We start from the raw sequence: 57,671 nt of genomic DNA on the forward strand, positions 1-57,671 counted from the left end.
CCGTCAGATGTGCCGCCACTGGTGGATAGTTTGGTATCAATGTCGGTAAATTCCTTAATAGCGCTAGCAGCCGCGTTGGTTAAATCGCCTTGTGGTGTTAAAAATGGATGGCCTGATAACCGCCAAGGTAATCATCAAGAATTGTTATCAATGAATGGATTATATGCAAAGTTATATCAAGGAAATTTTACAAATTAATATGATGAAGAGTTTTTAAAATTTAGATATAAATATATTTTGCATTATAGGATATTAAAAGACATATGATTAATAAAGTACTAGAATGTATTAAATACTTGAATAGGCAGAGAAATTTAAAGGTAAAACCGTTTAAATTGGCTATTAAATTAGCTTTGTTAAATCGAAAAAAAAAAGTAAGGTCTGCATTTTTTCCAGAAAAGTATCGTTCTGTAGCAATTCTTATGAATGATCAAGGAATTGGCGATGCAATAGTTACTTCCTATTTAATTAATTCTCTTCGAGAAAATGGCTTTCAGGTTTATGTCGTAGTAGAAAAAAGGATAGCCTTTCTTTTTGATAAATTTATTTCTGTAGATGGGGTTTTATTCTACGATAGGAATAAAAACATAAAACAGATAAAAGAACAATTACAGAGTATAAGGATTGATGTCGCAATTGATCTTGTTGATAAAGGCCAAAATAGTGTAAGGCGCGCTCAAATAATTCAAGCTATCAATCCGTTACATACAATTGGTTTTAATCAAGATAAATATAAATTGTATGATACATCAATTTATTATCACGAATACAAATCTCATATTTCAACGCGAAGTCAGAAAATACTTGAATTTATGGGTATTCAGCCCACGCCTATAAGGTATTTTGTTAATGTTCCAATCGAAGCTGAGCTTTCGGCTAAGGATTTTATAAATTCGTTGCTTTCTTCGAATAAAAATATCATTATTTTTAATCCTTATGGTTCAAATGAGGCTAGAAGCTTTTCTAATTCTCAAATTGATACAACTTTATCCTTTTTATCACAATATGATAATTGTATAACAATTGTCGTGGGTGAACCTAATAAAATATCTCATATTAAAGCTAAAAAAAATATTATTATCAATCCATTACCTACTTTTTTTGAAAGTGTTGCTTTAGTGAAGTTTTCAAATTTGGTGATTTCTGTGGACACTTCAATTGTTCATATTGCTGCTATTTATAATAAAAAAATGCTTTGTGTTTATAATAATCGGATTATTGATAATAAGTTTATTAATAATTGTGTGTGGGGACCGAATTATTCCAATGCAATACAAATATTTACTAATGATCATTTAGGTACCGGACTTGGTGATCCGATAGCGAATTTTGATATTGGTATTGTGCTCGAACAATTAAAATTAGAAATAGAAAAATTATAAAAGTTGATCAAAAGAATAGGAATAATTTTGATGGATTTAAAGCAAAACAACTTAAATATTATTTAACATACCCTTATTATCAAGCACGGTTCAAGATAATCTAATAGGGGAAATTGGTAAATATATCTAAGTGAGATAGATCTAATTTTTTAATTTATAGGCTAAATAAAGTAAATAATATTTTAAGCCAGTGATGAATTTTTTTTCTTTGATGCTGTTTTTGGAATAAATACGATAATCATTAACGCGCATTTTAGGTTTATAACTTTTAAGTGGACTATTGGACCATGGTGTGAAGTGTTTATAAAAACGATAGATATTTTGTGCAAGTCCTGTATGTTCTTGATACCACATTTTTCTGGCGCCAGTAAAGTGAATGATATAGGGTAAAGATTCTTTATTATAAAAAAATGTTTCTTTTTGTTTATCGTCCATCCAAGTAAACAAATAATTCCAATTAGGATCGATAAATAAGACTTGATGCTGTAAAACTATATTTAGTGCATCTTGGTCTGGGTAGATTAAATCTTTTTGTTCTAACGATAATAAGATGTTATTTGTTTTGGTTTCCGTATCAAATTGCATCCAGTTATTAACATTAATATATAAAAAACCAGAGTTAAAATAATTTTCAGACGTTAACTTGAGTCTTTCTTTATTTTTTAACATATTTTGTTTATCTAACGAGTCAGGTGTTACAGCGCAAATAACTGAATCTATATTTGTGTTTAAAATCGGCGATATGTCAGTAAAGCACAGCACATCTGCATCTAAATAAATAAATTTATCAACAATGCCGTGTAATAGTCTAGGAACTGACAATCGAAGGTACATTGAGCGATTAATATGTTTTATTTTGTTATTTTGTGTATCTGAATACTTGTTTAATTCATCGGCAGGAATTGAATAGAGCGTGATTGATGAACTAATATGTTGTAATTTTTCTTTTTCTTCTGCAGTTACATCATATAAAAAAACATGAAAATGAATATTATTATGCATATTATTAAGCATGATAGAGGCAATTGAAACACCTACATGTTCAAGATAATTCGAGTCTGTACAATATGCAATATTAATACTCTTATCCATTTCCAATACTCTTTAAAAACTTAACGTTGTTATTTAGTCATTACTGACATTATATGTCAATATAAAATTTATTATTACTTCATTGTTTAATTTAACGTATGTTACAATATTGTAAATTTTTAATCTTGGTTTTAAGACAGCATAAGATGAAAGAAAACTTTTTTATTAGTAAAATTACAACATTATTTAATAATACCATAGAATCTTCACAGACCACACATATCGCATTTTGCTTCGATGATAATTATGCAATGCCTGCTGGTATTGCTATGTCTTCTGTTGTTTTGAATAATCCAGATAAAAACTTGGTGTTTCATTTATTTGCTAATAACGTATCGAATGAAAAAATCATAAGATTTAATCAATTAAGTAAAGAAAATGTGACTATAATTTGTTATGAAATTAGTGATGATTTTTCCATTAACCCTGATACTTTAGTTTTACATGTTTCAGCGTCAACGTGTTTGCGATTTGTTGTTCCACAAATTTTAAATAAAATTACTTCAAGAGTTTTATATCTGGATTGTGATGTCTTATGCACCCGTAATCTTAATGAATTAATCAACGCTGATTTAACGGATAAATATTCTGCTGTTGTCCCTGATGTGGATAAAACGCAAGAAAAACAATGTGCAGCTTGTGATATTCCATATGGCGAATATTTTAATGCAGGAATGATTTATATTAATACGGATATGTGGGTGAAAAATAACCTTACTGAAAAAGCATTTTCAATGATTAATAGTGGTAAAGTATACAAATTTGCCGATCAAGATGTGTTAAATATTTTAATGCAGGGTAAAACCGTATTTTTACCTCAATGTTTCAATAAATTAACGTCACTTACAGTAGGTGGTGAAGAGGACAATCTTATTGATAAAGATAATGTGATTATTCATTATGTCACCGGAAATAAGCCTTGGTATCAACTATATTTGACGCCACTTTATCAACGTTATATTGCTTCCTCTCCTTGGGCTAAGGATAAATTATTACTCGCTAATGAGAATGCACCATCAACGACAAGACGATACGCTAAGCTTCTTGCAAGTCAACATAAATATTTTTCTGCATTTAGATATTATTTACTTTATTTAAAGCATAAAACTTTCAAAAAGCATTGAGGATTAGCTGTGTGATTAATGTAGATAAGTTTATTAATAAACGAAATGAATTATTATTATTTGATTTTTTAAATAATACTCCTGTATTACATATTTTATTATGTTTTGACAATAATTATGCACTATCGGCAGGAGTGGACATTATTTCTGTTATTGAAAATAACAAAAATCGGCAAATTCATTTTCATCTTTTTACGCATAATATTTCAGAAGTAAATAGAAAAAAATTTGTCGATATTAAATTTGATAATGTTGCTATAACCGAATATGTCATTAATGAGCAGTTCAAAATAGACCAAAAAAATACTGAACAGTTTCCTATTTCTGCTTGTGTTCGATTAATTGCTCCGATAATTTTAAGAGATGTTACTGAAAGGTTGCTTTACATTGATAGTGATACACTTTGTCTCCAAAACTTAGCATTTATTTCTGATATTAATTTAGATTCAGCGGTTATAGCAGCTGTTGCTGATGTTTCCTATATGCAAGAGTCTCAATGTACTAAATATAACGTAAAGTTTGGCACTTATTTTAATTCTGGTGTAATGTTAATTAACATACCACTTTGGTGTCAGGAGGATATCACTTCTAAAACACTAACATTATTGAATAGTGGTGAAAAATATCAATATCCAGATCAAGATGTATTAAATATCGCAATAGGTGAAAAAAGGATTCTATTAGCAAAGAAATATAATAATTTATTGGCGTTATCAATAAATGGCAATGAAGATTCAAATGTCCCAGATGATACTGTATTGATTCATTATATTACTAAAAACAAACCTTGGCACCAGCCTTATCGTTCAACATTATTTGATTTTTATTTACAACAATCACCATGGAAAAATGACGAGCTGCCTTTATATAGTTGTAAAAAAACCTCCTCAATACGAGCTTATTCTCGATTAATGTTTGAGCAAAAAAAATATTTATCAGGACTTAAGCATTATTTTATTTATTTGAAAACCAAATTGACAAAATAAAATTTGTTTATTGGTTCTTTATTCTTTGAAATCTAGGGCGTTATTTACTTTGATGAGTAACGTTCACAATTAAAGATGGCTTTGGTGACTCAAGGATGCCTATATATCTTTTTCGCGCGGTTACTGGTATAGTACAGCAGTTTTTATGTTATTAATTGTTTCATTTTGTGACAATAAATTCATCTCATTTTGGAAATAAGCTGTGATGTTTTCATAATGTTGTATTTTCCCTAGAATATATTTTCTTCATTTTATTGTTGTATTGAACTTATCTTTTTTATTAGGTGTATTTTAAGTGATTGATGATTTTGCTGAGAATGGTTTGCTTGCTAAGGCTATTGACGGTTTTGTAGCAAGAGAACCACAACGAAACATGGCAAGTAAAGTCTCTGAATCAATAAAAAAACAGCGTTCTCTTGTGGTTGAGGCGGGAACAGGGACTGGCAAGACCTTTGCTTATTTAGTTCCTGCATTACGTAGTGATAAAAAAGTAATACTTTCTACTGGCTCTAAAAATTTACAAGAACAGCTATTCAGCAAAGACTTACCAATAATCAAAAAAGCATTAAATTACACAGGAAAAATAGCCTTGCTTAAAGGCCGAGCTAATTATCTTTGTTTAGAACGGCTGTATCATCAATATGCAGCAGCAGGAGATCTTGATAAAGATTTGCGTGTTGATTTAGTTCGTGTAAAAAATTGGTCAATTAAAACCAAAGATGGAGATATTAGCAAATGCACTACTGTCACGGAAGAAAACCTAATTTGGCCAATATTAACAAGCACAAATGATAATTGTTTAGGCAGTGACTGTGAACACTATAGTGATTGTTATGTTGTCAAAGCGCGTAAACGAGCCCTAAATGCAGATGTTGTTGTAGTTAACCATCACTTATTTTTAGCTGATGTTGTAGTAAAAGATACGGGCTTTGGTGAACTTATTCCTAAAGCAGATGTCATGATTTTTGACGAGGCTCATCAACTACCAGATCTTGCTTGTCACTATTTTGGAGAACAGCTAACTAGTCGGCAACTTTTTGATCTTGCTAAAGAAATTAACCTAGCTTATCGTACCGAAGTTAAAGATATGTCTCAGTTACAGCAATGTGCAGATAAACTACAAAAATGTACGCAAGACTTACGAATTGTTATTAACCAACAGCCACCAAAAGGTAATTTACGCTTTTTATTTAACCAAGAAGCAGTTAAAAAAGAGATTTCTTATCTTGTTGATGCATTAGATTTTTGTCACGAAGTTTTGTTATTGACGGTTGGACGTTCGACAACGTTAGATAACTGTTTTGAACGAATTAATCAATATAGTATGCTACTAAAACGCTTGAAGGAGACAAATGTAACTGGTTTTAGTTATTGGTATGAAAGTAGCCATAACTATTTTGTTTTTGCGCTAACACCTTTGTCTGTTGCCGATAAATTTACTGAACTATTAACACAGCGAAAAGGCAGTTGGATTTTTACATCAGCAACGTTATCGGTTGATAATCAATTAGATTATTTTACTAAACGCTTAGGGCTGACAAATGCTGATTCACTAATATTAGAAAGCCCATTTGATTATATTAACCAGACGATTTTGTGTGTTCCACGTTATATTCCATCGCCAAATGAGCAAGGCAATGCCGAAAAATTAGCCAATATTTTGTTGCCTGTTATTGAAGCTAATAATGGTCGTTGTTTCTTTTTGTGTACCTCATATGCAATGATGAATGCACTCGCTAAACAGTTTCGAGAATTAACCAAATTACCAGTATTAGTACAAGGTGAAACCAGTAAAGTTAAATTGCTTGAACAGTTTATTCATACGGGCAATGCGCTACTTATTGCTACGAGCAGTTTTTGGGAAGGGATCGATGTTAGAGGCGATACTTTATCATGTGTTATTATAGATAAATTACCGTTTACGTCGCCTGATGATCCGTTAATTAAAGCCCGTATGGAGGATTGTCAAATGCAGGGTGGGGACGCATTTAATGATGTACAATTACCCGAAGCTGTGATCACCTTAAAACAAGGTGTAGGGCGACTAATTCGTCATCACAAAGATCGTGGTGCGGTTATCATCTGTGATAATCGTTTGGTGATGCGACCTTACGGCGCAACATTTATTAATAGTTTACCACCCTCACCAAGGACACGGGACATAAATAAAGTTATAAACTTTTTAATAACTAAAAGCTAAATGATAATAGATAAAATTTTTTGGAAAAAACATGAGTACTATTTTAGCCATTGATACTTCAACAGAAGCTTGTTCGGTTGCTTTACTTTACCGTAACGAAATCACTCACGATTTTATTTTATCTGCTCGTGATCATACTAAACAAATATTACCGATGGTTGATAGACTTCTTAAACAATCAGACTGTTCACTTACGCAAGTTGATGCAATCGCTTTTGGCCAAGGTCCTGGTAGTTTTACTGGCGTTAGAATTGGTATTGGCGTGGCTCAAGGTTTAGCGTTAGGTATTGATAAACCTATGATAGGTGTGTCAACACTGATGACTTTGGCTCAAGGTGTTTATCGAACAACGCAAGCAACAAACGTTATTGCCGCAATTGATGCTAGAATGAACGAAGTCTATTTAGGTCAATACCATTACGTTAACGAGCAATGGCAAGCGGTTATTGCTGAATGTGTTATTAAGCCTGAAAATGTAATCGAAAAAGTGAAGCATATCAGTCAAAATCATTATTGTGCAGGTACGGGGTGGCAAACTTATCCTGATATGATTAATCATATAAAACAAAGTGATATATTATTGCCTAATGCACAAGATCTTATTGTTATTGCCAAGGATAAATGCAAAAAAAATGAATTGGTTAATGTTGAAGATGTACAGCCAACTTATTTACGTAACGAAGTTACTTGGAAAAAGTTGCCAGGACGATAACGACAATAACATAAAACAAAAAAGCCACTTATATGTGGCTTTTTTTTGCTTAAAATTGGGGGGGATGCTTTATTTATAAAGCCCTAAATGCTCTTTCGCATAGGCCTCAAAATCAGTGCAGCCACCGATCGGTTTTTCATCAATAAAGATTTGTGGCACCGTTTCAACTGGTTTACCTACACTTTTAGAAAGATCTTCTTTGGTAATGCCTTCTACATTAATATCGACATAGCGATAAGAAAAATCATCACGCTCTTGAGATAGTTTTTCGGCTAGCTCTTTAGCTCGAACACAATAAGGGCATCCTTGACGCCCAAAAATTACAGTATACATTTGTCACCTCGAATAAGTTGTTTACATATATCATTACTATACGTTACTTTTAATTTAAAAAAAGTGGTTAAATATAGTTAATTAAATAGATTATATCTATTGATAATAGGCTTGAAAAGTCAATCAGGTTTTATGCTTAAAATTGTGGAAAAGACGGTTTTGTCCCTATAAAAATCGTTCAGGAAAGGTATTGATTTTATTGAAGTTTTTTTTGGTGTATTTTTTGAGGAATTTATACCTTTCAATTGCTATTTTTTTATAAAATATCAACTAGATAACATATGTTGACTTTGATTTGTGTGTTTTTCAACTACAGCATATATTCAAGTTTATTATATTTATTTCCTGATAGACGTTATAATCTATATGAATTAACTAGCTGGATATGAATATGCTGAAAAAATTGTTATTGATTGCTTTATTACTACCTATCACCGTATTTGCTGCTAAAAAAGAGTGTGGTGTTAAACCCAGTTATGATATTACGATTAGCAAAGAAAGTGTTCATATCTTTAATAAAAAAAATGATTTAACTATTACGCCAAATGGTAATGTGGTTTTAAATAAACAATCAGTAACACTTAATCCGCCATTACAAAAAAAACTGGTTCAATTTCAACAAGACTTACGCAAGCAGTTACCGCAATTAGAACAACAATCGTTAAGTCTTTTATTAGACGTGAAAATGACTTTTGAACAGGCAATAAAAAATCAATTGAGCGACGATAATGAACTAAAAAGTGAATTAAACAAATTATATAAACGTTTAGTTAAGTTGTTACATGCTTCGATTATTACAGAAAATGGCAATACACGATTTTCTTACCAAAATTTTAATAATCTAAAAAAAGATGGCGAAGATATCGGTCAGCGCATTTTTTATAATGTTGTGGGAGGAAGTATTTTGCATTTCGATTTCTTTAAAAATTTAGGTGCAATCAAACAAATCTCTAAAAATGAGTGGAAAGCTCAAAAACCTAAATTAAAAGCTTTTGATGCTCATATTTGTTCTGTGATTACCGATATTGATGCGCAATACAAAGAAATATTAACTCAACTTAATCAATCTAGTCATAAGTAAATAGACATTAATAAAAACTTTTGCGAAAATGAGGCCTTTACTATGATAGCTAAACGGAAGCTTATGACTGCACATATCATTGATGGAAAAACATTAGCACAACAAATACGAACTGATATTGGTAATAAAGTTAACACACGTATTAAAAACGGTCTATCTGTTCCAGGGCTTGCTGTAATTCAAGTGGGTTCAGATCCCGCATCAAAAATTTATGTCAAAAATAAGCAAAAAGCTTGTGATGATGTTGGTTTTATTTCATTTGCGTATGACTTCCCAGCGTCGACTACCGATGAGTTATTGGCATTAATTGATGAACTCAATCAACGATCAGATGTACATGGTATTTTAGTACAACTTCCTTTACCTGATAATATTGATAAAACTAAGGTGCTTGAACGTATTGATCCGAGTAAAGATGTTGATGGTTTTCATCCTTACAATATTGGCCACTTATTACAACGTGATCCGATTTTACGACCATGTACACCATATGGTGTGGTTAAAATGCTTGAATCAACAGGTATTAATTTATCAGGATTAAATGCCACTGTGGTTGGTGCATCAAGCATCGTAGGTCGTCCTATGGCATTAGAATTATTGCTATTAGGTTGCACAACAACCATTACCCATAGTCGTACCGTTGATTTAGCCAAACATGTGAGTAATGCAGATATCGTTGTTGCAGGAGTTGGCATTCCTAATTATGTTAAGGGTGAGTGGATAAAACCAGGCGCAATTGTTATTGATGTTGGTATCAATCGTCTGCCAGATGGTAAATTAGCTGGTGATGTGGAGTTTGATGCTTCAGTTAAACGGGCAGGTTGGATAACGCCTGTGCCAGGTGGTGTTGGTCCAATGACTGTTGCTATGTTGATGAGCAACACGCTTGAAGCCTGTGAAAAGTTTAGTAAATAAAATTACTTTAAATTTATTGAGTTTGGAATTAATAGATTTACGTTAAATTAAAAAAAGAGTAGGGAATTTTTATGATTACATTTCACACTAATTTAGGTGATATTAAAATCAAAACTTTTGACGATAAGGCGCCAGAAACCGTTAAAAATTTTGTTGAATATTGCAAAGACGGTTTTTACAACAACACAATCTTCCATCGTGTTATTAATAATTTCATGATTCAAGGTGGTGGGTTTGAACCTGGTATGAAGCAGAAAAAAACAAAATCGCCAATAAAAAATGAAGCAGATAACGGACTAAAAAATGATCGTGGCACTTTAGCGATGGCACGAACATCTGATCCACACTCTGCGACTGCACAATTTTTTATCAACGTAGTGGATAATGATTATCTTAACTTCCGCTCTGCTGATGTTAATGGCTATGGCTATTGTGTTTTTGCACAAGTCGTCGAAGGGCTAGACGTTGTTGATAAAATCAAAGTCGTTAAAACAGGGCGTAGCGGTATGCATTCAGATGTACCTGTGGAAGATGTCATTATTACGAGTGTTACGGTTGAATAATCCTGTTCGTTATTTTATCGCTGATATTCATCTAGCTGATAATGAGCCTGATGGTTATATAGGTATAACCGCAGGCTTTCTTTCTTTTTTAAATACACTACCCGATAATTGCGAACTGTATATTTTAGGGGATTTGTTTGACTATTGGGTTGGTGATGATGTCAAAACCAATATACAACAACAAATTGCACTGGCATTACAAGCCTTATCAAAACGTCATATCAAAAAATATTTTGTGCATGGTAATCGTGATTTTCTGTTAGGCAAAAGATATGCTCAGCAGTGTGATATGATTTTATTGCCAGAAATTAACTGCTTGCCCAATCAAGAAAAAAATATTGTTTTTTTACATGGTGATTTATTATGTATTGATGATCTTCAATATCAAAAATTTAGAAAAGTTATGCATAATAGATGGTTACAAAAACTGTTTTTATTACTTCCGCGCTTTGTTCGGCTTAAAATTGCGGCTAAGTTACGGCAAAAAAGTAGCCTGCATAATCAAATTAAATCTGAATCTATTATGGATGTCAATCAACAAGCGGTGGTTGAAATGATGGTCGAATATAATGCGGATATTATGGTACACGGACATACGCACAAACCTGCAACACACCATTTTCAAATTGAAGGCAACCGTGCAACTCGTATTGTGCTGGGGGCATGGCATGATGGCGTGACATATATCAAACAAGAACAAAATAGTAATACTTTAGCTCTTTATAACCATTCTTTTAAATAATCACTTTGTAAAACATGCTCGACTTTACCAAACTCAATTAGCTTGCCTTGATCTAAAATTGCTACATTATTGGCTATCTTTTTAACTTCATTAATATTATGTGTTACATAAATAATTGGTATATTTAAATCATTAGCTAACTTATCAATATAAGTTAATAGCTCTTTTTTTCTAGGCATATCAAGGGCGGAAAGCGGTTCGTCCATCAGTAGCAATAGCGGATTGGTTAATAGTGCTCGACCGATTGCAACTCGCTGTTTTTCGCCACCAGATAACATTGTTGGATAGCGATTTAATAATGAGTGAATATTAAGTACATTCACGATTTCGTCAAATTTTGAAGAATTGAAGTTTTTAGCACCATAAGTTAGGTTTTTAATCACTTTATAATGAGGGAAAAGTAATGCATCTTGAAAAACGGTGCCAATCTGACGTTTTTCAGGTGCGATAAAAAGGTTCTTATCACAATCAACCAGTGATGTGTTATTGAGTTTGATATAACCTTGGTCGGGTTTAATTAATCCATTAATAAGGTTGATTAGCGTTGATTTCCCCGATCCTGAAACGCCTAAAATAGCAGTAACGCCTTGGCAATCTATATCATGATTGAATTGGAAAGAAAATGAAGCCAATTGTTTGCTAACCTGTATTTTTAACATAGTGATTATCCTGCTAGCTTCCTCTTATGCCATCGATTTAATAATTCGGATAAAAAAAGGGCAATGAGCGATAACACAATCGAAATAATACAAAGTCGTAAAGCACCTCGTTCACCATTAGGGATTTGCAGAAATGTGTACATTGCGAGTGGTAAGGTCCGAGTTTCACCTTGAATATTTGATACAAATGTAATTGTTGCACCGAATTCTCCTAAACAACGTGCAAAGCCGAGTACCATTCCCATTAAAATCCCAGGAAAAGCTAAAGGTAAAGTGATCGTGATAAATACTCGCCACTTATGGGATCCAAGAGTTCGAGCAACGTTTTCAAAGCGTATATCAATGGATTCAATGGCTAAACGAATTGAACGTACCATTAGAGGAAATGCCACTATCGCTGAAGCTAAAGCCGCACCTTGCCAATTAAAGCTAAAACTGAAATGAAAATTGTTATTTAACCACCCACCAATAATGCCGTGCCGTCCCATGGTTATTAGTAATAAATAACCTAAAACAACCGGTGGCAAAACAAGTGGAAGATGCACAATACTATCAAATACCGATTTACCCCAAAATTGACAGCGTGCCAATATCCAAGCCGTTAAAATACCTATTGGTAAACTAAAACCAATTGCTGCAAAGGCTATTTTTAAACTAAGTAGCAAGGTTTGCCATTCAAATTCGCTTAATAACATAGTTGTATCTTTTTATACCACCCGTGGTAAATTACTTTGTTATGAACCCATATTTTTCAAAAATGACTTTAGCGTGCGGTGAATTTAAATATTGATAAAAATCGTTCGCTTTTAAGTTTAATAACGTGATTGGATATTCAATAGATTTGAATGTATTTGCAGGGAACGTTCCAATAATTTTCACTTTATCACTTACTTTGGCATCGGTGTTGTAGACAATGCCAAGGGCGGCCTCGTTACGCTCAACTAACATCAAAGCGTCTCGAACATTGCTAGCTGGGGCAAATTGTGGTGATAATTTGTCAAATACTCCTAAATTAGTGAGTGATTCTTTTGCATAAAGGCCCGCAGGAACGTGATCTGGATCACCAATGGCAATTCTTTCGTCTTTAGGTAAAATCGCTTGCCAATTGGTATTGTTATTGATTAAGACGTTATCTAATGGTGAACTTTTTGGGGCAATAAGAACTAATGCATTTTTTAATAGGTCTTGTTTATCCTTCGCAATATTATGCTCAATAAGGTAAGTCATCCACTTTTGATCGGCTGACATAAATATATCGGCAGGGGCTCCTTGTTCAATTTGTTTCGCTAATACTGATGACGAAGCAAACGAAAATACAATATCCACATCTTGATGTTGAGTTTTATAAGCCGTTGCAATATCTTGCATCGCATTAGTTAATGACGAGGCGGCAAATACAGTCAATTTTTCAGCCGCTATTGCTGAAAAAGTCATCGCTATCATTGCCAAAGCACTAATAATTTCAATCAATTTCTTCATTTTTTTCTCACAATAAAAATAAGTTAATTTTGATGGTTCATGTTTTTGTAGATATTTGGCTGTGATGGAATATCTCCAGCGATTAAGTAAATTATCTAACAATCGCTATATAAAAAAAAACATATCGATATTAGCAAAATTTATTTATAAAGTACAACTAAACTGATGCCAGGCAGCAATCAATAAGATTTGTTGCATATTTTGATGGAATATGAAAAAGCGTTTACAATAATCACTCATATCTCCTCCAACTTGGTTGTGTATGGTGTTAAATTATGTTCTCTCCTGAAATTTTATTAACGTTGAATATTCAGCAACGGTTATTTACTGATCCACGGCGCATTATGCTGTTAAAAGCAATTGAACAAACAGGCTCATTAAGTCAGGCTGCCAAGCAAATTGGCATTAGCTATAAAACAGCGTGGGACGCTATCAATGAAATTAACAAATTAGCGCCTAAACCTTTTTTAATTACTGCAATTGGCGGTAAAAATGGTGGTGGCACTAAGCTGAGTGCTTATGCTGTTAGGTTCATTCAACTTTATGATCTATTAACTCAGTTGCAACAAACTGCATTTAACATATTGAGTGATGATAAGGTCCCATTGGATGATATTTTAAAAGCTACAGCAAGATTATCATTGCAAACAAGTGCACGAAATCAGTTATATGGCACAGTTAAGCAGATTCAAACAAGCGATGTTGCAGGTTTTATTACTGTACTACTCTGTGATAATCAAACTGAGTTAACAGTTTACATTACGCAGTCGAGTATTGAGCGGTTAAAGTTGAGTATTGATAAAACTGTCTTGTTACTAATTAAAGCTCCGATGATTGAATGGGCAAATACAAAAGAGATCGAGAATGAGAACCACTTATTGGTTACCGTTGAACAGATCACAACAGATGGCAAATGGAGCGAAATTGCTTTTTCATTATCTTCTGGTGTCGTGCTTTATGCTAGCAAATTAGCTGATGAAGTTAAACAATCAGCCTTAACCGTAGGTAAACAGACTACGTTATTTATTCATCCACAACATATTATTGTTGCGACATTAGTTTAGCAATATGAGGTTACCATGCTACAAATAGAAAAAGCACATTTTAAAATTAGTGATTACCAAGTTTTTATTATTGAATCGTTGTTAATCAATCAAGGCAGTCATGTTGCTTTTGTGGGGCGTAATGGTAGTGGTAAATCCATACTAGCTAAAGCACTAGCAGGAGAACAAAAATTATTAACAGGAAAAGTTATCAATCAATTTAAATCTATAACCCGTATCTCGTTTGAACAGCTTCAAAAGCTGATTGATGATGAATTTAAGCGTAATAATACTGATATGCTAAGTGAAGGTGAAAATGATATAGGCTTAACTACTGAACAAATCATTCAAGAAAATAATTTTAATCAACAACTTTGTCAGCAATTAGCAACACAATTTGGCATTAGTCACCTATTAACCAGACGCTTTAAATACCTTTCAACGGGCGAAACACGCAAAACCTTAATTTGCCGAGCCTTGATGCAGCAACCTGATTTTTTGATATTAGATGAGCCATTTGATGGTTTAGATGTGGCATCACGTGCAAATTTAGCTAAAATACTTGCTGACCTTGCAAAACAAAACATTACTATTGTTCTTGTTCTAAATCGGTTTAATGAAATTCCTGATTTTATCGAAAATATTGGTATATTAGCTGATTGTCAACTCTTGAAAATTGATACAAAGAGCACAATATTAAACGATGCAACAGTTAAGCAATTAGCTGATTTGGAAAATATACCCAATATGCCATTACCAGAAGCTGATGAATCACCAACACGATTAGCAGATCAATTAGATCGAGTCATATTAAATAATGGCTATGTCCGTTATGACGATAAAACAATTATTAATGGATTAACTTGGCAAGTCAAAGCCAAACAAAATTGGCAAATTGTTGGACCTAATGGTGCAGGTAAATCGACGCTATTAAGTCTAATCACCGGCGATCACCCACAAGGGTATAGCAATGATCTTACTTTATTTGGTCGAAAACGTGGCTCGGGCGAAACCATATGGGATATTAAACGCCATATTGGTTATGTCAGCAGTAGCTTACATTTGGATTATCGTGTTAGTTCTAGCGTTAAAAATGTATTATTGTCTGGCTATTTTGATTCGATCGGTATCTATCAGGCTCCCAGTGATAGACAAGCTAAATTGGCTGATGAATGGTTACAGTTGTTAGGTTTACAGACGCAGGCGGATAATCCATTTCAATCGCTCTCTTGGGGACAACAACGATTAGTTTTGATAGCTAGAGCTTTAGTCAAACATCCGACACTGCTTATTTTAGATGAACCATTGCAAGGGCTAGACCATCTTAATCGAGAATTAGTCAAACGCTGGATAGATCGCTTAATTAGTGAAGGACATACTCAGTTACTCTTTGTGTCTCATCACGCAGAAGATGCACCTAAATGCATCACTCATCGATTAACTTTTGTTCATGACTTTGATGATAGCTATCAATATCGCTTTGAACAGTTAAGCGAAATAATTAGTTAAACCTATTAAAAACAGGTTTAAAAATAGGAAAAACCATAAAAATAAAATGGATTTTTTTATGAAAATTTATCTTGATATTTGAAAAAAGTTTATAAAGGTTACACTTATGAAGTTATCCCCGTTACCTGTGGATAACTCTGTGAGTAGTTTATTTAAAAAAGCGCTAACCTCAGTCACTATCAGGATTTTTCTTGATTTGATTGCAACTTAATCACGAAAATATTTTTTGTTTTATATCAATTGCTTATCATAAATCAAGGTATAAATTCATTAACTTTTTTATACATAAGAAAGGGAACTGAACGAAAAATAGAAGATTTTTAAAGGTCAAGTCCTTTTGGGGATAATTTTTATTAATAGGTAAAATATTAGGTTGTGATGTAATGAAAAAATTTAAATTATGTTCCGAATTTAAGCCTGCTGGTGATCAACCTGAAGCAATAAAAAAAATTAATCAAAATATTGAAGATGGAATTGCTCATCAAACATTATTGGGCGTAACGGGATCAGGTAAAACGTTTACTATGGCAAACGTTATTGCTACACATAACCGCCCAACAATCATTTTAGCGCCCAATAAAACACTGGCAGCTCAGTTATATGGTGAAATGAAGGCCTTTTTCCCTGAAAATGCGGTTGAGTATTTCGTATCTTATTATGATTACTATCAACCTGAATCTTATGTACCTTCAACCGATACATTTATTGAAAAAGATGCTTCAATCAATGAGCATATAGAGCAGATGCGCCTTTCTGCCACTAAATCATTACTCGAACGACGTGATGTGGTGATCGTTGCTTCAGTATCGGCAATTTATGGTTTAGGTGCGCCAGAAACCTATATGTCAATGATATTGCACCTAACAAAAGGCACGATAACCGATCAGCGTTCAATCTTAACTCGCTTGGCCGAATTGCAATACATGCGTAATGAAATCAACTTTAGTCGTGGTACGTTTCGTGTTCGAGGGGATGTGATAGACATCTTTCCTGCTGACTCAGATGAACTTGCAGTGCGCGTAGAGTTATTTGATGACGAAGTCGATCGTATTGTTATGTTCGATCCACTTACCGGTAATAGTATCAATGAAGTATCACGGATTACTATCTATCCAAAAACACACTATGTAACGCCAAGAAACATTATGGAAAATGCCATTGCGCAAATTAAACAAGAGCTTAAAGAGCGACAAAAAGTATTGTTAGATAACAATCGCCTACTGGAAGAACAACGTTTAACTCAGCGAACACTATTTGATATTGAAATGATGACCGAACTGGGCTATTGCTCTGGCATCGAAAATTACTCGCGCTTTTTAGCCCAGCGTAATCCGGGTGATCCGCCAGCAACGTTATTTGATTACTTGCCTCCAGACGGATTATTATTTATTGATGAATCGCATGTTGCAATTCCACAAATCGGCGCAATGTATAATGGTGACCGCTCACGTAAGCTTAACCTAGTTGAATATGGCTTTCGTTTACCGTCAGCGTTAGATAATAGGCCTTTAAAGTTTGCAGAATTTGAAAATATTATGCCACAAACCATTTATGTATCAGCAACACCTGCCAAATACGAAATTGAAAAATCAGGTGGTGAAATTATTGAACAAGTGGTTAGACCTACAGGATTATTAGATCCCATTATTGAAATTCGACCGGTTGCAACACAAGTTGATGATCTGTTATCTGAAATCAAAATTCGTATTAACAATGACGAGCGCGTTTTGGTGACCACACTTACTAAACGAATGGCAGAAAATTTAACTGATTATTTGTCAGAACATAATGTCAATGTCAAATATTTACATTCAGATATTAATACGGTTGAACGAATGGAAATTATTCGAGACTTACGTTTAGGGAAAGTGGATGTGCTAGTGGGAATTAACTTATTGCGAGAAGGTCTAGATATACCTGAAGTTTCTTTAATAGCAATATTAGATGCTGACCGTGAAGGTTTTTTGCGTTCTGAAAGCTCGCTCATTCAAACTGTAGGACGTGCAGCTCGAAACGTGAATGGTAAAGCGATATTATATGCTGATAGAATTACTCCAGCGATGAAAAAAACAATTGACGAAACCGCTCGCCGTCGTCAAAAACAGGAAAACTTTAATACAGCACATGGCATCACACCAAAATCAGTACGTAAAGAAATTAAAGATATATTAGAGGCCGGTTTAAGCACTAAGAAATCGACAGCTAAAGTACAAGCATTTGAGTCAGGTAAACCTTATCATTATGTTTCAGTTAAGGAAGTACAAGCAAAAGTGAAAGAACTTGAAACAATGATGTATGAAGCGGCTCAAAATCTTGAATTTGAAAAAGCGGGTGTACTACGTGATGAAATAAAAAAATTGCGTGCGGATTTTATTAAAGTATCTTAATGACGCATCTAAAAAGGAAAATATGATGACAATAACACGAATTGATCCCGATGATCGCTGGTCTGAAGCTGTGATTCATAATAACGTAATTTATTACACAAGTGTTCCTACTGAGCTTGAAAATGATGCTTATATACAAACCAAAAGTGCATTGGCTGAAATTGATAAAATATTAGCACGAGCCGATAGTGATAAATCACTTATATTGGATGCGACATTATTTTTGGTCAATAAAAGTGACTTTGCTGCAATGAATAAAGCGTGGGATGAATGGGTAGCTAAAGGGAGTGCGCCAGTTCGTTGCACAGTGCAAGCAGGCTTGATGAAAAAGGAATATCTGATAGAAATTAAAATTGTGGCTGCTGTAAAAGATTAACATTTCCATTATCGCCGATACTATTCGGCGGTATCACTTTGATTATTCAAATTATACTACCCTAACTCGGTGTATTTATTGCCAATAGATAAAATCGTGACTATCCCAATCCCCTAAATTTTAGTGTATACTTTACATACATCCTATTTTTAATTATTCAAACATTCGCTATGCACACTCAACCTAAAATTGCCATTGTCATGGGTTCTAAAAGTGATTGGGACACCATGCAACAAGCTGCAGATATCTTAGATGCATTGACTATTTGCTACCATGTTGAAATCGTTTCAGCACACCGTACACCCGATAAGTTATTTCGCTTTGCTGAAGATGCTAAACAAAAAGGCTATGATGTGATCATCGCTGGCGCTGGCGGTGCAGCTCATTTGCCCGGTATGTTAGCCGCTAAAACGCTTGTTCCTGTATTAGGTGTCCCGGTACAAAGTGCTGCATTAAATGGTGTTGATAGTCTTTATTCTATTGTTCAAATGCCTAAGGGCATTCCTGTTGGCACTTTAGCTATAGGTAAATCTGGTGCGGCTAATGCAGCATTACTTGCTGCGCAAATTCTTGCTTTACACGATCAAGATATTTATCAACGCTTATCAACATGGCGATTAACTCAAACTGATGAAGTGTTAAATCACCCAGATCCAAGAGTGGATGCATAATATGAAAACTCAATCTGTTTGTGTATTAGGTAATGGTCAACTAGGGCGAATGCTTAAACAAGCGGGAGAACCGTTAGGTATTAAAGTTTATCCTGTTGGATTAGATGCAGATCCTGCTACTATTCCATATCAACAGTCAGTGATCACAGCCGAAATTGAACGATGGTCAGATACCCCTTTTACGCAAATTTTAGCTAAGCATCCTCATTTTATTAATCGAGATGTTTTTCCGCTTATTGCTGACCGTTTAACTCAAAAACAGCTGCTTGATGAACTTGGTTTACCCACAGCTAAATGGTTTACGCTTAATCATTCTCAAGATTGGCCAACTTTATTTACTGAACTGGGTGATCTACTAATTGTTAAACGTCGAACGGGTGGTTATGACGGACGAGGACAATGGCGTATAGCTGTTAATCATCCAATCACCGTCTCAGACGACATTTATCAAAACGCAATTGTTGAGCAGGCTATTCCATTTGAAAAAGAGATGTCATTAGTGGGCGCGCGTAATGCAAAAGGTCAAACGGTATTTTACCCGCTTACCAATAATTTACACCAAGATGGCATTTTAAAAATGAGTGTTGTGCTACCAAACCAATTCCCTTTATTACAAACACAAGCCGAAAAAATGCTATCTGCCATTATGCATAAATTGAATTATATTGGCGTAATGGCAATGGAATGCTTCATTGTTGGTGATAAATTACTAATTAATGAACTGGCTCCACGGGTACATAATAGTGGTCATTGGACACAAAATGGTGCTTCGATAAGCCAATTTGAATTGCATCTTCGTGCCATATTAGATTTACCACTTCCTAAGCCAGACGTTTTTGCTCCATCAGTTATGGTTAACTTAATTGGTACAGAATTAAATCTTAATTGGCTATCTATCGACTTGGTACATATGCATTGGTACGAAAAAGAGGTCAGAGCAGGGCGTAAAGTAGGGCATTTAAACTTAACTCATAGCCAGTCTAGTCAATTATTAAAAGCGTTAGAAAATCTAATACCTCTATTGCCTAATGATTATCAAAAAAGTATTGAATGGGCAGAGCAAAAATTATAACAATTTAGCAAACTAAACTGGTTAAGACGATGAAATTAGAGATAGACCATGATCAACTTTAATCAAAAAATCAATTATCAACGTTATGCTAGCAAACAGCGTGAATCACTATCTGATGAATACTCAATAGTACGTTGTTTTGAAAGTGATCGTGGCCGCATCATTAATTCAGCAGCTATTCGTCGCCTACAACAAAAAACGCAAGTTTTTCCATTAGAACGGAATTCAGTGGTTAGAACGAGGCTTACTCACTCTATGGAAGTGCAACAAGTCGGTCGTTACATTGTCAAAGAAATTATCAATCGCCTTGGCAAAGTAGGAAAATTAAAAAAATATGGACTTGATAATTGCATAATGGCGATCGAAAGCCTAGTTGAAATGGCTTGTCTAATGCACGATATTGGTAATCCTCCATTTGGTCACTTTGGTGAGGCCGCCATTAATAAATGGTTTACACAACGCTTAGGTCTTGGCAAATCTACACTTTATCCAGTTCTTGAAATCAATGATAACGATGATGACAAAATAAAAGAAATTAAAACCAAAATTCGCCAAGATTTATCAAATTTTGAAGGTAACGCGCAAGCAATTCGTTTAGTTCATTCCATATTACGTCTCAATTTAACTTATTCACAAATTGCCTCGATTCTTAAATATTCTAAACCAGCTTATTGGTCAAATCAGGTGCCTGCTGAATTTTCTTACTTAATGAAAAAACCAGGCTATTATTTATCAGAAGAACCATTTATTGAAGAACTTTACAAACAGCTTGATATCAAACCATTTCATCGTTATCCATTAACTTACATTATGGAAGCGGCCGACGATATCTCATATTGTATTGCCGATCTTGAAGATGCTGTTGAAAAAAGAATCCTAACAGTAAAACAGCTTTACACCTATCTAGCAGAAGCATGGGGTCCAATTAAAAAAGGTGATTTGTTTGATACAGTAGTTAAACGCCCTTATGAAAACCTAACACAGAATGAATTTGATGCAATTGGCATCGATCAGTTTTTTATGTATCTGCGAGTCAACACCATAGGTAGACTGGTACCACATGCAGCCGAGCGCGTTATTGAAAATATTGAAGCCATTTATTGTGGCTCGTTTAATCATGCTTTACTTGAAGATAATGGTGCAGAATATAAATTACTTAATATTTTTAAAACAGTCGGCTTTAAACATGTGTTTAATCATGAATCGGTCGAAAATATCGAACTTCAAGGATACCGAATTATTAGCGGATTACTCGATATTTATAGCCCACTGCTTGATATGCCTACCGATGATTTTTTAAAATTGGTTGAGAACAAACATCACAAGGATTATCTTATTGAAACGCGCTTATATCATAAATTATCTTCAAAACATTGCGTTGCTTATGAGCAAGCAATTAGCAAACTTAAACCAGATGAAGCAAACTTTGCTTGCATGGAATTTTATTACCGATGTCGCTTACTACAAGATTATATTAGCGGTATGACTGACCACTTTGCTTATGACGAATATCGTAAACTAATGGTGACATTCTAATTTGCACGACATCCTAATTGAGTATAATTGTTTGGCACCAATAATACACATTGGCACCATATTAGTGCATAGCTAAGTGACAATATATCAAAGCAGACTTTTATTGTTTATATCTTTAATCAATTAAATTCAATCACTAAGCTTGAACTTTTATAACGGCTCACTTCCATTTCTCTTATCAATTCTACTTAAATTATGCGAAGTTATCTATTTTTGGCATGATCTTTGCAGTAATTGTGTTGTATTTCATATTTATTAGGAGCAATTGATGAAATTAGTTACTGTAGTAATAAAACCTTTCAAATTAGAAGAAGTTCGAGAAGCCTTATCCAATATAGGTATTACAGGATTAACAGTTACTGAAGTCAAAGGTTTTGGACGACAAAAAGGTCATGCTGAGCTATATCGTGGCGCCGAATATAATGTCAATTTTCTACCTAAAGTTAAAATTGACTTAGCTATTAGCGACGATCAGCTTGACGAAGTCATTAGTACCGTGGCTAAAGCAGCACATACGGGCAAAATTGGTGATGGCAAAATTTTTGTTACCTCACTTGATCATGTGGTACGTATACGTACAGGCGAAACCGACGACTCAGCACTTTGATTTATTGTTAAGGATATCATTATGTCAAAAAAAATTATTTTTTCTTTAGCGATTTTATTTTCAAGTTCCGCTTTTGCAAATGAAGTTGCCATAGTCGATAAAGCTGATAATGGATTTATGATGATCTGTACTGCTTTAGTACTTTTTATGTCTGTTCCCGGTATTGCTTTGTTTTATGGCGGTTTATTACGTTCCAAAAATGTACTATCAATGTTATCTCAAATTCTTGTAACTTTTTCACTTATTGCCGTGTTATGGATTACTTATGGTTATTCACTCTCCTTTGGTGAAGGAAATTGGTTTTATGGTAACTTTAACCATTTTTTATTAACAGGCATTGGAATTACGGATGTGTCAGGATCAATTTATGAACTCATATGGGTCGCATTTCAAGGATCATTTGCTTGTATTACCTGCTGTTTAATTCCAGGCGCTTTCGCAGAAAGAATTCGCTTTTCAGCCGTATTAATTTTTATGGTGTTATGGTTTACATTTTCATATATTCCTATGGCTCATATGGTATGGGGGGGCGGAATTTTAGGTGATGAAGGTGCGCTCGATTTTGCCGGTGGTACTGTAGTACATATTAACGCAGCGATTGCTGGAATTGTTGGTGCTTATTTAATTAAAAATCGTCTTGGTTATAATCGTGAACCACTAAAACCATTTAACTTGCCTTATGTTTATCTTGGTGCTGCAATTCTTTATATTGGTTGGTTTGGTTTTAATGCCGGCTCATCAACACATGCTGATGAAATCGCAGGTTTAGCCTTTATTAACACAGTTGCTGCAACTGCAGCTGCAGTTTTAGCATGGACATTAGCTGAATGGTTTTTACGAGGCAAGCCATCATGCCTTGGTTCTGCATCAGGTGTGATAGCTGGATTAGTTGGCGTAACACCTGCTGCCGGCCTTGTTGGTGTTGGTGGTGCAATGTTAATTGGTTTTATTTGTGGATTTGCAGGGGTATGGGGAGTATCAACACTCAAAAGAATGCTAAAAGTTGATGATACATGTGACGTATTTGGTGTGCATGGCGTATGTGGTATTGTTGGTTGTATATTGACTGGTATTTTTGCATCAGAATCTCTTGGGGGAGTTGGTTATGCAGAAGGTATCACAATGGTAAGTCAAGTAGGGATCCAATTGATGAGTGTTATTACCTGCGTAATTTGGACTACGGTGGTGGCTTATATTGCTTATAAAATTGCAGATGTTTGTGTTGGCTTAAGGGTGTCAGAAGAACACGAACGGGAAGGTCTTGACATAAATAGTCATGGCGAAAGCGCTTTTAATAATTAATTATCAAGTAAGAACATAATTAATTAATCAGTTAAAAATAATAAGTCACTTAAACTAAAATAATTTACAGGATTTTAATCCTGTAAATTATCGCTTTGATTCATTATTGTTAATAAGCATCCTTTTTTAGTTGTTCCAAAGTATAATGTTATTATTTCAGACAACGGTGTCGCCAGAACAATATTAACGAAATTACAAAACGATAAATGTGTGCGTTATTTAATATTTTGGTGAGGCTGACTGATTATTTTTTATTTTAAACGTTTATATGCGGAAAAATGCTTCATGATCAAAACCCTCCAAAAACTCATAAGGCGTTTTACCGAAAATCGCTTAAGCTTTGGCTTTCTATTTTTTGAATCTTCTAATATTGGCTGATTATGCTATATCTCCACTAAAGTGCGTATTACACTTTTCCAGTTTTCCCATTCGTCTGTGGGTAGGTCTAGTAAATTTCTAGTTTATTTGATTGGTTGTTATCTGTTTTAACAAATAGATATTTGCCAGTATTTTAATATTCACATCCGTTATCCGAATAAATACTCTTTAGTCTGTTTTTTAGTAGTTTCTCAAATTACTGCAAACAACACGAGTAATTCCTATATATAAACTGTTTACAAATGTTTGTTATTTTATTTTAAATTTTATTTAAAAAATTTTTATATAAAAAGGTAGATAAATTTTTTTTTAACGTTATACTGCCGTAAATTCGTGTAATTAAACTTTAATTGGTTAAAAAAGCGAATATAAAAACGATTTATCAGGAAAAAATTGAAATATAGGATGTTATGCAGTACAACTTTTTTTATCAAATTTGGCAACATTATGTTTTAAATGTTTCTAAATACCTATCAGGCATTATTTGTACCACCCACTTATTTAATAAACATACACAAAATTGTCGCAAATACTTTTTAATAAATGTTAACAAGTGGCTATGTTTTGAACTAAAGCCGCGATTACAATTATATAAATGCTCACAATGTTACTTATTTACCTTGACCATGTTATTGTTATTGTCGTACCCATTAAATACACAAGCGTTATCGGCTACTACAACAAATATAATTCAAGGTTCAGCACCGTATTTAACGTTTGATGGTGGTAAAACTAAAGCTACCACGACGGAAGAGCTGTTAAGTATCACCTTATCAGATGGCACCACTATCACGCCAGCAACAAATACTTCAACCGCGGCTAATCCCATAGTCTTACCTAATGCTGGCGAGACCTTGGCTAATGTTGGCATGTTTGTTCCAACATCAACAGACTCAATAGAATTACAGGAACTAATTAATGGCTCCTATAACTTTTGGCGTGATGATGATGGTGATGGACAGGGAGAAAGTGGTTTAACTGCAACAGGTAGTTTAAGTATTAATCTCACAGATAGACATAATCAAAAAGTTAGTCGCAATCATGCCTTAGATATTTGCGGAGCGCCTTATAAAATGGTGTTAAGCAACACCAATGGTATGTTAATGACACAGTACGGTGTTCCTAATAGAAGTACTTTCAGCGCTGGTTCTGTAAGTTACTTCATCACTCCGATTTTAACTCCTAAAGTCTGCTATATTAAGGCTGGAGATTTAGAGTTAGACATAAATCAGTTCGCTGGCCCAGCAGGTATGTGGAATCCAGATAAGGGGTTTATCTCATCTGGTAACTTTCCGACTACGGGTATTAATGGTTTATTCTTTGATTTATACATAGAAGGTAGTAGTCGACTAAATTGGCCAACTATCAATAATGCAGGTATAACTGTTAACATGAAACCCAATGCGACAGGTAGCAGTGTGCGAATCACATTAACTGGTCCAACGGTGAATGGAAATCGAAACTCAATTAGCAAACCAAACTTACCTCAGACATTCGAATTAGTCGGTTACGATCGCAGTGGCAAAGCAGTGATCAAATATGGATTTGTATTGCAAAAGTGGTTTGTCAATCGTGGAGACAGATTTGCTTTATTTTCTTCACATGAAAACTGGTGTAAGGCATTAGGTTATAGAGTTATACAGGTTAAAGATGTCACCAACGCAAACTGTACTGGTCTGCATAGCAGTTGTCAAAGTGCCAAACCATCCTCAGTTGGCAATCATTACCATCGACGAATTGGCGGCGGCTTGCTTAGCGAGTGGGGGTACGCGATGGAATACACGGATTTAGTAGGTTTACCCTCAGATAATGCATACTGGACAAGCGATGTAGTAGCAGGTAACCAGCTTGTTGTCACCGCGGTTGGAGGTCAGGTTAAAACAAGAAAGCCTAACCAAACTGCGTACGGAATGTGTGTCTACCCTTAAATTTTAGCGTTTAATCCGAGGACATGTTTATTTAAATTAAGTAGTCAAATAGGTTGCCCCAGCATGAGAGGGCAACCGAGTTGGCAACATTGGCAGCTAATGCGTTTTTCATGCAAAAATACTACCATCGCCCCCTATGAAAGGCTAATTATTGTTGATAACTATGATATCTCCTCGAGCTCTGTCGATATCAAGCGTCCAAGTATGGATTCCAAATTCAATCAATACCGTGATTTTTGTCATTACTTTTGTTATTGTTAAATTTAATCATCCCAAAGCATAATGGCATTATCTTCAGTTAAGATTAAAGGTGGAGCAAAAAGATACTCTTTTACTTTAGTCGGTAAAACCTGCATATCATTAAAATTAAATTGCAATTCTGGATAAACATCAGCGATTTCTTTTATCCGAGTATTTAGTAATTCCTTTATTTTATTTGACTCTTTGGCAATGGCGAGGTCATCTTTTAGCATACCAATTTGTTTTTTATGATGTTCTGACTCAAATATCTCGTGAAAAACAAAAGAAAACTCCCCTTTATTGACCCTATTGTCATCGTGATACTCCCTATATTCAGAATGGTGTAATTTAAGTTCCTTAACACGCAAAGCAATAATCTCATCAATATGATCAGTATAATAATTTAATGTCGGATCTAAATAGGCAAGTGTTCTGTGCTCAGGTATTGAATCATTACTATGTACTAAGGTAAATAAAGGTTTTTTATATATCTTCATTCTGTAACTTCCTTTTAATTAGGATAAAAAGGTAACAAGATCATTCAATAACAAAAATCGATTGTTACTTTTTATGTAAAAAATCTCAGGTTAACATAATGCTTAAATATAAAAATAAAAAAATTCAAATACTTAATGATATTTATTATTAGATATTAAAATTAATGAATTTAAATTTAAAAGCACAAAAGCTTAAAAAATAAAACACCATTAGGAACGGCTACTATCAGGAAAACGGTTTAGACTGTAACAAATAGTCTTATTTACTTGTAAGCCTTATTTAAAGGCTAATTACGAAGTGTGAGCAACACGACAAAACACTTTATACTAGAATAAAATATCTCAATAAACGAATGGCGGGCTATTTAAAATAGTAAATGAATACCATTTAATAAGCACACTCATATGAGACAAATTTTATTTTGGAGAGTTCAATAATTTTGCTAGATTTAACCTTTTGGTTCAAGATACATTCTTAAAATGTTACCAACAAACACGCTATAGCGCCGAAAAATCTACCATAATAAATTTTAACTTATTTGACTATTAAAGCTATTAAACGCAAGATGCTCATCAAATCCCTTATTTTAATTAAACGAGCAATATTAGTAAGCTTGATAATCAGGTTATAGATATAGTGATGATTGACTCGATTTTAAATACCTTTCGGTATTTTTATTTTATTATTTTTGTAATTTGATCATATTAGCAAATTAACAGGCAGGATTTTTGCCCTGCCCAATAACCTAAAATCAGTCGTATTTTTTGACATGCATTAAGTTAGGCAAAGCAATTGCCAATAGAATAATACCGACCCCAATCCATTGATTAAAATGGACCGCTTCTTGCAAATAAAAATATGAACAAGTCACTGCGACAGGCAGTTCTGCTGCTGATAATATAGCGCTTAATGAAATTCCGATTCTAGGGATCCCCACTGAAAATAAAAAAGGAGGCAGTACAGTTCCAAGCAATGCTAATAAAAATCCTAATTGATATAGCTTATCGTTAATATCAAGTTTGAAGAAAAACAAAGGTGGAAAAATTAAAAACGTAATAATACATGCGCCAGTAATCATCAATGCACTTTTTTCGAGTTTAGGTAGCTCATTACCAATATTGCTGCTAGTGCTAATAAAAAGCGAATACATTAGCGCAGCTAAAAAACCAAAAAAACAGCCTGTTAAATTTAAAGTAATATCTTGGTTAAACAAGCCAGCAGCCAAGCTACTACCCAATATAATTACAATTACTGTTGCAAGTTGAATAATCGTAGGTTTATTTTTAAAAATAACAAAATCAATAATGACGCTAATCCACAAATATTGCATTAATAAAATAATGGCAATTGACGCCGGCACTAGTTGTACACATTGGTAATAACAGATGCCTACCAAGCCTGGAAAAAGACCAACGGCACAAACTTTCCATTTTTTTGTTGATTGCATTTTTTTTATGTTCGTCGTTGCTGATGATGTGTTAGTTGGTGCTGATTGTTTGGTTTTGTGTATTTTTTTTACGATAAAGTGAATACCCCACAACATTAACATTCCAAAAAAACATTGGATACCCGTCACTTCACCTAAGGAATAGCCCGCTTTATACGCAGTTTTCACAATAGAGGAGAGCACGCCAAAACTACATGCCCCTAAAAAAACCAGAAAACCACCTAAAAATTTATATTGCATATTTAAATCTCATCAAACTAAAAAATATTGTAAAAAATCAAAAATAAAAAACAATAAAAACCCTCAGGGGCGATTGTTTTTCAATCTCCCCAGCGGATTTTTAATAAATTAAATTAAAAAATGAATTAAAATAACATGATAAATAATATTTTAAAATTCATTAATCTGAATAGATAAATGGTTAGATATCAGATTGGTTTTTAGTATGTTCATAATTAAATGAATAATAAAAAACAACACCAATTACGAGCGCATAAGATGCAAAAATTAACCAAATTGTTTGCCAATCTTTAGTCCCCTCGTGTGTACACATATTAACCACAACACCACTTAAAATTGAACCAAAATAAGCGCCAATACCATTGGACATTGTCATAAACAGCCCTTGAGCACTAGCACGAATATCAGCGCTGACCTCTTTTTCAATAAAAATAGACCCTGAAATATTAAAGAAGTCAAATGCGCACCCATAGACAATCATTGAAAGCATTAATAGCACAAATCCAAAAGGTGTTGGATCGCCAAATGCAAACAAACCAAATCTAAGTGTCCAAGCAATTAAGCTTATCATTATGACTTTTTTTATGCCAAATTTTTTGAGGAAAAATGGGATAGTCAAAATAAAGGCAACTTCAGCCATTTGCGAAACAGATAATAAGATAGCAGGGTATTGCACAATCAAACTATCTTTAAACTCTGGAATTTTAGCAAAATCATGTAAGAAAGTGCTACCGAAAGTATTGGTAATTTGTAATATTGCGCCAAGTAACATAGCAAAAAGAAAAAATACCGCCATGACTGGTTTTTTGAATAATACAAAAGCATCTAATCCTAAATAAGAAATCCACGGCTGTTTTTGACTTTTAGATACAGCAATATTGGGTAATGTTGCACTATAAATCACAAGTAAAACCGAAGCAGCGCAGGCAACATAAAGCTGAGCATTGCTCAACTCGAATTTGCATAAGCTAACAGTCCACATTGCGATAATAAAGCCTACTGTGCCAAATACTCGTATTTTAGGAAAGACAGCGACAGTATCTAAGTTTGCTTTATCTAAGCAGTGATAACTAATTGAGTTAGATAAGGAAATCGTTGGCATAAATGCTAACGCATTACCTAACATCACCCAAAATAAAATGGCTGGATCAGTTACCGATGCGGCATAAAAAAGCGCAATAGCACAAACAGAATGGCAAAATAGATAAAGATATTTAGCTTGCAAAAACTTATCGGCAATGATGCCAATAATAAATGGTGTAATTAATGCGGCTAAACCTTTAGTACTAAAAATCATCGATACTTCAACACCTGAAAAGTGTAAGGCATTAAATAGATAAGCACCAAAAGTAGTTAGCCAACTTCCCCAAATAAAATATTGGAAAAACATCATTATTTTTAATCTATTTTTTATGTTCATTGTTTATTCCTAAAATAAAGTGAACTTTTTATAGAAAATCAAATATAAAAGTATCACTTAAAAGCGTTCAATCGTTTTTGTAATAAGTTGTAAAAAGGTTGCTTTAACGCGTTCTGCCGTTTCAATGACTTCTTCGTGCCCTAATGGTTGATCTAAAATGCCACAAGCCATATTGGTTAAGCACGAAATACCAATGGTTTTAATGCCTGAATGGTGCGCTATAATTGCTTCCGGTACGGTTGACATCCCCACTGCATCGGCACCTAACACGCGAATCATTCTAATTTCAGCAGGTGTTTCATAAGTTGGACCTGTCCACCAAGCATAAACACCTTGTTGTAAATTAATATTCAGTTCTTTAGCTACATCAATCACGGTTGAACGCAATTGCTTGTTATAAAGCTCACTCACATCTAAAAAACGCACACCTAAATCAGGATTATTTGGTCCAATGAGCGGATTATTAGCCGTAAGATTGATATGATCTGTAATGAGCATTAAATCTCCCGGTTTAAAACTGGTATTGACTGCACCACATGCATTAGTGATAATTAATTTTTCAACGCCAAGCATTTTCATCACACGAATAGGGAAAGTGACTTGATCTAATGAAAATCCTTCATAATAGTGAAAGCGTCCTTTCATTGCCACGACGGTCTTATCACCGCATTTGCCAATAACTAATTCATTAGCATGACCTACCGCTGCTGATTTGGCAAAATGTGGAATTGTGTCATAAGGGATGTGAACAGCATCTTCAAGGGTATCGGCAAAAGGCCCTAAGCCTGAACCTAAAATAATTCCAATAGTTGGTTTTTTGTCCGTGTGTTTTTGAATATAGTTAACGGCTTGTTGAATATCAGAAGTTTGATGCATGATAGTATCCTTTCAAAAATTAAATGTTATAAAGTAAAATAGAATGAATAAACAGTTTGAACCGATTAATTAGTTCAGTTAGACAATAAACTTATAAAATAATTAAAAAAAGTAATGATGTATATTATGAAGATTTTCGCTTAATAAAGAAAGATACGAATTGCGATATCTTAGAATGAATTAAATAATGAGTTTTTTTATTTTTATTATTCAACTTATTAAGTTAAAAATTAATTTGATCCATCAATATGGGTTAATACTAAAATCGTCATTAAGCTAGGCGATCATCGCCAGAATAGATTACCCCTTTATCGCCTCTAAAAAATCCCAATAAAGTTAAATGGCACTGTTTAGCCAAATCAACGGCCATTGAGGTTGCTGCCGAAACCGCTAATAAAAATTCCACACCACACTTGGCCGTTTTTTGCACCATTTCGTAGCTGGCGCGGCTTGAAACCAATACCACACCATGTTGATAGTTAGGATTATTAGGTAATTGCATTGCTCTAAAACCAAGCAGTTTATCTAATGCGACATGCCGGCCGATATCTTCAAACCCCGCCATAAATTGGCCTTTCAAATCCAGCCACACAGCGGCATGAGTGCAACCCGTTTGTTGACCCACTTGTTGAACTTGCAATAAGCCATTTAAGCTGTCACTAAAATCAGCTAACTTAATTTGATTTATTCGTGGCAAAGTGGGGATGACTTGACAAACTTGCTCTATCTGTTCAGTGCCACAGATGCCACAACCTGTGCGTCCTGTTAAATTACGGCGCTTTTCTTTCAGTTCACTAAAGCGTCGCGACGAAAGTTCAATCTGGACTTCTATACCTTTTGGGGTATCAATAATATCAATGCCATAAATATCATTAACCGATTGAATAATATTTTCAGTTAACGAAAATCCCATTGCAAAATAGTGCAAATCTTTGGGGGTTGCCATCATCACGACATGCGAAATACCGTTATAAATTAACGCAACAGGTTTTTCGATAGCGATCACATCAGATTGAGTGTTTTGCAACTCACTATTTTTAAATTTTTGTACTAGAATTGATTCAATACCGATCGCCATGATTTGTCTCTTGTTAATTGGCTTGTAATTAAAACGACTATATAAGCACAAGCTCAAATGTGAATTAACCTAACAAACGTTAACGCGTGTAAGTTTCTATCAATAGATAGCATACTTAGCGCTAAGTAACCAATATTATGGTAAAATAGTTGACCATAATCAATTCATAATTCACAAACATAAGCCTATGTCATTACACGAAATCACACTGGCCATTATGCAGTTTATTGAGCATCATCAAATTTGGGCATTGCCAATTATATTTTTATTAGCATTTGGTGAATCATTGGCAATCATCTCGCTTTTGGTTCCTGCAACTGCCATTTTATTTGGGGTAGGGGCTTTAATTGGTGGAGGCGCAATATCGTTTGTACCGGTATTAATTGTTGCTACGGCAGGCGCTGTAATTGGCGATTTACTTTCTTATTGGCTAGGAAAACACTATCATCAACAAGTTATTGCTTCATGGCCACTTAATAAGCACCCGAAATTAGTTTATCGTGCCGAACAATTCTTTCAAAGTTATGGAACATTTGGGGTATTTATCGGTCGTTTTTTTGGACCACTACGCGCAATTGTGCCATTAATAGCTGGCGCAATGCACATGCCAGCCACCAAATTTAATTTAGCCAATATTGCTTCTGCGCCAGTTTGGGCATTTGTATTGCTTGCACCAGGTGCGTTTGGTGTGCCTTGGCTAGAAACACTCTTTGGTTAAAGCGTGCCTATGGTATAACTACGACGTCCACTTTTGCGCCCCAGTGCTTCTAAATTGGTTTGCAATGGTGGGAATGGTAGCGTCAAATGATGTTTACGATAAGCTTCAAGTATCAATTTATGTATAGCGCTTCGCAGTAACATTCGGTGTCCCATTTCAGCGGCAAAAACACGTAATTCAAACAACTGAATGCCTTCTTGGATATCTACCAAAAATACTTGTGGTTCAGGATCGTTAAGCACATATTCACATTCATCTGAGGCTTGTTGTAAAAGTTTGATAACCAGATCACTATCAGCATCGATAGTTGCGGGAATGGTTAATACAATCCGAGTGATCGAATCTGATAACGACCAGTTCACCAATTGTTCGGTAATGAAAGCTTTATTGGGCATCACAATTTCTTTACGATCCCAATCAACAATGGTAATTGCTCGGGTATTAATTTTGGTGATATTACCGGTCAAATCGCGAATTGTCACAGTATCGCCAATGCGCACCGGTTTTTCAAATAAAATGATTAAACCAGAGATAAAATTGGCAAATATTTCTTGTAAACCAAAACCTAACCCTACACCTAGTGCAGCAATTAACCATTGAATTTTAGACCAGTCGATACCAATAAACGAAAACGCAATCATACTACCTATCATTAAGGTAATATATTTTGAAACCGTCGAAATTGCATAACCTGTTCCTGGGGCTAAATCTAAATGCTGTAAAATGCCTAACTCCAATAAAGCAGGCAGATTTTTGACGAGTTGCACGGTAATTGTCATCACTAAAATTGCAATGCATACCGCACCAAGGGTGATGTATTGTTCAATTTCGGTACCATTAACAATGGCACTGGTTCCCCATAGCTTAATATTATTCATAAAAGCAAAAGCCGAATGCAGTTCAGACCACAGCAAAATCATAGTAATGAGCGCAATCATCATAATAATCGATCTAACTAAATGTAAAGATTGGGCACTGATAACATCTAAATTAATAACAGGTTCATCGACACTTTCGTTCAGTGAGTTAAGATCATCTTCTTGTGATTTTGCCCGATGCATCCGTTCTAAACGGCGTTGCTTGGTGCGTTCAAATTCAATACGGCGCTTTTGGATCCACATCCAACGCCGAATCATAAAATAAATAACTAACAGCGCAAACCAGATAATAACCGAAGCTTCAAGGCGACCTAATAACACTTGTGCTGTTGATAAATAGCCCAAACAAGCAGCAATAATGGCGAGCCATGGTGCACTTAATAAGATAAACCACAAAATATGACTTAATAAATTATCGCCCGAACCTTTTTTATCGATATACAGAGGCACGCCAGCGCGATGAATGGCATTAGTCATAAACACTAAAGCAAAGCAAAGAAAAATAAACGCCGTACGACCAATTGTGGCAGCAAATTGGCGGTTGTTATACTCATCAAAGCTCATCACTATCATCACTAATGGAATCACAAGCCAAATTGAAAGCTGATAATATTTCATTGCCGAGCGTACGCTACGTTCAGACCAACCAAAATGGCTAATAAACAGCCCATTAGATGAAGCAAAGTGCGCTGAAATAATAAACACCCACAAAATAGGCGCTGCTGCATTTACACCATAACCTAATGCATATGCAACAGGATAATCCCAATTAATTTGCAATGCATAACCAAACACTGCCCACAAAATTGGCACCGGTAACGCCATAATTAATGAAAAGATAACTACTTTTAGGGTTAAAGAATAACTATCTTGTGTTACTTTACCCACGCGGCTGGCTGATTTAGTTAAAAAGGTATTATATTTGGTGCGCATTTTAAAATGCGTAAACACAAAGAGTAACGATAAAATGATTAAAAATAGCGGCTTGGGTGCACTTAGTACTTCAGTACTGGCATTATAAAGTTGTGAAAGGGTATCGATTGAAAAAATGACATAAACTACATCTTTAGCTAAATTGATTGGATAACTCAAGGATATTGGATTAACATCCGCCACCCAAAAGAAGTACCTATGTGCGGCATCGTTCACTTCATCAATCGCATTAGTTAATTGTTTATTAGCAATTTTTAATTTGGTCAATTCTAAAATGGTGGTATCAGTACCTGAAATAAGCGTCTTAAGTAATTCGGACTGTTCCCGAATTAAACGGCGATATTGTGTTGCTTCTTTGAGGTTATTAAGCGGACTTGTTAAGGTTGGATAATCGTCTAAAGCAGTTAAAATATTACTATAATTAAGTTGTTGGGCTTTGGCCTCGGCAATTTCGGCATCTAGTGCTTGCGATTTAGGTTTTTCAGGTAAGCGCAATAATTGTTGACGTAAGGTTTCACCCAGAGCGGTTGAAAAGCTCAACCACTCACCTTGCTCGTCAAGCGTTGCTAGCGTATTTTGTACGTGTGAAATCTGCGTAGTGATATTGTTTTGCTCATTAACGATGCTGGTTAAATGCGTTTTTTGTAACTCCATATTTTGCCGGAGTTCATCATTTTTATCACTCAATTGTTGAACAACTTGCGAAAGATCATCCTCGCTATTAATGATGGGCGTGGTTTCTTCGGCAAAGGTTAGTGAAGAAAACAACACAGCAGCAAAGCATAAAAAACCACGAATCCACATAAAGTTATATCCTATTAGCTAATTTTTGACCTACACGTGCAACATTGCCCACCTTAAGGTGGCTTTCAAACTCAATTGCATTTGATGCAAATAATGTAATCACTGTCGACCCCAATTTAAAGCAACCCATATCTTGCCCTTTTTGTAATTTGACTTCACCTGAATATGTCCAACGTTTCATGACACCCTCGCGCGGCGGCGTAATGACACCTTCCCAGGGTACTTCAATGCTACCGACAATGGTTGCGCCGACTAAAATTTGCGCCATTGGTCCAAACTCTGTTTCAAAAAGGCATATTACACGTTCATTACGTGCAAAAATATTTGGAATGCTTTCCGTTGTCGCCTTATTGACTGAAAACAGTGAACCGGGCACATAAATCATCTCACGCAAAACACCATCGCAAGGCATATGAAAGCGGTGATAATTTTTAGGTGATAAATAAGTGGTTGCATATGAACCATTTTTAAAAAACTTGATCATATCAGGATGACAAGCAAGCAGTGATTCTAAAGAATAAAAATGTCCTTTAGCCTGTAACAGCTGGGTATCTTGAACGGTACCAAACTGACTAATAACGCCATCAGCCGGCATAACAACCACACTATCGGTAGCATCAATTGGGCGTGCATCTTCTTTTAATTCGCGAGCAAAAAAATCATTAAAGCATTTAAACTCTTTAACATCGCTAATTTTTGCTTCGCTCAAATCCACTTTATACAGTTTACAAAAGCCCATAATCATCCATGTAGTCACTTTTCCCAACTGCTTTTTTGCTAGCCATCCAAATGTGACGGTTAATAGCTGTTTAGGAAGAAGATACTGAATAATTGCTTTTAACTGATTTAACATATATAACTCTCAAAATTACGGTAGAAACGTTGCATTATACCAAGTTTTATATACAAAGTGTAAAACTCATAAAATCAATAATATGTAATATTTATAACTAAATAAATTAAAACAACACAAAAAACACCAAATTATCAATAATAAACACCGGAATTAAAATGCATATTGACCATTTCATATAGCCAAAAAAGCTTGGCATATTGATTTTGTTTTGAGTAGCAATACTTTTGACCATAAAATTAGGAGCATTGCCGATGTAGCTAAGTGCCCCCATAAAAACCGATCCCATTGAGATAGCAAGCAAGGTCTTTTGTAACGTGGTCATCAAAGTATTGGCATCGCCCGAAGCTAGATTAAAAAACACCAAATAAGTTGGCGCATTATCTAAAAAACCCGACAACAATCCAGATAACCAAAAATACATGCTATTAATGGGATCGCCTTGAACTGTGGTAACTAGTGATAGCAAAGGTGCTAAAGCGCCATCGTTACCAGCACGCAAAATGGCTAGCACGGGCACAATGGTGATAAAAATTCCCATAAACAGCTTGGCTACTTCGATAATAGGTTCCCAATTAAATTCGTTACCTGCGCGTACTTGTTTGGGCGTGATTAATATTGAAATGAGGGCAATTATAATAAACATAATATCACGAATTAAATTGGGTAAAGTAATATGCGAACCCAGAATCTCAATGTTAACTGATGAGCGCCAAATGCCTGACATTAGTACACAAGTGATAATTGCTAGCAATAAAAGAAAGTTGCTTACACCATAAACCTTAATAGTGCTAGCTTTTGGAGTCGAAGTTAGCGCAAGTGAATTACCGTATTGGATGCGAAAGTAGTGGCAATCAATCTTATAATAAATTGCTAATAACAAAATTGAACTAAGCAAAACTGGCAACAGCATATGCTTAACCGTCCATCCAAAATTAACGCCTTTTAAAAAACCAATAAATAAAGGTGGATCGCCTAGTGGCGTTAGTCCACCACCAATATTTGCCACTAAAAAGATAAAAAAGACAATCGTATGTACGGCGTAATTTCGATCACGATTAGCTCTAATTAGCGGTCGAATCATTAACATAGCAGCGCCAGTTGTTCCCATGATTGACGCTAACAAAGTTCCTATTGCCAACAAACTAACGTTTAACTTAGGCGTACTAAGCACATCGCTCTTAATTAAAATCCCCCCCGAAACAGTAAACAGTGCTAGCAGTAATAAAATAAAAGGGATGTATTCCGCTATTATTGCATGAACGGTAAGATGAATTGTTGTTTGCAAACCAAAAAAGCATAAGGCAAACAGCAAAAAAAGCATCGTCCAACATATTGTTATTTTGCCATAATGATGGTGCCATAATCGCGGCAAAAATAATGGCAATAACGCAATAGAAAGCAAAATCCCCACAAAAGGGATCCCCCAACAAATTGATAAATCATCACCGCTAAAATCGACAGCAAAAAGGTCAAAAGGTAATAGTGTTAAAACGATAAAGGAATAGAGGGTTTTCATTAAGGTTGGTATTTTGATTTTAAAGTGACGCAAATTATAACAAAGTGTTTGAAGTTTATCGAATTCTAAGATTCTTAGTAAGGATTGGGGGATAATATTGTAACGGAATTTAATAATATAAAACCACCCCCAAAAATTATTCCCCAAAGCCCGCCAATATAGGTTGACTCGATCTTTAACAAAACTTTACAAATTTTTAACGGGAAAACTAGCGCATTATTAATCAAGCGGTTATAATTTAAGCGCCTTCAAAGCAAGGAAAAGCTCGTGAGTTGAGCAGTTGGCTATAAAAAATGTAAATAAAACAATAAATTACTTGACAGGATTATCGAAATGCGTTACCATGCATGGCATCTGGCATCTGGCCTGCCAAACCTATGCCCTAAATCTTTTTCAATTTCACCGTAGTCTAAATCAGACTCAATTCTTATTTTTATCACCGAAGTTATTGAGTTTAGCGAACTCGCCGAGTTTATCGGTAGGGCTATCTACAAGGCCGAGGGGCTTATCTTTTCTATCTAAATTATCAAATTTACTTAGATTATTTAGATTAACTAAATTATGGTTGTTCTTCGTGCCATTGTTTTTGTTGTCATATACACAGAGTTCTATGGCATTAACGGCGTCTACATCAAGGTATATTGAGGGCAGTGCGCCATATTTAACGTTCGACGGTGGCCGAACAAAGGTAACAGATACAGACAGTTTATTGTTTATTAAGTTGCAGGATGGTCGGGTTATCACGCCGTCTACTAATCCATCAAGTGCAACAAATCCAATAAGATTGCCTTATGTAGGTAGCACTTTGGGTCATATAGATATGATAGTCCCATCAACAGCTAGTTCAGTGAGTTTAAGTGATTTAGTCACTAGGTATAATTATTGGGGAGATGATGATGGAGATGGACAGGGTATAAATGGTGTTACTGCTACAGGGGATATATCGGTATCGTTTACGGATAAGGATGGCAATACTGTTAATCGTAGTGATGCATTGGATATATGTAAGGCTCCTTATAGGGTAACCTTAACAAATACAAGTGGCACATTAGCAACCCAGTATGGTGTGCCAAGTAGTCGTAGTTTCAGTGGAGCAACGGTAGATTATTATATTAATCCGAATTTATCACAGCTAGTTATTTGCTCGGTCAGGCCAAATCTTAATCATGGTACAGATGGTTTCGCCGGCCCATCTAACATATGGAGTCCTACAAAGGGCTTTTTAGTTCAGTCAACGAGTCCATCATCTTACGGCCAAAATTTTCCAACTACAGGTTTAGATGGCTTGTATTTTGATTTGCTTATTGGTGGCGCTGATGATGAGAGCCAGTTGAGTTGGACGGTTATCACAAATGGTAGTATAAGCGCAACGGTGAGTTGGACAAGGCCGCGTACAGATTCACACCAAGATCCATGGACTGGAGATGCCGTACAACATGATAACTGGATTATAGATAAATCTAAGAATGTAACACGGGTAACATTGCATGGTCCTAAAGCTGATAGTACTCAAATAAACTCAAGTAATCCAAGTTCACTAACACGTCCATCTTTGCCACAGACCTTTGAGTTGGTCGGTAGGGATGGTCGTGGTAATGAGGTGAGGTATGGATTTGTCTTAAAGCAGTGGTTCGTCCATCAGGGTTATAAATATGATACCCCTTCTAATCAAATCACATGGTGTAATAGTTTAGGTTATCGTTTGTCACAGGTAAGGGATTTAACCAATGCGGTTTGTTCAGGAACGTGGAGTGGAGATCGTTGTCAAGGTGCAGTAGGTGCCACGCCGTCCTCTAGTGATAATCATTACAAGCGTCACATAGGTGCAGGTTTTTTCACGGAGTGGGGCCGCATGGCCAACTACGCTGATGCGGGCTTTATCGGCGACCACTACCGGACAAGCGACGTTAAAATAGATAACTCGTACTTACTTGTCCACTCGGAAGACGGCATCGTCAACGACTACTTTTTCCGATATTACGCTGTTTGCACCTTTTAGGTTTTAGTTCTTAATCCTTAGGGCGCGTAGGGCGGTTATGGTGCTAAGAGGGATAATATAGACAAGAATAAAGCCCCCGAGGGGGCTATCCCTTAGGGTTGCGTTGTTGCGGTGAAGCTACAATCGTGCCGCCCCGCCCCCGCCGTCGCCGATGCAGAAAGCATGGCAGACGGTGGCTCAGGGGTAAAATAAATAAGAATAACCAAGCAGTTGGTGGTAAGGATAAGTGTTTGTTGCGTACTTTGAAATAGTGGTGTTAATTCAACTGATGGCATCTATTAAATGCTTGGCATAATATGCCTAACAGTAAAATGAGCACTACTAACACAGCACTTATTCATTACCCAAGGCTTTCAACCTAAAATTGTCACGCAAGCTTGCTGATAAAAAGGACGAAAGTAAGGGGGATATTGTTAAATCAGCGATATACGCATCTTAGGTTGCAACTTCCCAACTGGGGTGCGAAAGGTTTTTGATTTTGCTTATATCAAAAAACACCAACTGACTTGGCCCTCAAAACAAAGTTAAAAAACAACCATACGGCAATCTATAAAAATAACATAGCAAAAATCTGTCAGAAAAGGTATTGATTTTATTAAAGTTTTTCTTGGCTGCTTTTTAACAAAAACCGCCTTATAAAAACACAATAACCTATCCCAAAAACGATGGTTATGTTGTTTGTCCTATTCCGGCGTCGGGCAGCCGAAGGCCACATTCTGCATCCAACCCATCATCCCATCCACCAAAACAAAAAAACTTTATTTTACCCCCACCATGACAATTCTGATCAATTGATAGGTCCAGTTTTCGTATATTGTAGTTAAGCCGTTATAATAGCGATTATTTGCTTTTGGATAAAATAGGACAACCGTGCAAACCTCATTAAAAAAGCCCCAATTACATTGCCGAAACAAACATCGAAATGGTTATGATTTTGCAAAGCTCATGAGTAGACTTCCAGAACTGTCTCAATATGTAAAGCCGAATCTATATGGTAATTTATCAATTGATTTTGCCGATCCGATGGCAGTTAAAATATTAAATAAAGCCTTGTTATTTAATGATTACCAAATAAATTATTGGGATATTCCAGATGGTTATTTATGTCCGCCCATTCCGGGTCGAGCGGATTATATTCACTATTTAGCCGATTTATTGGCACAAGATAATCAAAATAGCATTCCGATAGGTAAGCAAATTCGCGTTTTAGATATTGGCGTTGGTGCCAATGTGATTTATCCCATTATTGGTTGTGCTGAATATGGTTGGTCGTTTGTGGGAAGTGATATCAATCCAGCGGCTATCAAGGTTGCCTCTTTAATAATACAGGCCAATGCGTTACTAAAAAACACTTTGCAGTGTCGATTACAAAAAGATAATCAAACCATTTTTAAGCATATTATTAAGCCTAACGAATTTTATGCGTTAACGATATGTAATCCACCTTTCCATGCTTCGGAACAAGATGCGCTGGCAAGTGCACAAACTAAACTGAAGAAGTTAGGTAAATTAACGCATTCAAAACCAAAAACCGTACTTAATTTTGGTGGGCAACATGCAGAGTTATGGTGCAAAGGGGGCGAGGCCGCTTTTATTGCTAATATGATTCGCGAAAGTACTGAATATAAAACCCAATGCTTGTGGTTTTCGTCATTAGTGTCGAAAAAAGAGACCTTATCATTAATCAACAAAAAGTTGAAACAAGCCAATGTCGTTCAAAGCCATATTATTCCCATGGCACAAGGGCAAAAAATTAGCCGATTTGTCGCGTGGTCTTTTTTTGATCAACATGAGCGCCAACAAATTTTGTTAAAAAATGCCCAAAAGGCAGAGCAACCACAATAAATTAGTCCACTTTTTTGTTATTCAAGTGAGCAGATTTTGTTGTAAAAAGTAGCTTAAATTCATTTAGTTTATTCTAATAAAATACCGATAGCTTATTGTATTGCTTTTGGTTAAGATGGGTGGTTATTTAATAACCATTATTAACACAACCCAATCTTCAATATGCATAGGAAATACCGATATGAAAAGTAATCAAACAGCTCAACTCATTGAGCAGCTACAAGGTATTGTTGGACATAAATATACTTTAACAAACCCTAACCGTACGTTACCTTATCGTCAAGGTATTCGTTTTGGTGAGGGTGATGCATTGGCCGTTGTCTTACCCGGGACGTTAGTTGAGCAGTGGCAGGTATTAAAAGCGTGTGTTGAAGCGGACGTGATTGTTATCACACAATCAGCCAATACGGGCTTAACAGGGGGATCGACACCCGATGGTAATGATTATGATCGTCCCATTGTGATTGTCAGTACTCGTCGATTAGATGGGATTAAAGTGATTGAAAATGGTGAGCAAGTTGTTTGTTTGCCGGGTAGTACATTATTTAGGTTAGAAAAAGAGTTAAAAAAATATCATCGTGGACCGCATTCGGTCATTGGTTCATCTTGCATTGGCGCTTCTGTGATGGGCGGAGTCTGTAATAATTCTGGTGGCGCACTTATTCAGCGTGGGCCAGCGTATACACAAATGGCAGTGTTTGCGCAATTAGACCAGCAAGGGCAGTTGCGCTTAGTGAATCATTTAGGGATTGAACTGGGGGATGATCCAGAAACGATTTTACAGAACTTGCAAAATCATACCTATACCGATAAGGATATTAAACGTGATGCTGGTTTAGGGCATGATCATCATTATTGTGATCATGTTCGTGAAATTGATGCTGATACACCTGCACGATTTAATGCTGATCCCGCCCGTCATTATGAAGCATCAGGTAGTGCAGGGCGCTTGATGGTTTTTGCGGTGCGTCTTGATACTTTTCCACTTGAGCAAAAATCGGCAGTCTTTTATATCGGTACCAATGATATTAATGAACTAAATGGTATTCGTCGCCATATTTTAGGGCAGTTTAAAACGTTGCCTGTGTCGGGTGAATATATACATCGTGTGGCGTTTGATATTGCTGCAGTTTATGGAAAACCGACCTTTCTAGCTATTAAGAAGTTAGGTACCGATATGATGCCGCGCATGTTTGTTTTTAAAAATTGGGTTGATCGTGTTACGGCAAAAATCCCATTTTTCCCTAAAAACTTTTCGGATCGGTTTTCTATCTTCGCCTGCAAATTTTTACCTAATCATTTACCAAAGTCATTGCGTGATTATCGTGATCGTTATGAACATCATCTTATTTTAAAGATGGCAGATGATGGGATTGCTGAAGCTGAAGCTTTTTTGAAAGACTATTTTCAAAATAAAAATGGTAATTATTTTTTGTGCAATGAAAAAGAGGCCGAAGCGGCAATGTTACACCGTTTTGCGGCAGCGGGGGCTGCAACGTCTTACCGAAATGTACATAGCAAAACAGTAGAAAACATTGTTGCATTAGATATTGCACTAAGGCGTAATGATACCGATTGGTTTGAAACACTGCCAGAAAGCATCGATCAAAACTTTATTTACAAAATGTATTATGGGCATTTTTTCTGTTATGTGTTCCATCAAGATTATATTGCTAAAAAAGGGGTAGATTGCGATAAAGTTAAGGAGGAGATTTTAGCATTGCTTGATCAGCGTGGTGCGCAATATCCAGCCGAGCACAATGTGGGGCATTTGTATCATGCCAATGAGGATTTGAAAAAATTCTATCAAGAGCTTGATCCTACAAACAGTCTTAATCCGGGCATAGGTAAAACATCTAAGAAGAAAAATTGGGCTTAATTTTTTAAATTCTAGATGCTATTCATAATTAAAACCAACCGCTAGAAATCACATCTAGCGGTTTTTTTAGAATAATATCGCAATAGAACAATTAGTGGTTATTTAAATCACACTAACTTTTTTAATTGATATAAAATTTCTAATGCTTGTTTTGGTGTTAACGCGTCAGGGTCGATCTGTTTTAAAGCTTCTTCAACTTCTGAAGGTTCAGGTTCGTTTATAAAAGAGAGTTGTGATTTATCGATGCTGCTGTTAGCCGATTGTTTTGAGATAACTTCTAACTCTTTTAATTTTTGTTTGGCTCGTTTCAAAATCGTTTTAGGCACGCCGGCAAGCCCTGCCACGGCAATTCCGAAACTTTTGCTAGCGGCACCTTCAGAAACTTCGTGGATAAAAGCGACCGTGTTGTCATGTTCAATGGCATCAAAATGGACGTTATAAACGCCTTGCATATGCTCGGGGAGTTGCGTTAGTTCAAAGTAGTGGGTGGCAAATAGTGTCATTGATTGGATTTCATTGGCAAGATTTTCGGCACAGGCCCAAGCAAGCGAAAGCCCGTCGTAAGTTGATGTTCCTCGACCAATTTCATCCATTAATACTAGGCTTTGTTTTGTTGCATTGTGCATAATGTTGGCCGTTTCGGTCATTTCGACCATAAAAGTGGAACGACCAGACGCCAAATCATCAGAAGCACCAATGCGCGTAAAAATGCGATCAACAGGTCCAATTACTGCTTTTGATGCAGGGACAAAGCTACCAATGTAAGCAAGCAATACAATCAATGCGGCTTGGCGCATGTAGGTACTCTTTCCACCCATATTCGGACCTGTAATAATCAACATTCGTCTTGTTGGTGAAAGGTGCAGCGAATTGCGAATAAACGGCGTTTGTAGCACTTGTTCAATGACAACATGACGTCCGTCTTGGATCTCAATACCTGCTTGTGTTGACAATGTTGGACGTTGATAATTGAGCGTTAATGCTCGCTCGGCAAGATTAGTTAAAACGTCAAGTTCCGCAATTGCTTCTGCGCTGGTTTGCATATCAGCTAAGTCGGGCATTAATAGATCAAACAGTTGTTCGTAAAGTTGTTTTTCAAGCGTTAATGCTCGACCTTTTGAGGTAAGTACTTTATCTTCGTACTCTTTCAGTTCTGGAATAATATAACGCTCTACATTTTTCAGTGTTTGACGTCTTGTATAATGAATCGGTGCAAGGTGGCTTTGTCCACGACTAATTTGGATGTAATAGCCGTGAACGGCATTAAATCCGACTTTTAATGTATCAATGCCGAGTGTTTCTCGCTCTCTTATTTCAAGTTGTTCAAGGTAATTGGTTGCGCCATCGGCCAGATTACGCAGTTCGTCTAATTCGCTATGGTAACCTGTTGCAATCACGCCACCATCACGAATAATCGCCGGTGGCACTTCAACAATTGCGTTATTTAATAATGTTGCAATATGATCAAATTGATTAATGTTGGCACGTAACGCCTGTAAATAAGGTGAATTAAATTGTCCTAATAAAAGATGTAACTGTGGCAATAAGTTATATGCATCACGCAAACGCGCAAAATCCCGTGGGCGAGCCGTGTGTAGTGCCAATCTTGCTAAAACACGTTCAAGATCGCCCATTTGTTTTAATAACGGTAATGCGTCATCAATATGATGTTGTAATTCGGCAATGGCATCTTGGCGGTTTTGCAAAATCTTAATATCACGAATGGGAGAATGCAACCAGCGCTTAAGCATTCGACTGCCCATAGGGGTTTGCGTTTTATCTAGCACGTCAGCAACAGTATTAGATGTACCGCCCGATAAGTTTTCGGTTATTTCTAAGTTATGGCGTGTTGCGGCATCTAATACCATAAAGTCATATGCTGATTGTTTAATAATTGAACGTATATGGGGTAGTGCAGTGCGCTGGGTATCTTTAACATATTGCAATAAGCAACCGGCCGCACAAAGAGCATAATTGCACGCTTCTACACCAAATCCAACTAAATCGTTAGTGCCAAATTGCAAATTAAGCTGTTGTTTTGCCGTTTCAAGATCAAAGTCCCATTGTGGACGGCGACGTAGACCATGGCGATGTTCAATTAATGGCATGGATTGAAATTCTTCTGGATATAGCAATTCAACAGGATTCGTGCGTTGTAATTCAGCTTGCATTGCTTCGAAACTATCACATTCAAACACATAAAAGCGACCAGAACTAATATCAAGCGTGGCGTAACCATAATGATTTTTATGTTGCCAAATTGAAGCAAGTAAATTATCTTTGCGATCCTCTAACAATGATTCATCACTGACCGTGCCCGGCGTGACAATACGCACAACTTTGCGCTCAACAGGTCCTTTGCTCGTTGCCGGATCGCCAATTTGTTCACAAATAGCCACCGACTCACCTAGCGAGATTAACTTGGCTAAATAACTTTCAACCGCATGGTACGGTACACCCGCCATAGGAATCGGTTCACCATTTGACGAACCACGCTTTGTGAGCGAAATATCTAAAAGCTGCGAGGCACGCTTGGCATCATCATAAAACATCTCATAAAAATCACCCATGCGATAAAAAAGCAAAATATCCGGGTTTTCAGCTTTAAGTTTTAAATACTGCTGCATCATTGGGGTGTGGTTGGTTAAGTTTTCGTTTTTAATCATGGCGATATTTCTATATATTGTTTTATTTCAAATTTTTATGTTTTAATGCTTACCTTATTAAGTATCATAAAATTGCATTTAAACGCAATTATTAGTATGACTAAAAGTATGAGTTAATGATTTTTTTGTATAATTAACAAGTTGGTCATACTAACATGTGATTGAGCCATTATAACCGATTATTGTTTTGTAGCAGAGGCAATTTTATCTTACTTAATATATTGAAGATCGTTTTACTAGTGAAGGAAAACTAATAAAAGGTGCTCGTAAGCCTAAAGGTCAAGATGAGGTAAGACGCACTTTGTATTCAGATCCAGTAAAACATGGGGAAATATAGTTGCGACCGATATTTCTGGGCAAGATGTGATCGATCTCATTATATCTATTTATTCATATTACCACATTGGTTACCTCATGATTTACGACGCACTGTACGCACAGGATTATCTCGATTACAATGTCTGAGTGAGGTCGCTACGGCTGTATTAGGGTATTCACGTAAAGGTATTGAAGGTACTTATTCTATATAGTTATGATAATGAGTGTAAAGAATAGTTACAAAAGTGGGGCGATTATTTAGATGAATTACAGCAAAATTCAAAGTAAGAAAGGATATTTATAATGAGCAAATATTCACCACCTTATAATATTACGCCTGCAATTATAAATTCTATTTCTGAAATAAGTGAATTATTAGGGCATTGGTCTGCAACAGGTAGGCTTGCATCACCACAACTACGTAAAGAAAACCGTATCAGAACTATTCAAGCATCTTTAGCAATTGAGCATAATAGTTTATCCATAGAGCAAGTTACCGCTATTATGGATGGTAAGCATGTTTTAGGTCCTGTGCGCGATGTTCAGGAAGTTCGTAATGCAATACTTGCTTATGAAAGACTTCTACAATGGAATAGTGGCAATATAAAACATTTTCAACAAGCACATAAGCTACTTACTAAAGGTTTAGTTGAATATTCAGGGAATTGGCGTAATAGTGGTGTTGGGATCTATCGAGAAAATCAGCTTATTCATATGGCTCCTCAGGCTGAGCGTGTACCAATATTAATGCAGTCGCTTTTTGATTGGTTAAATCAGACAGATATTCATCCTTTAATTAAAAGTTGTATTTTTCATTATGAGTTAGAGTTTATTCATCCTTTTTCAGATGGTAATGGACGAATGGGGCGTTTATGGCAAACATTGATTCTAAGTGAATGGCGTAAGGAGTTAGCTTGGTTACCTGTTGAAACATTAGTTTGTGAAAATCAAGAAAAATACTATCAAGTACTTGGTGAAGCAGATCGAGCAGGTGATTGTACTTGTTTTATAGACTTCATGTTGCAAACTATTGCGAGTAGTTTAAAAGCAAGTATTACCGACACATCTAATCAGAATAATGTCGGAGAAAATGACGGAGAATTGTCGGAAAAAAATAATACTATTAAGATTACTCAAACAGCTAAAAGTATATTAAAGATACTAAAAAATGATTCAACAGCAACTATCACGGATCTATCAGCACAATTAGGTGTGAGCACTAGAACGATTGAACGTAACCTCAAACAGCTTCAGGAGCAAGGATTATTAAAACGTTTAGGTAGTGCGACTAAGGCTGGCTATTGGAGTGTTGTTTCTTTAGAATAATTTAATATGAGGTTTTCAATAAAATCAAAGGTTGATACCACTTTGACAAAGTGCCGAAAACTAATAAACCAATAAAACCGAAAATAGCATGCCCCTATAATAGTCATTTAACCCACAAAAACAGGTCAGAAAAGGTACTGATTTTATTGATGTTTTTATTTGGTGGTTTTTAGCCTAAAATCACCATCAAAACCCGTTCCCAGCAGTATGCCAACATAGGTTGACTCAATCATTAACAAAACCTTACAAATTTTTAACGGAAAAACTAGCGCATTATTAATCAAGCGGTTATAATTTAAGCGCTTTCAAAGCAAGGAAAAGCTCGTTAGTCGAGCTGTTAGTTATAAAAATTATAAATAAAACAATAAATTACTTGACAGGATTATCGAAATGCGCTACCATGCATGGCATCTGGCATCTGGCATCTGGCCTGCCAAACCTATGCCCTAAATCTTTTTAATTTTCACGGTATTCAAAACCGGACTCAATTCTTATTTTCATCACCGAAGTCATTTCGCGTAGCGAAATCGACGCCGTCATCGAGGTCTTTACTGGCGATGTCTTCGGCGGACTCTTCGATAACATCTTCGACAAAATTATCGTCGATATCCAAGTGGTTATTAAGGCTGCCATTACTATCCAAACCGCCAGTATTGTTTAGACCTTCATTGTTATCTAAATCGGCATTGTTCTTTGCGGCATTGTTGTTATTGTCCTATACGCAGGGTACAGAGGCGTTAACGGCAAATACAACCAATACTATTCACGGAAGTGGGCCATATTTAACATTTGATGGTGGTCGAACAAAGGCAACGGATACAGATAGTTTATTGTCTATTAAGTTGCAGGATGGTCGGGTTATCAGGCCATCAACTAATACATCGAGTTCAACAAACCCGATAATATTACCTAGTGGTAATTTTACTTTTAATGATATTCATATGGTAATACCGTCGGGTGCAACATATACCACTTTAAGTCGTCTAATTAGCCAAATGAGTTGGGGAGATGATGATGGAGATGGACAGGGAATTAATGGAGTAACTGCATCAGGGATTATATCGTTAGCAATAAAGGATAAATATGGCACAACTGTTAGTCGTGGTGATGCATTAAGTAAATGTAGTGCACCTTATAAGGTAACCTTAAGTAGTGCAGGGGGAAGTATAACTACACAATATGGTGTGCCGAACAGTAACAATTTTAGTGGAGGTGCTGCGACGTATTACATAGAGCCGAATTCTTCTGGTAGTTGTTACTTTGTCCAGTACGCAAGGCCGAATCTTGAATATGGTGCAGACAAGTACGCAGGTCCATCTGGCATGTGGGATTCTACTAAGGGTTTTTTAACTCAGTCTAATGATTCTTCATCTTACGACCAAAACTTTCCAACTACAGGTTCAGATGGATTGTATTTTGATTTGCTCATAGATGGAGTTGATGCAAGTCAGTTGACGTGGTCTCCGGTCACTCGTGGTAATATAACAGCTACTGTGACAAGTGTAGCAGCTAATGATGGTTGGATTCTTAGTGCTGATAGAGGAAAAGTTGTTGCACGTGTTAAGTTAAGCGGTCCTAGGGCAAGTAGTACTCAAATAAGCTCAAGTAGTCCTAGTAGACTTACCGTACCATCTTTGCCACAGACCTTTGAGTTGGTGGGTAGGGATAGTAGTGGTAATGAGGTGAAGTATGGATTTGTGTTAAAGCAGTGGTTCGTCAATCGGAGTTATATAGCTGATACTCTGTCTAACCAAATATATTGGTGTAGTCGTTTGGGTTATCGGATGCCTAGGGTAAGTGATTTAACCAATGCAGCCAATCCTACTATTTCTGGCGCTACGCCTAGCTCATCTGATAATAATTACATGCGTCATATAGGTGCAGGATTTTTTACGGAGTGGGGCGTCATGTACAACTACGCTGATGCGGGCTTCGCCAACGCCAGCTATTGGTCAAGCGACGCGACAGGTAGTAATGGCTTTACTGTCTACTCGTCCCACGGCCATGTCGGCGGCGATGGTGCTAACAAAAACTTCTCTGGCCTTTGTGCCGCACCTTAGCTTTTATATCTTAGTCCTTAATCCTTGGACCGCGGGGGCGGCCCTTATGGTGCCTGAGAGGACAATCTAACAAAGAATAACGCCCCTGCGTAAGTTGGGGCATATTCCCTTAGGGTTGCGCTGTTGCGGCGAAGCCACAATCGCACCGCCCCCGCCGCCGACGACGCTGAAAGTGTTGATGGCGGTGGCTCAGGGGTAAAATCAAATAAATAAAGAGAAGTCATGTAATGGAAATAGAACAAAAATTAGCATTAAGTGAAAATCCGATACATTTTTTGAAAGAAGGTCTTTTTTTAAAGGCTTATAACCAGTCATTTTACGTAATGAGTCAATTATTAGGATTTAACCTAAAGCCGATAATCAAGCATATTAAAAAACTCGACCAAATTATTGTATGTGGTGGATTTCCGGCTAATGTCATCAATAAACGTTATCCTAATGTGTTTTTGGGTTGGTGGATAAAATGAATTGAGTGCAGTGGTTTCGGACGTTTTGACCTTTTATGTACAAAATAGTTATCGTGATCACGTCCGATTTAGGGGATTTTGAACTGCACCCCAAAAGTTGTACAAAAAAACTAAGCTGCTGGAAAATAATACTCCCGATATTGAACAGGACTCTTTTTGTCCAAGCTTAATTTAATTCTTCTATGATTATAATAATGGATATATTCCTCAATATCCGCTTTTAACTGCTCAATAGTATCATACTTATTTAAATAATAGACCTCGGATTTTAACAATCCAAAGAAGTTCTCAATAACAGCATTATCTAAGCAATTTCCTTTTCGAGACATACTTTGTACGATATTTCTCTCCTTTAGCTTTTGCTGATAATAACACATATGATAATGCCAACCTTGGTCGGAATGTAAAATAGGAAAATCGTCTTTTTTGAGTTTATTAATGGCTTTATCCAACATATCACCAACCCAAAAAGGCCCGATTTTCCGCCCAAAAAACGTTCAGGAAAGATATTGATTTTATTAAAGTTTTTTCTTGCTGTTTTTTACCAAAAATCACCTTATAAAAAAACAATATCACTTCCCTTGATTTGTCAAAAACAATTGAAGCGATGGATTTTGTGTTTCATTATGAAAACCATAACCCAGTTCAGTCAAATGTTCATCAAATTCACTATTACTATTTTCACTAATTTCAAACGCGGCAAGCACTCGACCATAATCGGTGCCATGGCTACGATAATGGAACATTGAAATATTCCAATTAGTGCCTAATGTTTGTAAAAATTTAAGCAAAGCGCCTTGTGATTCTGGGAATTCAAAGCTGTACACTTGCTCTTGTAGTGGTTTGCATGGTTTGCCGCCAATCATGTAGCGTACATGCAGTTTTGCCATTTCGTCTTCGGTTAGATCGACAACTGGGTAGCCTGCGGCAGTAAGCTCTTGCATGATGTCGTCTTTTTCGTTGCTTTGTGCTATTTTGATGCCGACAAAGATGTAAGCAGACTTTTCGTCATGATAGCGGTAATTAAATTCGGTCACTGAGCGCCCACCAAGAAGTTGGCAGAATTTTAAGAAGCTGCCTTTCTTTTCTGGAATTGTGACGGCTAAGAGTGCTTCGCGTTTTTCGCCAAGTTCGCAACGTTCTGATACATAGCGTAAGTTGTGGAAATTTAAGTTCGCTCCCGATAATATGTGAGCAAGGTTTTCGCCACTGATGTTGTGCTGTTCTACGTATTTTTTTAGCCCTGCTAGTGCAACAGCGCCAGATGGTTCGGCGATTGCACGGACGTCGTCAAACAGGTCTTTTACTGCGGCGCAAATTTCGTCGCTATCGACGGTAATAATATCATCAATATATTGTTGGCAAAGTCTGAATGTTTCATCGCCAATTCGTTTGACAGCCACGCCTTCGGCAAAGAGCCCGACACGCTCTAAATCAACAGGATGACCTGCATCTAATGCGGCTTTTAAGCAAGCGGAGTCTTTAGGCTCGACTGCAATGACTTTGATTGATGGCATGATTTGTTTGATTAATACCGCAACACCCGCCGCAAGTCCACCCCCGCCCACGGGTACAAAAATACGATCAAGCTTGGCGTTTTGTTGTAATAATTCCATGGCAATACTGCCTTGCCCTGCAATCACAAGCGGGTGATCAAACGGTGGAATAAAGATACGTTTTTGTTCTTTTGCCAGTTCCATGGCTTTCGCTTTGGCTTCGTCAAAATTGGCGCCATAAAGGAGTACTTCGCCACCAAAGCTTTTGACTGCTTCAACTTTGATATCGGCAGTTGTTAGTGGCATAACAATTAAAGAACTGATGCCTAATTTTGTAGCCGAAAAAGCCACTCCTTGCGCATGGTTGCCAGCCGATGCGGCAATAACGCCGCATTTGCGTTCTTCTTCACTTAAGCTGGCTATCATGGCTTGTGCTCCACGGATTTTGAAGCTGTGGACGAGTTGGCGGTCTTCGCGCTTGACAAAAATTTGGTTGTTTAATCTTGTTGAGATTTTTTCCATTTTTTCAAGTGGAGTGACTTCGGCCACGTCGTATACGGCGCTGCACAGTGTTGCCTTTAAGTAATCAGCACCGGTGAGCTTGTTATTTTGTTGTTTCACGTTAACCACCTAGTTTGCTTTTATCACGAACAGCACCTTTATCTGCACTTGTTGCTAGACTTGCGTAAGCTTTTAGTGCATAAGAGACATAGCGATCGCGATTATGAGGGGTAAAGGCTTTGTCACCACGGGCAAGTTCGGCTACGCGACGGCGTTCAAGTTCGTCTTCTGGGACTTTTAACGATAATTTGCGATTTGGAATGTCAATATCAATAATATCTCCATCGCGCACAAGACCAATTACACCACCATTTGCAGCTTCGGGTGAGATATGACCAATAGATAAGCCTGAGGATCCACCCGAAAATCTGCCATCGGTGATCAGTGCGCAGGCTTTGCCAAGCCCCATTGATTTTAAGTAGCTTGTTGGATAAAGCATCTCTTGCATTCCCGGGCCACCTTTTGGACCTTCGTAAATAATAACAACTACATCACCAGCCACAACCTTGCCCCCTAAGATGGCATCAACAGCATCTTCTTGGCTTTCAAATACTTTGGCTGGTCCTTGGAAAATTAAATTTTCAGCAGCGACCCCTGCGGTTTTAACTATTGCTCCATCTTGTGCAACATTGCCATAGAGCGTTGCCAGTCCGCCGTCTTGGCTATAGGCGTGAGCTTTATCACGTATACAGCCATTTATACGGTCATTGTCAAGTGAATCCCAATAGCAATCTTGTGAGAACGCTTTGGTGGTGCGAATTCCGGCAGGACCACTGCGATACATTTTTTTGACCGCTTCGTCGTTGGTTTGGTTGATGTCATATTGGGCAAAAGTTTCTTGCAATGATAAGCCTAGTACGTTGTGAACGTTACGGTTGAGTAGGCCGGCTTTGTCTAATTCAGACATGATTGAGACAACCCCACCTGCGCGGTGTACATCTTCCATATGGTATTGGGCAGTACTTGGTGCTACTTTGCATAGGTGTGGAACTTTGCGTGATAGTCTGTCGATATCTGACATGGTGAAGTCGATTTCGCCTTCTTGAGCTGTTGCTAGCAGATGTAAAACGGTGTTGGTTGATCCCCCCATGGCGATATCTAATGACATGGCGTTTTCATAAGCGGCTTTGGTTGCGATAGCGCGCGGTAGGTAAGATTCGTCATCATGCTCGTAATAGCGTTTGGTAATTTCAACAATACGTTTTGCCGCTTGTAAAAAGAGTTGTTCACGTTGTTTGTGGGTAGCAACTAATGAGCCATTGCCCGGTAGTGAAAGCCCTAATGCTTCTGTTAAGCAGTTCATGGAATTGGCGGTAAACATGCCAGAGCAAGATCCGCAAGTCGGGCAAGCTGATTCTTCAATCGCTTTGCTATCTTCGTCACTAACATTGGGGTTAGCACTTTGGATCATGGCATCGACCAGATCTAATTTAATAATTTGATCGGAAAGTTTGGTTTTGCCCGCTTCCATTGGGCCACCAGAAACAAAGATGGTTGGAATATTTAAGCGTAACGAGGCCATTAACATGCCGGGGGTGATTTTGTCGCAGTTTGAGATGCAGATCATAGCATCAGCACAATGCGCATTAACCATATATTCAACAGAATCTGCAATGAGTTCGCGTGATGGTAATGAGTACAGCATTCCACCATGCCCCATGGCGATGCCGTCATCAACGGCGATAGTGTTGAATTCTTTGGCAATACCACCTGATGCTTCAATTTGTTTGGCGACAAGTTGACCAATGTCTTTTAGATGGACATGTCCAGGTACGAATTGGGTAAATGAGTTGACCACCGCAATGATGGGTTTACCAAAGTCTTCATTTTTGACGCCAGTTGCACGCCATAATGCACGAGCGCCAGCCATATTTCGACCTTCGACCGAGGTTGCTGAACGATATTTAGGCATTTCTTGCTCCCAAGTTTTTATTATGCAAACGATTTAATTTTGTTTTGACAATAAATCGGTATAGTTAATTCGATGTTTAAAACAAATCCCCACTAAGCTAGTTAGTGGGGGATGATTTTTTATTTAATTGGATCTAACCAACCGTATTTATCTTCGGTTTTACCATTAAATAAACCAAAGAATGTTTGTTGAATTTGTTTGGTGATTGGACCACAGCGACCAAGGCCAATTTGAATGCGGTCAACACTACGTACTGGTGTGATTTCGGCCGCAGTGCCTGTCATAAAGACTTCGTCAGCTAAATAAAGTGATTCCCGAGACAATGTTTGTTCACGTACTTCAATGCCAATGTCGCGCGCTAGCGTTAATACTGCATCACGTGTGATGCCCGGTAGCGCAGAAGATGAAAGAACTGGCGTGTATAAGATACTGTCTTTAATGATAAATAGGTTTTCGCCAGCACCTTCAGATAGATGACCATGTACATCTAACGCAATACCTTCTTGGAAACCATTGGCCCGTGCTTCAGAACCAATTAATAATGATGATAAATAGTTACCACCGGCTTTAGCGGCTGCAGGAATGGTGTTGGATGCAACACGGTGCCATGATGAGACCATTGCATCAATACCTTGGTCTAAGGCTTCTTCACCTAGATAAGCACCCCATGGGAATGCGGCAATCATGACATCGGTTTTATAACCCTCAGGTGGGTTAACGCCCATACCCACATCACCAATAAAGACTAGTGGGCGAATATAAGCACTTTTTAAATTATTTTTTTTGATGGTTTGGCGAGTCGCTTCCATGATCTCTTCAAGCGAATAAGGTACAGGAAAACGATAAATCTTGGCAGAGTTTAATAATCGTTGTGCGTGTTCTTTGTGGCGAAAAATAGCTGGCCCTTTGTGTGTGTCATAACAACGAACTCCTTCAAATACCGATGTGCCATAATGTAAGGCGTGTGACATGACGTGTACTTTGGCATCTGCCCATGGAACCATTTCGCCATTAAACCAAATATAATCCGATTTTGCTGTAGAACTCATTTTTATTTTCCTCTTTATTTTTTATTTGATAAGCATCTATTTTGCTTTTTAAGTATCTTGCTTAATTTATTATTAAATAATAAGTTATTTTTAAAGTTTTATTATTCAATCGCGATGACATCTTCTAATTTTGCGACTTGATTTTGTAATGTTGATAACGTTCTTTCGGTGGTTAATTTTAGTGTCATTATCAATGCGTTGTTTTCAATTGTTTGCATTTGTATTGATTTGATATGCCCACCCCGATGACGGATTACACGTAATATTCGTTCTAGCGTTCCTAAGTTATCATACGCTTTTATAGTCAATTGATATTGCGTTTGTTCATTCATTGATTACTCCTTACCACTTTTATCTAGCATGTTTTCATTGGCAGCGCCGGGCGGTACTAGTGGCCATACGTTTTCTAATTCATCTATGCAGACATGTAACAGGTAAGCGCCTGTTGAGTTAAACAGGTTATCAAGCGCTGTATTAATTTGTGATTTTTTGCTGATACTTTGCCCCGGTATGTCAAACGCTTTGGCTAACATTAAAAAATCGGGGTTATCAGATAGGTCTGTTTCGCTGTATCTTTCGTTAAAAAATAGCTCTTGCCATTGGCGAACCATGCCTAGTCGCTGGTTATCAATTAATACAATTTTTATTGGTAGTTGTTTACGTTTGATGGTAGTTAATTCTTGAATATTCATCATAAAAGAACCATCGCCCGATATGCAAATAACGCAGTCATTCGGTCTTGCCATTTGCGCTCCAACAGCGGCAGGTAAACCAAATCCCATAGTACCAAGCCCACTCGATGTAATGAAGTTTTGTGGGTGAGTAAAACTCATATGTTGGGCTGTCCACATTTGGTGCTGTCCAACATCGGTTGTGATAATGGTATCGGCCGATTTACGTTCCGATAGGTTTTTTAATAATGCTGGCGCATAGATAGCCTCGCCAGGGTGATCGTAACGGGTTGGGTGCAATGCTTTTAATTCATTAATTCTTTGATGCCATGCGTTTATTGATACGGTTTGGTTTAGAAGCGGTAAGACTTGTTTTATGTCTCCTTGCAATCCTAAATGGGTTTGACGTAATTTGTTGATTTCAGCTTGGTCGATATCGATATGTAACACTTTTGCATGTCGTGCAAACTCGTTAAGGTTGCCTGTTACTCTGTCATCAAAGCGTACTCCTAAGGCGATTAATAAATCGCATTCTTGTACCGCTAAATTAGCCGCTTTGGCACCATGCATACCAATTAATCCTAAATAGTAGGGGTTGTTAAGATCAGCCACGCCAAGCCCTTTTAATGTTGATACACTTGGAATGTGTGTTAATGCCATGAACTCCCTTAGTTCTGTTATTGCGCCAGAAAGCCCAACACCACCTCCAATGTAAAGTATCGGTTTTTGGGCATGGGCGATCATTTGTTTGGCTTGGTTTATATCATCAGGTTGAATTGGATATAATTGGGTATTATCTTGAGTTGTTTTTGATAAGGATGGCGATAAATAGTGTTGGTAGTCTAGGTTTGCAAGCTGTATATCTTTGGGTATATCAATCAATATTGGCCCTGGTCTTCCTGCATTGGCTAAGTTAAATGCCTGTTCTAAGGTGTTGGGTAAGTCTTTGGCATCGTCAATTAAGTAGCTGTGTTTGGTGCAGGCTAGTGATAATCCTAATACGTCCACTTCTTGAAAGGCGTCAGTGCCAATAAGTTTAGTGGGTACTTGGCCTGTTATAGCAACAATTGGTACTGAATCAATTAAGGCATCGGCAAGCCCTGTAATGATATTTGTTGCACCTGGGCCTGATGTGGCAATACAAACGCCGATTTTTCCGGTTGCACGAGCATAGCCAATAGCCGCCATAGCCGCACCTTGTTCATGTCGGCATAGTACATGCTCAATTCCGCCATCATAAAGCGCATCGTATAAAGGCATAATTTGTCCACCGGGATATCCAAAAACGGTGGTAACGCCTTTTTCTTTTAAGGTTTTTACTATCCACTGTGTTCCTAACATTGATACCTCACTTGTTCCTTTTTGCCCATTCATTGTTCATAAAAAAACCCCCGCTTTTTGGGAGCGGGGGTTTTTGATTTATGTATGAAGATATTTTTAATTCAAAAACGCCCCCGCGTTGGAATAATGACCACGCTGACAATAATGTTGATGAGGACGATTTTGAGTGAAAACTTCATAATGTTATTATATGGTTAAATTTTTTGTTATTTTTAAAAATTATTGTTAACAAAATACTCGTTTTAAAAAAAAGTGCAACAGTTTTTTGTCGTTTTTATTATACGGTATAAATATCATATAGAAAAATTTAAAGAAAACATTTGTTTTAGTATAAAAGTTCAAGTTTTGAGGGTTGTTTTGGTGTTTTTACTGATTTAGTATATAAATAGTAAACATAAGTAATATTCAGAAATATTAAATATCTAAAACGCTAAAAGAGATATCAGTATGAAAATATTGCAACTAAGTGTTTTTGTTTTTTTAAATCTATTTTTAGTAAG

At 36.5% G+C, this 57,671-nt stretch carries 45 protein-coding genes and 4 pseudogenes (1 of these 49 running past the window's edge); 28 read left to right on the plus strand and 21 right to left on the minus strand.

Features of this window, described 5'->3' with window-relative positions; all coding sequences use genetic code 11:
* Window positions 1-131 (minus strand): annotated as a pseudogene (locus ACYIAJ_RS04405) (succinyl-diaminopimelate desuccinylase); the annotation flags it as partial.
* A 132-nt stretch (window positions 132-263) separates the two neighbouring features.
* Here ACYIAJ_RS04405 and ACYIAJ_RS04410 point away from each other — a divergent pair.
* Window positions 264-1,382, plus strand: a complete 1,119-nt coding sequence (locus tag ACYIAJ_RS04410) for a glycosyltransferase family 9 protein (protein ID WP_483564408.1) — start codon at window positions 264-266, stop codon at window positions 1,380-1,382.
* Between the two features lie 141 nt (window positions 1,383-1,523).
* Here the strand turns inward: ACYIAJ_RS04410 and ACYIAJ_RS04415 are convergent, their stop codons facing one another.
* Window positions 1,524-2,474: a glycosyltransferase family 8 protein gene (locus ACYIAJ_RS04415; RefSeq protein WP_483564409.1), complete on the minus strand. Its 951-nt coding sequence runs from the start codon at window positions 2,472-2,474 to the stop codon at window positions 1,524-1,526.
* A gap of 146 nt (window positions 2,475-2,620) precedes the next feature.
* On the opposite strand from ACYIAJ_RS04415, the gene ACYIAJ_RS04420 reads away from it, so the two are divergent.
* The 4 genes from ACYIAJ_RS04420 (at window position 2,621) to tsaB (ending at window position 7,496) form a co-directional block, all read left to right on the plus strand.
* On the plus strand, window positions 2,621-3,598 hold the full coding sequence (locus ACYIAJ_RS04420; protein ID WP_483564410.1) for a glycosyltransferase family 8 protein: 978 nt from the start codon (window positions 2,621-2,623) through the stop codon (window positions 3,596-3,598).
* 11 nt (window positions 3,599-3,609) lie between these two features.
* Window positions 3,610-4,584, plus strand: a complete 975-nt coding sequence (locus tag ACYIAJ_RS04425) for a glycosyltransferase family 8 protein (protein ID WP_483564411.1) — start codon at window positions 3,610-3,612, stop codon at window positions 4,582-4,584.
* A gap of 295 nt (window positions 4,585-4,879) precedes the next feature.
* Entirely contained in the window at window positions 4,880-6,784 is a 1,905-nt protein-coding gene (gene yoaA / locus ACYIAJ_RS04430; RefSeq protein WP_483559062.1) for a DNA repair helicase YoaA, read from the plus strand.
* 31 nt (window positions 6,785-6,815) lie between these two features.
* On the plus strand, window positions 6,816-7,496 hold the full coding sequence (gene tsaB, locus ACYIAJ_RS04435) for a tRNA (adenosine(37)-N6)-threonylcarbamoyltransferase complex dimerization subunit type 1 TsaB (protein WP_483559060.1): 681 nt from the start codon (window positions 6,816-6,818) through the stop codon (window positions 7,494-7,496).
* Between the two features lie 69 nt (window positions 7,497-7,565).
* Here the strand turns inward: tsaB and ACYIAJ_RS04440 are convergent, their stop codons facing one another.
* Entirely contained in the window at window positions 7,566-7,829 is a 264-nt protein-coding gene (locus tag ACYIAJ_RS04440) for a GrxA family glutaredoxin (protein WP_091347437.1), read from the minus strand.
* Window positions 7,830-8,220: 391 nt separating this feature from the next.
* Here ACYIAJ_RS04440 and ACYIAJ_RS04445 point away from each other — a divergent pair, with 391 nt between their 5' ends.
* The 4 genes from ACYIAJ_RS04445 (at window position 8,221) to ACYIAJ_RS04460 (ending at window position 11,130) form a co-directional block, all read left to right on the plus strand.
* Complete coding sequence (locus ACYIAJ_RS04445) at window positions 8,221-8,910, plus strand: DUF2884 family protein (RefSeq protein ID WP_483559058.1); 690 nt, start codon at window positions 8,221-8,223, stop codon at window positions 8,908-8,910.
* Between the two features lie 63 nt (window positions 8,911-8,973).
* On the plus strand, window positions 8,974-9,825 hold the full coding sequence (gene folD / locus ACYIAJ_RS04450) for a bifunctional methylenetetrahydrofolate dehydrogenase/methenyltetrahydrofolate cyclohydrolase FolD (protein ID WP_483559056.1): 852 nt from the start codon (window positions 8,974-8,976) through the stop codon (window positions 9,823-9,825).
* 71 nt (window positions 9,826-9,896) lie between these two features.
* Window positions 9,897-10,388 (plus strand): peptidylprolyl isomerase B, encoded by a 492-nt coding sequence (gene ppiB / locus ACYIAJ_RS04455; RefSeq protein ID WP_174796074.1) that lies wholly within the window; start codon window positions 9,897-9,899, stop codon window positions 10,386-10,388.
* Window positions 10,342-11,130, plus strand: coding sequence for a UDP-2,3-diacylglucosamine diphosphatase (locus ACYIAJ_RS04460; protein WP_483559053.1), 789 nt, complete (start codon window positions 10,342-10,344; stop codon window positions 11,128-11,130). Before ppiB ends, ACYIAJ_RS04460 begins: the two co-directional genes overlap by 47 nt.
* Here the strand turns inward: ACYIAJ_RS04460 and modC are convergent.
* Genes modC through modA form a run of 3 tightly spaced genes read right to left on the minus strand, consistent with a single transcriptional unit; the run spans window position 11,109 to window position 13,268 of the window.
* Entirely contained in the window at window positions 11,109-11,789 is a 681-nt protein-coding gene (gene modC, locus ACYIAJ_RS04465; protein ID WP_483559051.1) for a molybdenum ABC transporter ATP-binding protein, read from the minus strand. The two genes, ACYIAJ_RS04460 and modC, sit on opposite strands and share 22 nt — an antisense overlap.
* Window positions 11,790-11,794: 5 nt before the next feature.
* Complete coding sequence (modB, locus tag ACYIAJ_RS04470) at window positions 11,795-12,484, minus strand: molybdate ABC transporter permease subunit (protein WP_483559049.1); 690 nt, start codon at window positions 12,482-12,484, stop codon at window positions 11,795-11,797.
* Window positions 12,485-12,515: 31 nt separating this feature from the next.
* On the minus strand, window positions 12,516-13,268 hold the full coding sequence (modA, locus tag ACYIAJ_RS04475; RefSeq protein WP_483559047.1) for a molybdate ABC transporter substrate-binding protein: 753 nt from the start codon (window positions 13,266-13,268) through the stop codon (window positions 12,516-12,518).
* Window positions 13,269-13,543: 275 nt separating this feature from the next.
* Between modA and ACYIAJ_RS04480 the strand changes: the two genes are divergently transcribed.
* The 10 genes from ACYIAJ_RS04480 to ACYIAJ_RS04525 all read left to right on the plus strand — a co-directional run bounded on the left by ACYIAJ_RS04480 (window position 13,544) and on the right by ACYIAJ_RS04525 (window position 26,077).
* A complete protein-coding gene (locus ACYIAJ_RS04480) occupies window positions 13,544-14,332 on the plus strand; it encodes a TOBE domain-containing protein (protein ID WP_483559045.1) in 789 nt (262 codons plus the stop codon).
* A gap of 15 nt (window positions 14,333-14,347) precedes the next feature.
* A complete protein-coding gene (gene modF, locus ACYIAJ_RS04485; RefSeq protein ID WP_483559043.1) occupies window positions 14,348-15,820 on the plus strand; it encodes a molybdate ABC transporter ATP-binding protein ModF in 1,473 nt (490 codons plus the stop codon).
* 383 nt (window positions 15,821-16,203) lie between these two features.
* Entirely contained in the window at window positions 16,204-18,207 is a 2,004-nt protein-coding gene (uvrB, locus tag ACYIAJ_RS04490) for an excinuclease ABC subunit UvrB (protein WP_483559041.1), read from the plus strand.
* Window positions 18,208-18,232: 25 nt separating this feature from the next.
* Window positions 18,233-18,583, plus strand: coding sequence for a RidA family protein (locus ACYIAJ_RS04495; RefSeq protein WP_483559214.1), 351 nt, complete (start codon window positions 18,233-18,235; stop codon window positions 18,581-18,583).
* A 170-nt stretch (window positions 18,584-18,753) separates the two neighbouring features.
* On the plus strand, window positions 18,754-19,254 hold the full coding sequence (gene purE, locus ACYIAJ_RS04500) for a 5-(carboxyamino)imidazole ribonucleotide mutase (RefSeq protein WP_483559039.1): 501 nt from the start codon (window positions 18,754-18,756) through the stop codon (window positions 19,252-19,254).
* A 1-nt stretch (window position 19,255) separates the two neighbouring features.
* The gene (purK, locus tag ACYIAJ_RS04505) at window positions 19,256-20,326 is read left to right on the plus strand and encodes a 5-(carboxyamino)imidazole ribonucleotide synthase (protein ID WP_483559037.1); all 1,071 of its coding nucleotides are present in this window, start codon (window positions 19,256-19,258) and stop codon (window positions 20,324-20,326) included.
* A 48-nt stretch (window positions 20,327-20,374) separates the two neighbouring features.
* Window positions 20,375-21,862 (plus strand): dGTPase, encoded by a 1,488-nt coding sequence (dgt, locus tag ACYIAJ_RS04510; RefSeq protein ID WP_483559035.1) that lies wholly within the window; start codon window positions 20,375-20,377, stop codon window positions 21,860-21,862.
* A gap of 268 nt (window positions 21,863-22,130) precedes the next feature.
* Complete coding sequence (glnK, locus tag ACYIAJ_RS04515; RefSeq protein WP_160402694.1) at window positions 22,131-22,469, plus strand: P-II family nitrogen regulator; 339 nt, start codon at window positions 22,131-22,133, stop codon at window positions 22,467-22,469.
* A gap of 21 nt (window positions 22,470-22,490) precedes the next feature.
* The gene (gene amtB / locus ACYIAJ_RS04520) at window positions 22,491-23,771 is read left to right on the plus strand and encodes an ammonium transporter AmtB (RefSeq protein WP_483559032.1); all 1,281 of its coding nucleotides are present in this window, start codon (window positions 22,491-22,493) and stop codon (window positions 23,769-23,771) included.
* Window positions 23,772-24,787: 1,016 nt separating this feature from the next.
* The gene (locus ACYIAJ_RS04525) at window positions 24,788-26,077 is read left to right on the plus strand and encodes a hypothetical protein (protein ID WP_483559031.1); all 1,290 of its coding nucleotides are present in this window, start codon (window positions 24,788-24,790) and stop codon (window positions 26,075-26,077) included.
* Window positions 26,078-26,340: 263 nt separating this feature from the next.
* Here ACYIAJ_RS04525 and ACYIAJ_RS04530 read toward each other — a convergent pair whose 3' ends face one another.
* From ACYIAJ_RS04530 to fdhD, 5 genes are all read right to left on the minus strand, one after another.
* Window positions 26,341-26,814: a hypothetical protein gene (locus ACYIAJ_RS04530; RefSeq protein ID WP_483559029.1), complete on the minus strand. Its 474-nt coding sequence runs from the start codon at window positions 26,812-26,814 to the stop codon at window positions 26,341-26,343.
* A 752-nt stretch (window positions 26,815-27,566) separates the two neighbouring features.
* The gene (locus ACYIAJ_RS04535) at window positions 27,567-28,502 is read right to left on the minus strand and encodes an EamA family transporter (protein ID WP_483559027.1); all 936 of its coding nucleotides are present in this window, start codon (window positions 28,500-28,502) and stop codon (window positions 27,567-27,569) included.
* 181 nt (window positions 28,503-28,683) lie between these two features.
* Window positions 28,684-29,922 carry a nucleoside permease gene (locus ACYIAJ_RS04540; protein ID WP_483559025.1) on the minus strand — a complete coding sequence of 413 codons (1,239 nt, stop codon included), beginning with the start codon at window positions 29,920-29,922 and terminating at the stop codon, window positions 28,684-28,686.
* A gap of 57 nt (window positions 29,923-29,979) precedes the next feature.
* Window positions 29,980-30,798, minus strand: coding sequence for a purine-nucleoside phosphorylase (locus ACYIAJ_RS04545; protein WP_483559024.1), 819 nt, complete (start codon window positions 30,796-30,798; stop codon window positions 29,980-29,982).
* Window positions 30,799-31,069: 271 nt separating this feature from the next.
* Window positions 31,070-31,876: a formate dehydrogenase accessory sulfurtransferase FdhD gene (gene fdhD, locus ACYIAJ_RS04550; RefSeq protein WP_483559022.1), complete on the minus strand. Its 807-nt coding sequence runs from the start codon at window positions 31,874-31,876 to the stop codon at window positions 31,070-31,072.
* A 187-nt stretch (window positions 31,877-32,063) separates the two neighbouring features.
* Between fdhD and ACYIAJ_RS04555 the strand changes: the two genes are divergently transcribed.
* Window positions 32,064-32,594 carry a DedA family protein gene (locus ACYIAJ_RS04555; RefSeq protein ID WP_483559021.1) on the plus strand — a complete coding sequence of 177 codons (531 nt, stop codon included), beginning with the start codon at window positions 32,064-32,066 and terminating at the stop codon, window positions 32,592-32,594.
* Here the strand turns inward: ACYIAJ_RS04555 and mscM are convergent.
* The 3 genes and pseudogenes from mscM to ACYIAJ_RS04570 all read right to left on the minus strand — a co-directional run.
* A pseudogene (gene mscM / locus ACYIAJ_RS04560) lies at window positions 32,591-35,137 on the minus strand (miniconductance mechanosensitive channel MscM); the annotation flags it as partial. The gene ACYIAJ_RS04555 and the pseudogene mscM sit on opposite strands and share 4 nt — an antisense overlap.
* 76 nt (window positions 35,138-35,213) lie before the next feature.
* Window positions 35,214-36,062, minus strand: coding sequence for an archaetidylserine decarboxylase (gene asd, locus ACYIAJ_RS04565; RefSeq protein ID WP_483559019.1), 849 nt, complete (start codon window positions 36,060-36,062; stop codon window positions 35,214-35,216).
* Window positions 36,063-36,168: 106 nt separating this feature from the next.
* Window positions 36,169-37,581 (minus strand): sodium:proton antiporter, encoded by a 1,413-nt coding sequence (locus ACYIAJ_RS04570; RefSeq protein ID WP_483559017.1) that lies wholly within the window; start codon window positions 37,579-37,581, stop codon window positions 36,169-36,171.
* A 316-nt stretch (window positions 37,582-37,897) separates the two neighbouring features.
* Between ACYIAJ_RS04570 and ACYIAJ_RS04575 the strand changes: the two genes are divergently transcribed.
* The 3 genes from ACYIAJ_RS04575 (at window position 37,898) to dld (ending at window position 43,304) form a co-directional block, all read left to right on the plus strand.
* Complete coding sequence (locus tag ACYIAJ_RS04575) at window positions 37,898-39,580, plus strand: hypothetical protein (RefSeq protein ID WP_483564412.1); 1,683 nt, start codon at window positions 37,898-37,900, stop codon at window positions 39,578-39,580.
* Window positions 39,581-40,450: 870 nt separating this feature from the next.
* Entirely contained in the window at window positions 40,451-41,425 is a 975-nt protein-coding gene (gene rlmF, locus ACYIAJ_RS04580; RefSeq protein ID WP_483560767.1) for a 23S rRNA (adenine(1618)-N(6))-methyltransferase RlmF, read from the plus strand.
* 181 nt (window positions 41,426-41,606) lie between these two features.
* A complete protein-coding gene (gene dld, locus ACYIAJ_RS04585; protein ID WP_483564413.1) occupies window positions 41,607-43,304 on the plus strand; it encodes a D-lactate dehydrogenase in 1,698 nt (565 codons plus the stop codon).
* A 107-nt stretch (window positions 43,305-43,411) separates the two neighbouring features.
* Here dld and mutS read toward each other — a convergent pair whose 3' ends face one another.
* Window positions 43,412-45,970: a DNA mismatch repair protein MutS gene (gene mutS / locus ACYIAJ_RS04590; protein ID WP_483560769.1), complete on the minus strand. Its 2,559-nt coding sequence runs from the start codon at window positions 45,968-45,970 to the stop codon at window positions 43,412-43,414.
* A 395-nt stretch (window positions 45,971-46,365) separates the two neighbouring features.
* On the opposite strand from mutS, the pseudogene ACYIAJ_RS04595 reads away from it, so the two are divergent.
* From ACYIAJ_RS04595 to ACYIAJ_RS04610, 4 genes and pseudogenes are all read left to right on the plus strand, one after another.
* Window positions 46,366-46,525: pseudogene (locus ACYIAJ_RS04595) on the plus strand (tyrosine-type recombinase/integrase); the annotation flags it as partial.
* Window positions 46,526-46,591: 66 nt separating this feature from the next.
* Window positions 46,592-47,614, plus strand: coding sequence for a Fic family protein (locus ACYIAJ_RS04600; protein ID WP_483560770.1), 1,023 nt, complete (start codon window positions 46,592-46,594; stop codon window positions 47,612-47,614).
* A gap of 404 nt (window positions 47,615-48,018) precedes the next feature.
* Window positions 48,019-49,674 carry a hypothetical protein gene (locus ACYIAJ_RS04605; RefSeq protein WP_483560771.1) on the plus strand — a complete coding sequence of 552 codons (1,656 nt, stop codon included), beginning with the start codon at window positions 48,019-48,021 and terminating at the stop codon, window positions 49,672-49,674.
* A 227-nt stretch (window positions 49,675-49,901) separates the two neighbouring features.
* The gene (locus ACYIAJ_RS04610) at window positions 49,902-50,141 is read left to right on the plus strand and encodes a hypothetical protein (RefSeq protein ID WP_483560772.1); all 240 of its coding nucleotides are present in this window, start codon (window positions 49,902-49,904) and stop codon (window positions 50,139-50,141) included.
* Between the two features lie 110 nt (window positions 50,142-50,251).
* Here the strand turns inward: ACYIAJ_RS04610 and ACYIAJ_RS04615 are convergent.
* The 6 genes and pseudogenes from ACYIAJ_RS04615 to ilvG all read right to left on the minus strand — a co-directional run.
* Window positions 50,252-50,605 (minus strand): annotated as a pseudogene (locus tag ACYIAJ_RS04615) (IS3 family transposase); the annotation flags it as partial.
* Between the two features lie 108 nt (window positions 50,606-50,713).
* Entirely contained in the window at window positions 50,714-52,258 is a 1,545-nt protein-coding gene (gene ilvA, locus ACYIAJ_RS04620) for a threonine ammonia-lyase, biosynthetic (RefSeq protein ID WP_483564414.1), read from the minus strand.
* Window position 52,259: 1 nt separating this feature from the next.
* Window positions 52,260-54,110, minus strand: a complete 1,851-nt coding sequence (gene ilvD / locus ACYIAJ_RS04625) for a dihydroxy-acid dehydratase (RefSeq protein ID WP_483560431.1) — start codon at window positions 54,108-54,110, stop codon at window positions 52,260-52,262.
* Window positions 54,111-54,229: 119 nt separating this feature from the next.
* A complete protein-coding gene (locus ACYIAJ_RS04630) occupies window positions 54,230-55,159 on the minus strand; it encodes a branched-chain amino acid transaminase (protein WP_483560432.1) in 930 nt (309 codons plus the stop codon).
* A gap of 101 nt (window positions 55,160-55,260) precedes the next feature.
* Complete coding sequence (gene ilvM, locus ACYIAJ_RS04635) at window positions 55,261-55,491, minus strand: acetolactate synthase 2 small subunit (RefSeq protein WP_483560433.1); 231 nt, start codon at window positions 55,489-55,491, stop codon at window positions 55,261-55,263.
* A gap of 3 nt (window positions 55,492-55,494) precedes the next feature.
* On the minus strand, window positions 55,495-57,171 hold the full coding sequence (gene ilvG, locus ACYIAJ_RS04640; RefSeq protein WP_483560434.1) for an acetolactate synthase 2 catalytic subunit: 1,677 nt from the start codon (window positions 57,169-57,171) through the stop codon (window positions 55,495-55,497).
* Between the two features lie 447 nt (window positions 57,172-57,618).
* Between ilvG and ACYIAJ_RS04645 the strand changes: the two genes are divergently transcribed.
* Window positions 57,619-57,671 carry the 5' end (the start) of a hypothetical protein gene (locus tag ACYIAJ_RS04645; RefSeq protein ID WP_483560435.1) on the plus strand. Its footprint extends 391 nt past the window's final position, so the window shows 53 of its 444 coding nt (coding positions 1-53); it begins with the start codon at window positions 57,619-57,621; its stop codon lies off the right edge, out of view.

It is taken from the genome of Gilliamella sp. X-46, assembly GCF_057063525.1.

Excerpts from the sequence above, each read along its gene's own strand:
- ACYIAJ_RS04410 (WP_483564408.1), top strand. The coding sequence starts at position 264 with ATGATTAATAAAGTACTAGAATGTATTAAATACTTGAATAGGCAGAGA.
- ACYIAJ_RS04415 (WP_483564409.1), bottom strand. The coding sequence starts at position 2,474 with ATGGATAAGAGTATTAATATTGCATATTGTACAGACTCGAATTATCTT.
- ACYIAJ_RS04420 (WP_483564410.1), top strand. The coding sequence starts at position 2,621 with ATGAAAGAAAACTTTTTTATTAGTAAAATTACAACATTATTTAATAAT.
- tsaB (WP_483559060.1), top strand. The coding sequence starts at position 6,816 with ATGAGTACTATTTTAGCCATTGATACTTCAACAGAAGCTTGTTCGGTT.
- ACYIAJ_RS04440 (WP_091347437.1), bottom strand. The coding sequence starts at position 7,829 with ATGTATACTGTAATTTTTGGGCGTCAAGGATGCCCTTATTGTGTTCGA.
- ACYIAJ_RS04445 (WP_483559058.1), top strand. The coding sequence starts at position 8,221 with ATGCTGAAAAAATTGTTATTGATTGCTTTATTACTACCTATCACCGTA.
- folD (WP_483559056.1), top strand. The coding sequence starts at position 8,974 with ATGACTGCACATATCATTGATGGAAAAACATTAGCACAACAAATACGA.
- ppiB (WP_174796074.1), top strand. The coding sequence starts at position 9,897 with ATGATTACATTTCACACTAATTTAGGTGATATTAAAATCAAAACTTTT.
- ACYIAJ_RS04460 (WP_483559053.1), top strand. The coding sequence starts at position 10,342 with ATGTACCTGTGGAAGATGTCATTATTACGAGTGTTACGGTTGAATAAT.
- modC (WP_483559051.1), bottom strand. The coding sequence starts at position 11,789 with ATGTTAAAAATACAGGTTAGCAAACAATTGGCTTCATTTTCTTTCCAA.
- modB (WP_483559049.1), bottom strand. The coding sequence starts at position 12,484 with ATGTTATTAAGCGAATTTGAATGGCAAACCTTGCTACTTAGTTTAAAA.
- modA (WP_483559047.1), bottom strand. The coding sequence starts at position 13,268 with ATGAAGAAATTGATTGAAATTATTAGTGCTTTGGCAATGATAGCGATG.
- ACYIAJ_RS04480 (WP_483559045.1), top strand. The coding sequence starts at position 13,544 with ATGTTCTCTCCTGAAATTTTATTAACGTTGAATATTCAGCAACGGTTA.
- modF (WP_483559043.1), top strand. The coding sequence starts at position 14,348 with ATGCTACAAATAGAAAAAGCACATTTTAAAATTAGTGATTACCAAGTT.
- uvrB (WP_483559041.1), top strand. The coding sequence starts at position 16,204 with ATGAAAAAATTTAAATTATGTTCCGAATTTAAGCCTGCTGGTGATCAA.
- ACYIAJ_RS04495 (WP_483559214.1), top strand. The coding sequence starts at position 18,233 with ATGACAATAACACGAATTGATCCCGATGATCGCTGGTCTGAAGCTGTG.
- purE (WP_483559039.1), top strand. The coding sequence starts at position 18,754 with ATGCACACTCAACCTAAAATTGCCATTGTCATGGGTTCTAAAAGTGAT.
- purK (WP_483559037.1), top strand. The coding sequence starts at position 19,256 with ATGAAAACTCAATCTGTTTGTGTATTAGGTAATGGTCAACTAGGGCGA.
- dgt (WP_483559035.1), top strand. The coding sequence starts at position 20,375 with ATGATCAACTTTAATCAAAAAATCAATTATCAACGTTATGCTAGCAAA.
- glnK (WP_160402694.1), top strand. The coding sequence starts at position 22,131 with ATGAAATTAGTTACTGTAGTAATAAAACCTTTCAAATTAGAAGAAGTT.
- amtB (WP_483559032.1), top strand. The coding sequence starts at position 22,491 with ATGTCAAAAAAAATTATTTTTTCTTTAGCGATTTTATTTTCAAGTTCC.
- ACYIAJ_RS04530 (WP_483559029.1), bottom strand. The coding sequence starts at position 26,814 with ATGAAGATATATAAAAAACCTTTATTTACCTTAGTACATAGTAATGAT.
- ACYIAJ_RS04535 (WP_483559027.1), bottom strand. The coding sequence starts at position 28,502 with ATGCAATATAAATTTTTAGGTGGTTTTCTGGTTTTTTTAGGGGCATGT.
- ACYIAJ_RS04540 (WP_483559025.1), bottom strand. The coding sequence starts at position 29,922 with ATGAACATAAAAAATAGATTAAAAATAATGATGTTTTTCCAATATTTT.
- ACYIAJ_RS04545 (WP_483559024.1), bottom strand. The coding sequence starts at position 30,798 with ATGCATCAAACTTCTGATATTCAACAAGCCGTTAACTATATTCAAAAA.
- fdhD (WP_483559022.1), bottom strand. The coding sequence starts at position 31,876 with ATGGCGATCGGTATTGAATCAATTCTAGTACAAAAATTTAAAAATAGT.
- ACYIAJ_RS04555 (WP_483559021.1), top strand. The coding sequence starts at position 32,064 with ATGTCATTACACGAAATCACACTGGCCATTATGCAGTTTATTGAGCAT.
- asd (WP_483559019.1), bottom strand. The coding sequence starts at position 36,062 with ATGTTAAATCAGTTAAAAGCAATTATTCAGTATCTTCTTCCTAAACAG.
- ACYIAJ_RS04570 (WP_483559017.1), bottom strand. The coding sequence starts at position 37,581 with ATGAAAACCCTCTATTCCTTTATCGTTTTAACACTATTACCTTTTGAC.
- dld (WP_483564413.1), top strand. The coding sequence starts at position 41,607 with ATGAAAAGTAATCAAACAGCTCAACTCATTGAGCAGCTACAAGGTATT.
- mutS (WP_483560769.1), bottom strand. The coding sequence starts at position 45,970 with ATGATTAAAAACGAAAACTTAACCAACCACACCCCAATGATGCAGCAG.
- ACYIAJ_RS04600 (WP_483560770.1), top strand. The coding sequence starts at position 46,592 with ATGAGCAAATATTCACCACCTTATAATATTACGCCTGCAATTATAAAT.
- ACYIAJ_RS04605 (WP_483560771.1), top strand. The coding sequence starts at position 48,019 with ATGGCATCTGGCATCTGGCATCTGGCCTGCCAAACCTATGCCCTAAAT.
- ACYIAJ_RS04610 (WP_483560772.1), top strand. The coding sequence starts at position 49,902 with ATGGAAATAGAACAAAAATTAGCATTAAGTGAAAATCCGATACATTTT.
- ilvD (WP_483560431.1), bottom strand. The coding sequence starts at position 54,110 with ATGCCTAAATATCGTTCAGCAACCTCGGTCGAAGGTCGAAATATGGCT.
- ACYIAJ_RS04630 (WP_483560432.1), bottom strand. The coding sequence starts at position 55,159 with ATGAGTTCTACAGCAAAATCGGATTATATTTGGTTTAATGGCGAAATG.
- ilvM (WP_483560433.1), bottom strand. The coding sequence starts at position 55,491 with ATGAATGAACAAACGCAATATCAATTGACTATAAAAGCGTATGATAAC.
- ilvG (WP_483560434.1), bottom strand. The coding sequence starts at position 57,171 with ATGTTAGGAACACAGTGGATAGTAAAAACCTTAAAAGAAAAAGGCGTT.